General features: G+C 69.0%; 57 protein-coding genes and 3 tRNA genes (1 of these 60 running past the window's edge). 29 read left to right on the top strand and 31 right to left on the bottom strand.

Annotated elements, in window-relative coordinates; genetic code table 11:
• The 5 genes in view from rplB to rpsJ are tightly spaced (at most 39 nt apart) and all read right to left on the bottom strand, a layout consistent with a single transcriptional unit that may run on beyond the window.
• A protein-coding gene (gene rplB / locus AB0I22_RS34310; RefSeq protein WP_363134914.1) for a 50S ribosomal protein L2 crosses the window boundary here: on the bottom strand, window positions 1-537 show its 5' portion. The gene continues 300 nt to the left of window position 1, outside the view; 537 of the gene's 837 nt are visible here — the first part of the coding sequence; the start codon lies at window positions 535-537; the stop codon falls past the left edge of the window.
• A 39-nt stretch (window positions 538-576) separates the two neighbouring features.
• Window positions 577-906: a 50S ribosomal protein L23 gene (gene rplW, locus AB0I22_RS34305; protein ID WP_363134913.1), complete on the bottom strand. Its 330-nt coding sequence runs from the start codon at window positions 904-906 to the stop codon at window positions 577-579.
• A complete protein-coding gene (gene rplD, locus AB0I22_RS34300) occupies window positions 906-1,580 on the bottom strand; it encodes a 50S ribosomal protein L4 (RefSeq protein ID WP_363134912.1) in 675 nt (224 codons plus the stop codon). Before rplD ends, rplW begins: the two co-directional genes overlap by 1 nt.
• 8 nt (window positions 1,581-1,588) lie before the next feature.
• Window positions 1,589-2,233, bottom strand: coding sequence for a 50S ribosomal protein L3 (gene rplC / locus AB0I22_RS34295; RefSeq protein ID WP_030890763.1), 645 nt, complete (start codon window positions 2,231-2,233; stop codon window positions 1,589-1,591).
• A 13-nt stretch (window positions 2,234-2,246) separates the two neighbouring features.
• Window positions 2,247-2,555 carry a 30S ribosomal protein S10 gene (gene rpsJ, locus AB0I22_RS34290; protein WP_014054162.1) on the bottom strand — a complete coding sequence of 103 codons (309 nt, stop codon included), beginning with the start codon at window positions 2,553-2,555 and terminating at the stop codon, window positions 2,247-2,249.
• Between the two features lie 518 nt (window positions 2,556-3,073).
• On the opposite strand from rpsJ, the gene AB0I22_RS34285 reads away from it, so the two are divergent.
• The 4 genes from AB0I22_RS34285 (at window position 3,074) to AB0I22_RS34270 (ending at window position 7,478) form a co-directional block, all read left to right on the top strand.
• Window positions 3,074-3,964 carry a hypothetical protein gene (locus AB0I22_RS34285; protein ID WP_363134911.1) on the top strand — a complete coding sequence of 297 codons (891 nt, stop codon included), beginning with the start codon at window positions 3,074-3,076 and terminating at the stop codon, window positions 3,962-3,964.
• A complete protein-coding gene (locus AB0I22_RS34280) occupies window positions 3,964-4,470 on the top strand; it encodes a hypothetical protein (RefSeq protein WP_363134910.1) in 507 nt (168 codons plus the stop codon). The genes AB0I22_RS34285 and AB0I22_RS34280 overlap by 1 nt, the downstream gene beginning before the upstream one ends.
• Window positions 4,471-4,607: 137 nt before the next feature.
• Window positions 4,608-5,093, top strand: a complete 486-nt coding sequence (locus tag AB0I22_RS34275) for an ATP-binding protein (protein WP_363134909.1) — start codon at window positions 4,608-4,610, stop codon at window positions 5,091-5,093.
• Between the two features lie 222 nt (window positions 5,094-5,315).
• On the top strand, window positions 5,316-7,478 hold the full coding sequence (locus AB0I22_RS34270) for a PIG-L family deacetylase (RefSeq protein WP_363134908.1): 2,163 nt from the start codon (window positions 5,316-5,318) through the stop codon (window positions 7,476-7,478).
• A gap of 226 nt (window positions 7,479-7,704) precedes the next feature.
• On the opposite strand, the gene tuf is transcribed toward AB0I22_RS34270, so the two are convergent.
• From tuf to AB0I22_RS34245, 5 genes are all read right to left on the bottom strand, one after another.
• Window positions 7,705-8,898, bottom strand: coding sequence for an elongation factor Tu (tuf, locus tag AB0I22_RS34265; protein WP_363134907.1), 1,194 nt, complete (start codon window positions 8,896-8,898; stop codon window positions 7,705-7,707).
• 170 nt (window positions 8,899-9,068) lie between these two features.
• The gene (gene fusA, locus AB0I22_RS34260) at window positions 9,069-11,192 is read right to left on the bottom strand and encodes an elongation factor G (RefSeq protein WP_363134906.1); all 2,124 of its coding nucleotides are present in this window, start codon (window positions 11,190-11,192) and stop codon (window positions 9,069-9,071) included.
• Window positions 11,193-11,230: 38 nt separating this feature from the next.
• Window positions 11,231-11,701: a 30S ribosomal protein S7 gene (gene rpsG / locus AB0I22_RS34255; protein WP_030890786.1), complete on the bottom strand. Its 471-nt coding sequence runs from the start codon at window positions 11,699-11,701 to the stop codon at window positions 11,231-11,233.
• A gap of 2 nt (window positions 11,702-11,703) precedes the next feature.
• Entirely contained in the window at window positions 11,704-12,075 is a 372-nt protein-coding gene (gene rpsL / locus AB0I22_RS34250) for a 30S ribosomal protein S12 (protein WP_030890788.1), read from the bottom strand.
• A 647-nt stretch (window positions 12,076-12,722) separates the two neighbouring features.
• Complete coding sequence (locus tag AB0I22_RS34245; protein WP_363134905.1) at window positions 12,723-13,178, bottom strand: helix-turn-helix transcriptional regulator; 456 nt, start codon at window positions 13,176-13,178, stop codon at window positions 12,723-12,725.
• Window positions 13,179-13,467: 289 nt separating this feature from the next.
• Between AB0I22_RS34245 and AB0I22_RS34240 the strand changes: the two genes are divergently transcribed.
• Genes AB0I22_RS34240 through AB0I22_RS34230 form a run of 3 tightly spaced genes read left to right on the top strand, consistent with a single transcriptional unit; the run spans window position 13,468 to window position 14,833 of the window.
• The gene (locus AB0I22_RS34240; RefSeq protein WP_363134904.1) at window positions 13,468-13,797 is read left to right on the top strand and encodes a WhiB family transcriptional regulator; all 330 of its coding nucleotides are present in this window, start codon (window positions 13,468-13,470) and stop codon (window positions 13,795-13,797) included.
• An 8-nt stretch (window positions 13,798-13,805) separates the two neighbouring features.
• Window positions 13,806-14,570, top strand: coding sequence for a hypothetical protein (locus tag AB0I22_RS34235; RefSeq protein WP_363134903.1), 765 nt, complete (start codon window positions 13,806-13,808; stop codon window positions 14,568-14,570).
• Complete coding sequence (locus AB0I22_RS34230; protein WP_363134902.1) at window positions 14,567-14,833, top strand: hypothetical protein; 267 nt, start codon at window positions 14,567-14,569, stop codon at window positions 14,831-14,833. The genes AB0I22_RS34235 and AB0I22_RS34230 overlap by 4 nt, the downstream gene beginning before the upstream one ends.
• 54 nt (window positions 14,834-14,887) lie before the next feature.
• On the opposite strand, the gene AB0I22_RS34225 is transcribed toward AB0I22_RS34230, so the two are convergent.
• Window positions 14,888-15,205 carry a hypothetical protein gene (locus AB0I22_RS34225; protein WP_363134901.1) on the bottom strand — a complete coding sequence of 106 codons (318 nt, stop codon included), beginning with the start codon at window positions 15,203-15,205 and terminating at the stop codon, window positions 14,888-14,890.
• A gap of 440 nt (window positions 15,206-15,645) precedes the next feature.
• On the opposite strand from AB0I22_RS34225, the gene AB0I22_RS34220 reads away from it, so the two are divergent.
• The 3 genes from AB0I22_RS34220 (at window position 15,646) to AB0I22_RS34210 (ending at window position 18,158) form a co-directional block, all read left to right on the top strand.
• Window positions 15,646-16,368 carry a hypothetical protein gene (locus AB0I22_RS34220; RefSeq protein ID WP_363134900.1) on the top strand — a complete coding sequence of 241 codons (723 nt, stop codon included), beginning with the start codon at window positions 15,646-15,648 and terminating at the stop codon, window positions 16,366-16,368.
• 244 nt (window positions 16,369-16,612) lie between these two features.
• Complete coding sequence (locus AB0I22_RS34215) at window positions 16,613-17,266, top strand: hypothetical protein (RefSeq protein ID WP_363134899.1); 654 nt, start codon at window positions 16,613-16,615, stop codon at window positions 17,264-17,266.
• 52 nt (window positions 17,267-17,318) lie between these two features.
• Entirely contained in the window at window positions 17,319-18,158 is an 840-nt protein-coding gene (locus tag AB0I22_RS34210) for a DUF3592 domain-containing protein (protein WP_363134898.1), read from the top strand.
• A 113-nt stretch (window positions 18,159-18,271) separates the two neighbouring features.
• Here the strand turns inward: AB0I22_RS34210 and AB0I22_RS34205 are convergent, their stop codons facing one another.
• On the bottom strand, window positions 18,272-19,276 hold the full coding sequence (locus AB0I22_RS34205; protein ID WP_363134897.1) for a hypothetical protein: 1,005 nt from the start codon (window positions 19,274-19,276) through the stop codon (window positions 18,272-18,274).
• Window positions 19,277-19,678: 402 nt separating this feature from the next.
• Here AB0I22_RS34205 and AB0I22_RS34200 point away from each other — a divergent pair, with 402 nt between their 5' ends.
• The 4 genes from AB0I22_RS34200 to AB0I22_RS34185 all read left to right on the top strand — a co-directional run bounded on the left by AB0I22_RS34200 (window position 19,679) and on the right by AB0I22_RS34185 (window position 21,596).
• Entirely contained in the window at window positions 19,679-20,086 is a 408-nt protein-coding gene (locus AB0I22_RS34200) for a hypothetical protein (protein WP_363134896.1), read from the top strand.
• 105 nt (window positions 20,087-20,191) lie between these two features.
• Window positions 20,192-20,767, top strand: a complete 576-nt coding sequence (locus AB0I22_RS34195) for a phage tail protein (RefSeq protein ID WP_363134895.1) — start codon at window positions 20,192-20,194, stop codon at window positions 20,765-20,767.
• 131 nt (window positions 20,768-20,898) lie between these two features.
• Window positions 20,899-21,189 carry a hypothetical protein gene (locus tag AB0I22_RS34190; protein ID WP_363134894.1) on the top strand — a complete coding sequence of 97 codons (291 nt, stop codon included), beginning with the start codon at window positions 20,899-20,901 and terminating at the stop codon, window positions 21,187-21,189.
• A gap of 65 nt (window positions 21,190-21,254) precedes the next feature.
• Complete coding sequence (locus AB0I22_RS34185) at window positions 21,255-21,596, top strand: hypothetical protein (RefSeq protein WP_363134893.1); 342 nt, start codon at window positions 21,255-21,257, stop codon at window positions 21,594-21,596.
• Window positions 21,597-21,612: 16 nt separating this feature from the next.
• On the opposite strand, the gene AB0I22_RS34180 is transcribed toward AB0I22_RS34185, so the two are convergent.
• Complete coding sequence (locus AB0I22_RS34180; RefSeq protein ID WP_363134929.1) at window positions 21,613-21,996, bottom strand: DUF3592 domain-containing protein; 384 nt, start codon at window positions 21,994-21,996, stop codon at window positions 21,613-21,615.
• A 153-nt stretch (window positions 21,997-22,149) separates the two neighbouring features.
• On the opposite strand from AB0I22_RS34180, the gene AB0I22_RS34175 reads away from it, so the two are divergent.
• From AB0I22_RS34175 to AB0I22_RS34120, 12 genes are all read left to right on the top strand, one after another.
• A complete protein-coding gene (locus tag AB0I22_RS34175; RefSeq protein ID WP_363134892.1) occupies window positions 22,150-22,755 on the top strand; it encodes a hypothetical protein in 606 nt (201 codons plus the stop codon).
• 37 nt (window positions 22,756-22,792) lie between these two features.
• Window positions 22,793-23,866, top strand: a complete 1,074-nt coding sequence (locus AB0I22_RS34170) for a phage tail protein (protein WP_363134891.1) — start codon at window positions 22,793-22,795, stop codon at window positions 23,864-23,866.
• Between the two features lie 42 nt (window positions 23,867-23,908).
• Entirely contained in the window at window positions 23,909-25,087 is a 1,179-nt protein-coding gene (locus AB0I22_RS34165) for a hypothetical protein (protein WP_363134890.1), read from the top strand.
• Between the two features lie 132 nt (window positions 25,088-25,219).
• On the top strand, window positions 25,220-26,158 hold the full coding sequence (locus AB0I22_RS34160) for a phage tail protein (RefSeq protein ID WP_363134889.1): 939 nt from the start codon (window positions 25,220-25,222) through the stop codon (window positions 26,156-26,158).
• Between the two features lie 76 nt (window positions 26,159-26,234).
• Entirely contained in the window at window positions 26,235-27,383 is a 1,149-nt protein-coding gene (locus AB0I22_RS34155) for a hypothetical protein (protein ID WP_363134888.1), read from the top strand.
• On the top strand, window positions 27,380-28,498 hold the full coding sequence (locus AB0I22_RS34150) for a hypothetical protein (RefSeq protein ID WP_363134887.1): 1,119 nt from the start codon (window positions 27,380-27,382) through the stop codon (window positions 28,496-28,498). The genes AB0I22_RS34155 and AB0I22_RS34150 overlap by 4 nt, the downstream gene beginning before the upstream one ends.
• Window positions 28,499-29,209 carry a hypothetical protein gene (locus AB0I22_RS34145; RefSeq protein ID WP_363134886.1) on the top strand — a complete coding sequence of 237 codons (711 nt, stop codon included), beginning with the start codon at window positions 28,499-28,501 and terminating at the stop codon, window positions 29,207-29,209.
• A gap of 31 nt (window positions 29,210-29,240) precedes the next feature.
• Complete coding sequence (locus tag AB0I22_RS34140; RefSeq protein ID WP_363134885.1) at window positions 29,241-30,692, top strand: phage tail protein; 1,452 nt, start codon at window positions 29,241-29,243, stop codon at window positions 30,690-30,692.
• A gap of 44 nt (window positions 30,693-30,736) precedes the next feature.
• A complete protein-coding gene (locus AB0I22_RS34135) occupies window positions 30,737-31,060 on the top strand; it encodes a hypothetical protein (protein WP_363134884.1) in 324 nt (107 codons plus the stop codon).
• Window positions 31,061-31,153: 93 nt separating this feature from the next.
• Entirely contained in the window at window positions 31,154-32,017 is an 864-nt protein-coding gene (locus AB0I22_RS34130; RefSeq protein WP_363134883.1) for a peptidoglycan-binding protein, read from the top strand.
• 30 nt (window positions 32,018-32,047) lie between these two features.
• The gene (locus tag AB0I22_RS34125) at window positions 32,048-32,323 is read left to right on the top strand and encodes a hypothetical protein (protein WP_363134882.1); all 276 of its coding nucleotides are present in this window, start codon (window positions 32,048-32,050) and stop codon (window positions 32,321-32,323) included.
• A complete protein-coding gene (locus AB0I22_RS34120) occupies window positions 32,320-32,592 on the top strand; it encodes a hypothetical protein (RefSeq protein WP_363134881.1) in 273 nt (90 codons plus the stop codon). Before AB0I22_RS34125 ends, AB0I22_RS34120 begins: the two co-directional genes overlap by 4 nt.
• Window positions 32,593-32,680: 88 nt before the next feature.
• Here AB0I22_RS34120 and AB0I22_RS34115 read toward each other — a convergent pair whose 3' ends face one another.
• From AB0I22_RS34115 to AB0I22_RS34070, 10 genes are all read right to left on the bottom strand, one after another.
• Window positions 32,681-36,589, bottom strand: a complete 3,909-nt coding sequence (locus tag AB0I22_RS34115; RefSeq protein ID WP_363134880.1) for a DNA-directed RNA polymerase subunit beta' — start codon at window positions 36,587-36,589, stop codon at window positions 32,681-32,683.
• A 95-nt stretch (window positions 36,590-36,684) separates the two neighbouring features.
• A complete protein-coding gene (gene rpoB / locus AB0I22_RS34110) occupies window positions 36,685-40,167 on the bottom strand; it encodes a DNA-directed RNA polymerase subunit beta (RefSeq protein WP_363134879.1) in 3,483 nt (1,160 codons plus the stop codon).
• 547 nt (window positions 40,168-40,714) lie between these two features.
• A complete protein-coding gene (gene rplL, locus AB0I22_RS34105; RefSeq protein ID WP_363134878.1) occupies window positions 40,715-41,101 on the bottom strand; it encodes a 50S ribosomal protein L7/L12 in 387 nt (128 codons plus the stop codon).
• A gap of 105 nt (window positions 41,102-41,206) precedes the next feature.
• On the bottom strand, window positions 41,207-41,767 hold the full coding sequence (gene rplJ, locus AB0I22_RS34100; protein ID WP_363134877.1) for a 50S ribosomal protein L10: 561 nt from the start codon (window positions 41,765-41,767) through the stop codon (window positions 41,207-41,209).
• Window positions 41,768-42,088: 321 nt separating this feature from the next.
• A complete protein-coding gene (locus tag AB0I22_RS34095; protein ID WP_363134876.1) occupies window positions 42,089-42,973 on the bottom strand; it encodes a hypothetical protein in 885 nt (294 codons plus the stop codon).
• 160 nt (window positions 42,974-43,133) lie between these two features.
• The gene (rplA, locus tag AB0I22_RS34090) at window positions 43,134-43,856 is read right to left on the bottom strand and encodes a 50S ribosomal protein L1 (protein WP_363134875.1); all 723 of its coding nucleotides are present in this window, start codon (window positions 43,854-43,856) and stop codon (window positions 43,134-43,136) included.
• Between the two features lie 77 nt (window positions 43,857-43,933).
• A complete protein-coding gene (gene rplK / locus AB0I22_RS34085) occupies window positions 43,934-44,368 on the bottom strand; it encodes a 50S ribosomal protein L11 (RefSeq protein WP_030883153.1) in 435 nt (144 codons plus the stop codon).
• A 193-nt stretch (window positions 44,369-44,561) separates the two neighbouring features.
• Complete coding sequence (nusG, locus tag AB0I22_RS34080) at window positions 44,562-45,452, bottom strand: transcription termination/antitermination protein NusG (RefSeq protein ID WP_363134874.1); 891 nt, start codon at window positions 45,450-45,452, stop codon at window positions 44,562-44,564.
• A 77-nt stretch (window positions 45,453-45,529) separates the two neighbouring features.
• Complete coding sequence (secE, locus tag AB0I22_RS34075; RefSeq protein ID WP_363134873.1) at window positions 45,530-45,820, bottom strand: preprotein translocase subunit SecE; 291 nt, start codon at window positions 45,818-45,820, stop codon at window positions 45,530-45,532.
• Window positions 45,821-45,928: 108 nt separating this feature from the next.
• Window positions 45,929-46,001: transfer RNA gene (locus tag AB0I22_RS34070), tRNA-Trp, on the bottom strand.
• 249 nt (window positions 46,002-46,250) lie between these two features.
• On the opposite strand from AB0I22_RS34070, the gene AB0I22_RS34065 reads away from it, so the two are divergent.
• On the top strand, window positions 46,251-47,489 hold the full coding sequence (locus tag AB0I22_RS34065; RefSeq protein ID WP_363134872.1) for a pyridoxal phosphate-dependent aminotransferase: 1,239 nt from the start codon (window positions 46,251-46,253) through the stop codon (window positions 47,487-47,489).
• Window positions 47,490-47,629: 140 nt separating this feature from the next.
• Complete coding sequence (locus AB0I22_RS34060; RefSeq protein ID WP_363134871.1) at window positions 47,630-48,673, top strand: adenosine deaminase; 1,044 nt, start codon at window positions 47,630-47,632, stop codon at window positions 48,671-48,673.
• Window positions 48,674-48,927: 254 nt separating this feature from the next.
• On the opposite strand, the gene AB0I22_RS34055 is transcribed toward AB0I22_RS34060, so the two are convergent.
• The 8 genes from AB0I22_RS34055 to AB0I22_RS34020 all read right to left on the bottom strand — a co-directional run bounded on the left by AB0I22_RS34055 (window position 48,928) and on the right by AB0I22_RS34020 (window position 53,846).
• Window positions 48,928-49,983, bottom strand: coding sequence for a UDP-N-acetylmuramate dehydrogenase (locus AB0I22_RS34055; RefSeq protein WP_363134870.1), 1,056 nt, complete (start codon window positions 49,981-49,983; stop codon window positions 48,928-48,930).
• A 79-nt stretch (window positions 49,984-50,062) separates the two neighbouring features.
• Window positions 50,063-51,520, bottom strand: a complete 1,458-nt coding sequence (locus tag AB0I22_RS34050) for a DHA2 family efflux MFS transporter permease subunit (RefSeq protein ID WP_363134869.1) — start codon at window positions 51,518-51,520, stop codon at window positions 50,063-50,065.
• A gap of 80 nt (window positions 51,521-51,600) precedes the next feature.
• Window positions 51,601-52,173 carry a TetR/AcrR family transcriptional regulator gene (locus AB0I22_RS34045; RefSeq protein WP_363134868.1) on the bottom strand — a complete coding sequence of 191 codons (573 nt, stop codon included), beginning with the start codon at window positions 52,171-52,173 and terminating at the stop codon, window positions 51,601-51,603.
• Between the two features lie 110 nt (window positions 52,174-52,283).
• Entirely contained in the window at window positions 52,284-52,718 is a 435-nt protein-coding gene (locus AB0I22_RS34040) for a MaoC family dehydratase (protein WP_363134867.1), read from the bottom strand.
• Between the two features lie 5 nt (window positions 52,719-52,723).
• Window positions 52,724-53,176: a MaoC family dehydratase N-terminal domain-containing protein gene (locus AB0I22_RS34035; protein WP_363134866.1), complete on the bottom strand. Its 453-nt coding sequence runs from the start codon at window positions 53,174-53,176 to the stop codon at window positions 52,724-52,726.
• A gap of 226 nt (window positions 53,177-53,402) precedes the next feature.
• The gene (gene rpmG / locus AB0I22_RS34030; protein WP_003948671.1) at window positions 53,403-53,567 is read right to left on the bottom strand and encodes a 50S ribosomal protein L33; all 165 of its coding nucleotides are present in this window, start codon (window positions 53,565-53,567) and stop codon (window positions 53,403-53,405) included.
• 84 nt (window positions 53,568-53,651) lie between these two features.
• Window positions 53,652-53,724, bottom strand: a tRNA-Met gene (locus tag AB0I22_RS34025).
• Between the two features lie 49 nt (window positions 53,725-53,773).
• Window positions 53,774-53,846 (bottom strand) — tRNA-Thr (locus AB0I22_RS34020).
• Between the two features lie 192 nt (window positions 53,847-54,038).
• Between AB0I22_RS34020 and AB0I22_RS34015 the strand changes: the two genes are divergently transcribed.
• Window positions 54,039-55,319 carry an amidohydrolase family protein gene (locus AB0I22_RS34015; RefSeq protein ID WP_363134865.1) on the top strand — a complete coding sequence of 427 codons (1,281 nt, stop codon included), beginning with the start codon at window positions 54,039-54,041 and terminating at the stop codon, window positions 55,317-55,319.
• The last annotated feature ends 207 nt before the right edge of the window (window positions 55,320-55,526 follow it).

Here is a 55,526-nt window from a genome sequence, read left to right as displayed (position 1 = left end):
GGAAGGCATGCGCAGGTGGGCGTAGGTGCCCTCCTTCGCCAGCAGCTGGACCGAAGAGCCCGCGGAGCGAGCGATCTTCGCGCCGCCGCCGGGGCGCATCTCGATGGCGTGGATGACCGTACCCACCGGGATGTTGCGCAGCGGGAGGTTGTTGCCCGGCTTGATGTCGGCGCCGGGGCCGTTCTCGACCCGGTCGCCCTGCGAGAGCTTGGCCGGGGCGAGGATGTAGCGCTTCTCGCCGTCCACGTAGTGGAGCAGCGCGATGCGCGCGGTGCGGTTCGGGTCGTACTCGATGTGCGCGACCTTGGCCGGCACGCCGTCCTTGTCGTGACGACGGAAGTCGATCACTCGGTAGGCGCGCTTGTGGCCACCGCCCTGGTGGCGAACGGTCACACGACCGGCGTTGTTACGGCCGCCCTTGCTGTGCAGGGGGCGGACCAGCGACTTCTCCGGCGTGGACCGCGTGATCTCGACAAAGTCGGCGACGCTGGAGCCACGACGGCCCGGGGTCGTCGGCTTGTACTTGCGGATACCCATTTCTCAGTCCTCGTCCGATATCGGACGACTCGGACTCCGTTAGGAGACCGGGCCGCCGAAGATGTCGATTCGGTCGCCCTCAACGAGGGTCACGATGGCGCGCTTGGTGTCCTTGCGCTTACCGAAACCGGTGCGGGTGCGCTTGCGCTTGCCCTGCCGGTTGATCGTGTTGACCCCGGAGACCTTGACCGAGAAGACCGCCTCGACGGCCTGCTTGATCTGGGTCTTGTTGGCACGCGGGTCGACGATGAACGTGTACTTGTTCTCGTCCAGCAGCGCGTAGCTCTTCTCGGAGACCACCGGCTTGACCAGGATGTCACGGGGGTCCGTGAAGGTCTTGCTGGTGATGACCGCTGCGGTCTCACTCATCAGGCTTCGCTCCCTTCGAGCTCAGCCTCGGAAGCGACAGCCTTGGCAGACGCGGCCGGACCGGCCACGAAGGACTCGAAGGCAGCCTGCGTGAAGACCACGTCGTCGGAGACGAGCACGTCGTACGTGTTCAGCTGGCCCGGCTCCAGGATGTGCACCTGGGGCAGGTTGCGGGCGGAGAGCCACGCGGCCTCGTCGGACCGGTCGGCGACCAGGAGCAGGTTCTTGCGCTCGCTGATCTTGCCGAACAGGGTCTTCGCGGCCTTCGTGGAGACCTCGCCCTCGACCACGCCGGTGACGACGTGGACACGGGAGTGGCTCGCCCGGTCGGAGAGGGCACCGCGCAGGGCGGCGGCCTTCATCTTCTTGGGGGTCCGCTGCGAGTAGTCACGCGGCACGGGACCGTGCACGACGCCACCACCGGCGAACTGCGGGGCGCGGGTCGAACCCTGACGGGCGCGGCCGGTGCCCTTCTGGCGGTACGGCTTCTTGCCGCCGCCGCGGACCTCGCCACGGGTCTTGGTCTTGTGCGTGCCCTGGCGGGCAGCGGCCAGCTGTGCGACGACGACCTGGTGGATCAGCGGAATGCTGACCTGCGCGCCGAAGATCCCCTCGGGGAGTTCGACGGTCCCGGCCTTGTCGCCTGCCGGCGAAAGGATGTCAATGGTGCTCATCGGTTACCTCAGGCCCCCTTGGCCGCGGTACGGACCAGGACGAGGCCGCCATTCGGACCAGGAACCGCTCCCTTGATCAGGAGCAGGCCCTTCTCCGCGTCAACGGCGTGAACGGTCAGGTTCTGGGTGGTGACCCGCTCGTTGCCCATGCGGCCCGCCATGCGCAGGCCCTTGAACACGCGGCCCGGGGTGGCGCAGCCACCGATGGAGCCGGGCGAGCGGTGCTTGCGCTGGGTGCCGTGACCGGCGCCCAGGCCCTTGAAGTTGTGACGCTTCATGACACCGGCGAAGCCCTTGCCCTTGCTCTTGCCGGTGACGTCGACCTTGACGCCCGACTCGAACACGGCGGCGGTGATCTCCTGGCCGAGCGTGTACTCGGCGGCGTCGGAGGTCCGCAGCTCCACCAGGTGGCGGCGCGGGGTCACGTCGGCCTTGGCGAAGTGGCCCTTGAGGGGCTTGTTCACCTTGCGCGGGTCGATCTCGCCGAAGGCGATCTGGACCGACTCGTAGCCATCGACATCGTTCTTGCGGACCTGGGTCACGACGCAGGGCCCGGCCTTGACGACGGTCACCGGGACGACCCGGTTGTTCTCGTCCCAGACCTGGGTCATGCCGAGCTTCTCGCCCAGGACGCCCTTAATCTGCTTAGCCATCTCGCGCGTCACCTCAGAGCTTGATCTCGATGTCGACGCCCGCCGGCAGGTCGAGGCGCATGAGCGAGTCAACCGTCTTCGGCGTGGGGTCGAGGATGTCGATGAGGCGCTTGTGCGTACGCATCTCGAAGTGCTCGCGCGCGTCCTTGTACTTGTGCGGCGACTTGATGACGCAGTACACGTTCTTCTCTGTGGGCAGCGGCACCGGGCCCGCGACCGACGCACCAGTGCGAGTCACCGTCTCGACGATCTTCTTCGCCGAAGAGTCGATGACCTCGTGGTCGTAGGCCTTGAGCCGGATGCGGATCTTCTGTCCCGCCATGGCTACTTCGTAGTCCTGTCTCTCGTAACGCTCTGGGACTCGGTTTGTACGCGCCTTCCCTCCGACCCACGCGGTCGGGCGTGTCGCACCCCTTCCGATTGAATCCCTCACGAAGAGGAATTCCCTGCGAAGGGGGTTGTGTGGGGAAAGCACCCACCGAGTGCCTGGCCGGGACCGCGCTGACGCTTCCCGGAAGATTCCCGTACTTCCACCCTGGTCCTCCGGATTCGGAGCAGCGGGGTGACGAGTACTGCGGGACTCGCTTCCAGTCCTCCCGGCGGGAGGCGCGCAGCATCGGCACTCAACCGAGCAACCCCGACAGTCTGCCATACGGGGCACAAGGCTGGCCAATCGAAGCGGAGCAGCGTACCCCACTCCGGCACGCCACAACCGCACGCACCCCCGCCGCGCCACTTCGACGCACCAACCGTCACCCGAAGCGCTCCCGCCTCACCACATGGAGTGAAGGGCCGGCAATAAACGCATGACTCACCTGCACGGCCCATACCGTCCGCCGCATGGTCAGCTCATCCCATGAGGCGATGCACCGGATCTTCCAGGAGGATCCGGGGATCTTCGCCCGTACCTTCCGGGCGCTCGGCATCCCCTTCAGCGACCCCGTAGCGGTGTCGCTCCTGCCCACGGATCTCACGGAGACCAGCCCGCTGGAACGCCGGGTGGACACCCTGCTGCGGTTCGACACGGCGCAGGACGACGGCTTCCTCCTCGCCGTGGAGGCCCAGGGGAAGAAGGACACCGCCAAGCCGGCGAGCTGGGCGTACTACGTGGCGCACCTGTGGGCGAAGTACGGCACGCCGCCCGTACTCCTGGTCGTATGCCAGGACAAGACCACCGCCGCCTGGGCCGCCGGCCCCTTCACCATCGGCCCCGCCCAGTGGCCCGCGCTCACACTCCGGCCGCTCGTCCTGGGCCCGCACAACGTCCCCGTCATCACCGACGTCTCCGTCGCCGCCCGCGACATCCCGCTGGCGACGCTCTCGGCCATCACTCACGGTCGCGAGCCGAACGCCGATGCCATACTCAAAGCCCTCGCTTCGGCCCTGAAGACAGTCGACCAGGACACCGCCCGCATCTTCATCGAACTCACCGAACTCGGCCTGGGCAAAGCCCCGGCAGCTCAGATCTGGAGGGACCTCATGGCAGCCGACCTCTCTTTCTTCCGCTCGGAAACCTCCCAGCGGCTACGGGCCGAGGGCCAGGCCGTGGGAGTCGCCGTGGGAGTGGCCAAGTCGATCCTGGCCCTTCTCGACCAGCGCGGAATCGAAGTCTCCGACGAAGCACGGGAACGCATCACCGGCTGCTACGACTCCGAAACACTCATCACCTGGCTCACCCGCGTCGTTTCCGCCAACTCAGTTGCGGACCTCTTCGAAGACGACAGGGCCTGATGCCGGTCCCCCTCTCCTTCTTCCGCTCGGAGACCTCCCAGCGGCTACGGGCCGAGGGGATGGCCGCTTCGGTCCTGGTCCTCCTCGACCAGCGCGGAATCGAAGTCTCCGAGGAAGCGCGCGAGCGCATCAGCGCCTGCCGTAGCACCGAAGCACTCACCACTTGGCTCACCCGCATCTCCACGGCCAAGTCGACTGCGGAACTCTTCGGACGGTGGGGTCCGATGGCGACCCAGCTCTCGCTCCTCCGCTCAAAAACAGCCCAGCGGCTGCGGGCCGAGGGCCATTACGAGCGCTACATCCAGGGTTATGTCGAGAGCTTCACCGAGGGCTATCTCACGGGCACGGCCAAGTCGATCCTGGCCCTCCTCGACCACCGCGGCATCGAAGCCCCCGAAGAAGCCCGAGAGCACATCACCAGCTGCCGTGACATCGAAACGCTCGCCGTCTGGTTCGACCGCGCCGTCGACGCCGGCTCGATCGCGGATGTCCTCGTAGCGGGCTGAGCCCCGGCCCGCAAGGGCGGTCGGTGCCACCCCTCCGGCGCGGAACTCACAGGTTTCGCGCCGGACCTGTACGCGGCACCGGTACATCCCGGCGTCATCACTTTTCAGCACGTACATCTGCGGACACGCTAAGTGATGTGAATCACGAATCTGTCGCTCAGCGCGGTGCCGCCCACCCGGCCTCCTCCACCCGTCGATTCCGTGTCCAGTTGTCCCCCACCCGCCGGGGTGCCCGGTTGGCCCGATTGCTCGCGACGGAGCAGCTCCGCTCCTGGGGGCTGCCGTACGAGGCGGGGGAGCAGGTCGTCGCGGAGCTGGCCGCGAACGCCGTGTCGCACGGCCGCGTTCCGGGCCGGGATTTCCGGCTCGGGATGACGGTGAGCGCGAGCACTCTCCGTATCGAAGTGACCGATGCCCGCGGCGACCTCTCTCCGGCCGCCGCGGCCCCCGCGGCGGCCCCGGACGACGAGGAGACGGGCCGCGGCCTGCTCCTGGTCGAGGCGTACGCCGACCGCTGGGGGACGGAGCCGGGCCCGGCCCCGTGCAAAAGGGTCTGGGCGGAACTGGATCTGCCGGCGCCGTACCGGATCCGGGAGCAGCCGCCCGCCGGACCTCGGCGCTAACGGTGCGAGCGGAGGCTCCGGTTGTCGGCACGCGACCCCGCCAGCACTCCGACCGGCGGCTACGTCAATCCACCCCGCCGAGATGCGAGAGAATATGTGCTTGTCCATTTCGTAACCGGCTTTGTCCCGGTCTTGGGCAACCTACGCGAAACTCTCACCGTCCCTTATCACGCACGGGGCAGCCGGGGCTTGCGTGCTGCACAAAGGGACGGAGTCACGGAGTTGAACATCACAGAGCGCTCGGGCATATCGCGTCGGTCCGCGCTGGCCGGCCTCGCCGCGGCCACCGCGGTCGCGGCGGCGGGATGCAGCGGCAGTGGTAACGGAAAGTCGTCGACTTCCGCCTCCCCCGTGCGCGCCGTCAACCCGAACGCCACGGAGTCCTTCACGGGCGACAAGAAGTCGCTGCTGCTGCAGGTCATGGCCCACCCGGACGACGACCTGTACTTCATGAACCCGGACGCCGAGCAGATCGTGCGCTCCGGCGTCCCGGTCGTCTCCGTGTACGTGACGGCCGGCGAGGCGATCGGCAAGAACTGGATCAAGGGGATGCCGAAGTCCAAGCCGGACAAGGCCGCCTACTCCTCCTCGCGCCACCAGGGGCTGCGCCAGGCGTACGCGACCATGCTCGGCGTGGACAAGTTCACGCCGTGGCAGAAGTCGGTCATCGACCTGCCGGGCGGCGTCAAGGCCGAGGCCAACGTGTTGTCGCACGGCAACCTCCACGCCCAGTTGATCTTCCTCAACATCGCGATGCTCTCCCCCGGCGAGGTGCGAATACCGGCTCTGTGGGACAAGCCCGGCGCCGTGATGCGCTCGATGGCGGCCGCCGGCTCGCCGTGCCAGACCGTCAGCAAGTACACCCACGACACCCTCGTCGACGTGCTGGCCGGGATCATGGACCGCTTCAAGCCCACCGTGATCCACACCATGGACCCGGACCCCGAGTTCCAGGTGCACGACGCCACGCACCCCAAGGACAACGACTACGGGTCGTGCTCCGACCACCGGGACCACACCCCGACGGCGCTCTTCACGTGGAAGGCGATGTCGCAGTGGGTGGCCGACGCCACCAAGCGCGACCGCAAGGCCCCGCCGTTCACCACGACGTCCTTCCGCGGCTACTACAACCAGCGCTGGCCGCACAACCTGCCGCTGGACGTCGTCGAGAAGAAGCGCAAGCTCGTCAACGCCTACGGCGGCGACCCGCACTGGGACTGCGGCAACCCCGGCGGCTGCGGGGACTACGGCCAGGGCGGCGACCGCTCGATGCGCAACCGCAAGGCGTGGATACGCTCCACCCACTACCGCTACCCCGGCGCCCTGCCCGCCACGTCCACCGACAAGGCCGGCCGCCTGGAGGCGTACGGCGTGCTGGGCACCCAGGCGGTCCGCTGGGTGGAGACCAGCCCCGGCAGCGGCCGCTGGGCCACCCCGCAGAACCTCGGCGGCGGCCCGCTCGCCCCCACGCTGTCCTCCGTCAAGGACTCCAAGGGCCGCCGGCTCATCTTCGCGCTGCGCTTCTCCGCCCTGGAGGGCCAGGGCCGCGCGAACTCCCGCGAGATCGTCATGCTGGAGCAGCGCTCCCCCGACGGCCCGTTCAAGGCCTGGACCGGACTCGGCAACCTCGAGCACAAGGCATGGCGCGGCAGACGCGTCGGCTGCCCCACCGCGATCGCCACCCCCGACGGCCGGGTGCACCTGTTCGCCCGTACGGCCGACAAGGGCATCGCCACCCGGGTCCGCGCCGCGAACGGCCACTGGAGCGGCTGGAAGGACCTCGGCGGCGGCGAGATCCAGGAAGGCGTCACCGTGATGCTGGACAAGCAGCAGCGCGTCCACGTCTTCGGCCCCGGCCGCGACTCCGTCCACCACTGGACCCAGGACGCCCCCGGCAAGGAGGTCTACTTCCAGCCACTGGACGGCCTGCCGCAGCCCGGCGGGCAGCCCGGCGCCACCCTCGCCCCGGACGGTTCGATCACCGTCGTCTACCGCACCCCGGCCGCCGTGCAGCCGGTCGTGCACACCTTCAAGCCGCCGACCGTCAGCGACGACGCCCAGCAGACGGCCGCCGACATCGACGCGAAGTCGATGACGAGCACCATGCTCCAGCACTTCGACGGCTACGGGCCGATCGGCGCCCAGACCCTGGCCGTGCGCGGCAGCAAGGACTCCGTCATGATGCTGGGCCGCGCCACCAACGGCGGGGTGCAGCTCCAGGACGGCACCTCCCCCGGCGCCACGCCGCTGCGCTCCCCCGCCAAGTTCGTGCCGGTGGGCACGGTCTCGTTGCTCGCGGACGCCGATCAGAAGCTGTGCGTCGTGGGCATGGGCCCGGAAGCCGTGCCGTGGATCTGGCGCCCGAAGCCGGCCTCGCACACGTGACGGCCGGCTCGGCCCCGTAGCGGCCGGCCCCAGGCCCGTACGCCCTCCCCCGGCGCGTACGGGCCTTCCGCTTGCCGGCGGCGGTACGGGCGTACGCGCGTACGCCCCGCGCACCCAGCCGTATGCCCGTACGCCCCCGGATACGCGAAAGCGCCAGAGGCCCTGCCCACCGAAGTGGACAGGGCCTCTGGCGTACAGCTCCGAAGAGCGGCAGATCAGCGGATCGTCACTTGACGATCTTGGTGACCTGGCCGGCGCCCACGGTCCGGCCACCCTCGCGGATGGCGAACTTCAGGCCCTCTTCCATGGCGACCGGCTGGATCAGCGCGACGGACATCTGGGTGTTGTCACCCGGCATGACCATCTCGGTGCCCTCGGGGAGGGTCACAACGCCCGTCACGTCCGTGGTACGGAAGTAGAACTGCGGGCGGTAGTTGTTGAAGAACGGCGTGTGACGGCCACCCTCGTCCTTGGACAGGATGTACGCCTGGGCCTCGAACTCCGTGTGCGGGGTGACCGAGCCGGGCTTGATGATGACCTGGCCGCGCTCGACGTCCTCGCGCTTGATGCCGCGGAGCAGCAGACCGACGTTCTCACCGGCCTGACCCTCGTCCAGCAGCTTCCGGAACATCTCGATGCCGGTGACCGTGGTCGTGGTCTTGTCCTGCTTGATGCCGACGATGTCGACGGTCTCGTTGACCTTGAGGACACCGCGCTCGATGCGGCCGGTGACGACCGTACCGCGACCGGTGATCGTGAAGACGTCCTCGATCGGCATCAGGAACGGCTTGTCGACGTCACGCTCGGGCTGCGGGATGGCGCCGTCGACGGCCTCCATCAGGTTCAGGACCGACTGGCCCCACTCCTTGTCGCCCTCAAGCGCCTTGAGCGCCGAGACCTTGACGACCGGCAGGTCGTCGCCCGGGAACTCGTACTCGGAGAGGAGCTCACGGACCTCAAGCTCGACGAGCTCCAGGATCTCCTCGTCGTCCACCATGTCGGCCTTGTTCAGGGCGACGACGATGTACGGCACGCCGACCTGGCGGGCCAGGAGCACGTGCTCCTTGGTCTGCGGCATCGGGCCGTCGGTCGCGGCGACCACGAGGATGGCGCCGTCCATCTGCGCCGCACCCGTGATCATGTTCTTGATGTAGTCCGCGTGACCGGGGCAGTCGACGTGCGCGTAGTGACGGTTCTCCGTCTGGTACTCGACGTGCGCGATCGAGATCGTGATACCGCGCTGGCGCTCCTCAGGAGCCTTGTCGATCTGGTCGAAGGCCGAGGCCTCGTTCAGGTTCGGGTACGCGTCGTGCAGCACCTTGGTAATAGCGGCCGTGAGGGTCGTCTTACCGTGGTCGATGTGACCGATGGTGCCGATGTTGACGTGCGGCTTAGTCCGCTCGAACTTCGCCTTCGCCACTGGGGTCCTCCTGTGGAGTGGTTCTGGTACGCCTTACTTCATCGGCGCCAGGTGATCTTTGCTGGGGTGCCGTCCGCCGGGACCTCCGTGGCATTCCATGCGGTCTGCTGCGGAATGCCCCGGCATCCGGTTTCTAGCCTAAGGTGTGCGCTTCGTCCGTGCGGACGGAGCTACTCGCCCTTGGCCTTGGCGATGATCTCCTCGGCGACGTTCCGCGGAACCTCGGCGTAGGAGTCGAACTGCATCGAGTAGCTTGCGCGACCCGAGGTCTTGCTGCGGAGGTCTCCGACGTAGCCGAACATCTCCGACAGGGGAACCAGGCCCTTGACGAGCTTGGCGCCGCTGCGGTCCTCCATGGACTGGATCTGTCCGCGGCGGGAGTTGATGTCGCCGATGACATCGCCCATGTAGTCCTCGGGGGTGGTGACCTCGACGGCCATCATCGGCTCAAGCAGAGCCGGCGACGCCTTGCGGGCACCTTCCTTGAACGCCATGGAACCGGCGATCTTGAACGCCATCTCGGAGGAGTCGACGTCGTGGTAGCCACCGTCGAGCAGCGTCACCTTGACGCCGGTCAGCGGGTAGCCGGCGAGAACACCGAACTGCATGGCCTCCTGGCAGCCCTGGTCCACGGACGGGATGTACTCCCGCGGGATCCGGCCACCGGTGACCTTGTTCTCGAACTCGTACCCGTCGCCCTCAAGGGGCTCGATCGCCATCTGCACCTTGGCGAACTGGCCGGAACCACCAGTCTGCTTCTTGTGCGTGTAGTCGATGCGCTCGACGGCCTTGCGCAGCGTCTCGCGGTACGCGACCTGCGGCTTGCCGACGTTCGCCTCGACCCGGAACTCACGGCGCATCCGGTCGACCAGCACGTCGAGGTGGAGCTCGCCCATCCCCTTGATGATGGTCTGGCCGGTCTCCTCGTCCGTGACGACCTGGAAGGACGGGTCCTCCTCGGCGAGGCGCTGGATGGCGACACCCAGCTTCTCCTGGTCGCCCTTGGACTTCGGCTCGATGGCGACCTCGATCACCGGAGCGGGGAAGTTCATGGACTCCAGGATCACCGGCTGGCCCGCGTCGCAGAGGGTCTCGCCCGTGGTGGTCTGCTTGAGACCCATGACGGCGACGATGTCGCCGGCGCCCACGCCTTCGATCTCCTCACGCTTGTTCGCGTGCATCCGGTAGATCTTGCCGATGCGCTCCTTCTTGCCCTTCACGGAGTTCAGCACCTGAGAGCCGGTCTCCATGCGGCCCGAGTACACCCGGACGAAGGTGAGCTTGCCGAGGTGCGGGTCGCTCGCGATCTTGAACGCCAGGCCGGAGAACGGCTCGTCCTCGGACGGACGACGCTTGATGACCTCGTCCTCGTCCTTGACGGAGTGGCCCTCGACGGCGTCGACGTCCAGCGGCGACGGCAGGTAGCGCACGACGGCGTCGAGCAGCGGCTGCACGCCCTTGTTCTTGAACGCGGTACCGCAGAACACGGGGGTGACCGTGACGGTGCCCTCGGCGCCGGTCGAGGCGATGGTGATGCGGCGGATGGCCTCCATCAGCTGGTCCTGGGTGGGCTCCTGGCCCTCCAGGTACAGCTCCATCATCTCTTCGTCGTTCTCGGCGACGGCCTCAAGCAGCTTGCCGCGCCATTCCTCGGCAGCCTCGGTGTGGGTCTCCGGGATGTCGACGGTGTCGTACATCTCGCCCTTGGCGGCCTCGGCGTTCCAGACCAGCGCCTTCATGGAGACGAGGTCGACGACGCCCTTGAAGTCGGCCTCGGTGCCGATCGGGAGCTGCATGACCAGCGGCACCGCGCCGAGGCGGTCGACGATCATGTCGACGCAGCGGTGGAACTCGGCGCCGGTGCGGTCGAGCTTGTTGACGAAGCAGATGCGCGGCACGCCGTAGCGGTCGGCCTGTCGCCACACCGTCTCGGACTGCGGCTCAACACCGGCGACGCCGTCGAACACCGTCACGGCACCGTCGAGCACGCGCAGCGAACGCTCCACCTCGACGGTGAAGTCGACGTGGCCCGGGGTGTCGATGATGTTGATGGTGTGGTCGACGTCGTTCAGCGGCCAGTGGCAGGTCGTCGCGGCAGACGTGATCGTGATGCCGCGCTCCTGCTCCTGCTCCATCCAGTCCATCGTGGCAGCGCCGTCGTGGACTTCACCGATCTTGTAGGAGACGCCGGTGTAGAACAGAATCCGCTCGGTGGTGGTCGTCTTGCCCGCGTCGATGTGGGCCATGATCCCGATATTGCGGACCTTGGCCAGGTCAAGCGAAGTGGTGGCCATATGGCTCAGTCTTCTCTCGGTCTCGATGTGGGTAGCGACTACCAGCGGTAGTGCGCGAAGGCCTTGTTGGACTCGGCCATCTTGTGGGTGTCCTCACGCTTCTTCACAGAGGCGCCGAGACCGTTGGACGCGTCCAGCAGCTCGTTCATGAGGCGCTCGGTCATGGTCTTCTCGCGGCGGGCGCGGGAGTAACCGACGAGCCAGCGCAGCGCGAGGGTGGAGGCGCGGCCCGGACGGACCTCGACCGGCACCTGGTAGGTCGCGCCACCGACACGGCGGGACTTGACCTCAAGGGCGGGCTTGATGTTCTCCAGCGCGCGCTTGAGCGTGATGACCGGGTCGTTGCCGGTCTTCTCGCGCAGTCCCTCCATGGCGCCGTAGACAATGCGCTCGGCGGTGGAGCGCTTGCCGTTCAGCAGGACCTTGTTGATGAGGGAGGTCACCAGAGGAGAGCTGTAGACCGGGTCAATGATGACCGGGCGCTTCGGGGCGGGGCCCTTACGAGGCATTCTTACTTCTCCTTCTTGGCGCCGTACTTGCTGCGAGCCTGCTTGCGGTTCTTGACACCCTGGGTGTCAAGCGAACCGCGGATGATCTTGTAACGAACACCCGGCAGGTCCTTCACACGGCCACCACGCACGAGCACGATGGAGTGCTCCTGCAGGTTGTGTCCCTCACCCGGAATGTAGGCCGTAACCTCGATACCGCTGGTCAGGCGCACACGGGCGACCTTGCGCAGGGCCGAGTTCGGCTTCTTCGGGGTGGTCGTGAAGACGCGCGTGCAGACGCCGCGGCGCTGGGACGAGCCCTCAAGCGCGGGCGTCTTGTTCTTCTCGACCTTGTCCTGCCGGCCCTTCCGGACCAGCTGCTGGATCGTAGGCACCGTTTCTCCGGTTTCTGTGTGCCGATCTCGATAAAACTAACCTGAGGCGCTTCTCCGACCCACGCGGTCGGGTGTGTCGCACACTCCACGCCGCGCCTCACACCGCGAAAACGGTGGAAAGTGCTTAGTGGATCGGCGGCTTGTCCTCGATGTCCCGTACGGACGAATGCACGCACAAGGACCCGGGCACACCCCAGGCACAAGGTCTGAGCGTACCTACCGCATGGGCTGCGGTCAAAACAAATGCACGCGCGGAGGACACCCTGACGTGCGGCGCATGTCGCCGATCAGGGAGCCCGCGCGGCTCGGGTCCGCCGCACCCCACCGTACCGCCGCCGCCCAGGCGCCCCAAGGGCCCCGGCGATCGGGGCCGGACGGTCCGGGTCCGCCCAGGGGCCGCGCGGCGGCCGGGCAGCGCCGATGCCCGTGAGGGAATGCCACGAGTGGCGCCACGGGTGACCTGACACACGGGGATGGTCACGCGAGGCGGCGCCGAACGGCTGGGCGAATCACCCTGACCCAGTCACTCGCTCGCGGCAAACGGCCACACCCGACGGCCGGCACGTACGACATGGCGGACGCGGCCCATCGTGTCAACCCGAGCGACCTGGCCGGCCTGGCTCGCCTGTTCGACCGTGGGTCCGCGTTCAGCGGCTGGCCCATACTCCCCGCTGGACGCCACCGTGCGCCGCGGCCGGGCGCCCCCCGGCCACCGCGATGATCATTTCGGTCATCTCGACGAACTGCCGCCGGTGGCTGTCGGGAATGCCGAGCAGGCCGGCCGCCTCGGCGGGCGTCACCTGCCCGGCACCGAGGCCCGCGGTCGCCGCGCCGCCCCGGCCGGCACCGGGCAGCGGCAGGTCGTCCGCCGTCACCCTGCCGGACTCGATCAGCATGTCGCGCAGACCCACGCCGAGCACGCGCGCCAGCGCGCGCATCGTCTCCAGGTCCGGCAGGCTCTGCCGCTGCAGGAGCCGCGTCACCGCGGCTCGGTGCACGCCCGCGTCCTCCGCCAGCCGGGACCTGCCGCCACCCCGCGGGCTGTCGATGTCGTATCCGCGCTCACGCATCAGCCCCTCGACCCAGCTCGCGAAACGCTCCATATCCGAGCCTTTTTCGCCCATAGCACGCTCTCCCTCCGCAACAACAGACCCTACCGTCCGATCGCGCGCGCAATAACCAGAATGCGGTGCGAGTGCGCAACCCGCTACCCCGCAGCCCATGATTCGCGCCACTTGGCTAGCAACGCCCCTCCGGACCCGTAGAAGGCGACGCACAGCGATCACTTGTTGCGCTCTCGCACGCAAACTCGCTAACGTTGATTGCGCAACCGCAACAAGGGCAACGAGGGCCTCCGCAACCCCTCCCCTGCCCTGAGAGGGGCCACCTGCCATGCCCGCATCCGCGCTCGTCCACACCGTCCTCCACAAGGACGCCTACCCCGCCGCCACCCGCGCGGCCGACTGGCGCCTTCACGCCGCCTGTGCCGGCCTCCCGGACGAGACGGTCTTCGCCCACCGCCCCAAACCCGCCCTTCCCGCCCTGCGCGCCTGCGCCATCTGCCCCGTACGCCGCCGCTGTCTGGAGACCGTCGCCCCGGCGGAGAGCTGGTTCGACGGGGTGAGCGGCGGGCGTCTATGGCGCAACGGCAAGGAGGTGAGGATCCCGACGGACCTGACCCCGGAGCCGGACCTCGCCGTCGACTACCCGGACCACCCGTAGGAGCAGCCATGACCCACAGCCCAGACCGCTCCGACCGCGCTGCCCTGCCTGGCCGCGCCGCCTTGCCCGACCGCGCCTCCCCGCCCGATCGGCCGGTCCGTCCCGACAGCCCCGGCCGCCCCGATCCGGCGGGGGTATGGCTGGGCATCCTGCTCCGCCAGTTCCCCGAGCTGAGCCAGGAACTCGCCCCCAGCCGCACCGCCCGCCCCTCCGTCACCGGCGGTGGCGGCCGGGGCGGTAGGCCGACGGCCCCCGGCGCCCCCATCCGCCTGTTCATCTCGGACACCATCCGTGACATCACCGACGGGGTGGTGGAGCTGGAGGAGGCGGTCTGCGAGAAGCTGCGCGTCCCGCGCCCGAAGCGCGGCACGGTGGAGCAGCGGCTGACCCGGCTGCTGGACCTGCTGGACCGCGTCTCGGCGCAGCCGGTTCTCGCGGAGCACGTGCGGGGCGAGGCCCGCCGCATGGCCCGCCGCTGCTCCCTGGCGCTGGGCGACGCCGAGACCCCGGTCCGCGTCAGCGGCCGCTGCCCGCACTGCGACTCCGTCTCCCTGCGCGTCTTCCCCCACCGCGAGATGGTCCTGTGCGTCAACCCCGGCTGCCGCTGCGCCGACCCGGCCTGCACCTGCCGTACGGACGCCCGCCATCGTCACTCCTGGGTCCGCGCGGAATGGCGGCGGCTCGCGGCGGCGACGGACGGCGACCTGGCGGAGCTGACGGCGGCGCAGGACGAGATACCGGACGAGGACGCGAACGCGGAGGGTTCCCGATGACGACAGTGCCTACGTACATACCGACGTCCGCGCTGGTGACGACGGCGATGGCGGCGGAAGAGACGGCAGTGGTCCCGGACACCATCCGCAAGTGGGTCCAGCTCAAGCACCTGGCCCCGGCGGGCCGCCGGGGCCGGTCGCACCTGTTCCGGCTGGAGGACGTCTTCGCGGCGGAGCGCGCGACGCGCAGAGCGCACGAGCGCCGCCCGAGCGCCGCGCGCGGGCGTGAGCCGTCCCCTTATATAGGCAGGGCGTCTGTATAAAGAGGAGCGCCCCGCAGCCGGGAAGGCTGCGGGGCGCTCCTTTGATGTGCCGACCTACCGGACCCGGGGCGAAGAATCGTTCTTGCTGGGGTTCCTATTGGAGGAACCGCCGCTCATGCTGCCTCGCGAGGCCATCCGCACCACCTGAGCAAGCGCCGAGGCGTCATCCCCCACAGCCTCGATGGCTTCCTGCCACCCACTGACGAACCCACTGAGCTCAGCGGCGTCGACGGCCCTGTCCGCCACCTTGCCGACGACGGCGGCCAGCGCCTGCGCGACGTCGTCGGTGAAGACTCCCGCGGACCCGGATTCGGCGGCCACCTCCACGGTGGCGGCCACGACCTCCGCGAGCCGCTCGCTGTGGACACTCACCGTGTGACTCCTCCGCACCCCACGACTGACTCGCTCATGCCACCCCCAGGTGCTACTGGCCGACTCATATGCCCCTCCGTGACGCCTCCAGTGCATCTGTCGTGAGATACCCAGGAGTGTGCGCGATCGCCCATTAATCTAACCCGCCGGTCTGACACACCGTCTCATCAGGGGGACAGCCCGCGACTTCCCCAGCCACCCTCTCTCAAACGGGCGATGGATCCATTACGTGCAGGGGCATGGGGAGGGGCGGCGGGCGAGGGGACCGGCCGCTCCGGTGGCCGGCTCGTCGAACCGACGGCGGTTGACGGCTCGCACGCCCTCGTCGGCCCCGGGCGGCTCGGTGACCGGGACCCCTGCCGCACGCAGGACCGCAACCGCCGCGGCGGCAGCCGCCTTCGACAGCCGCGCCCGACCCCTGTCGAACGTAAGATCCCTTCATGCGCGCAGGGCGCACGCGGAGGGGCGGGGACGGCATGTGGGGACGGCGGCGCAACGCGGAGGCCCGGCTGCTGATGGAAGCCTGGGACACGCTGGCCTATGTGATGAAAGCGGCGGAAGAGGTCCACGGAGCACTGCAGGACGCGCGCGCCCGGTTCGAAGAGGCCCTCGACCAGATCTCGGCGACGTTCGGCTTCGGCGACGGGGTGCCGGTGGATTCGGTCCGCGGCCAGTTGGCACAGAGCCAGGACACGTTGGACAACGTGGACTCGATGATGTCCACGTTCGAGGAAATGCACGCCACGTGGGACGACTCCGACATGCTGGTGGGCCCCGAATTCGAGGAGATCAAGTCCGCCGCCGAGTTCTTCACGGAGTACGGCCAGTACTGCGCCTCCATGTTCCCCACCTTGGAGGGCGTCACCGAATCCCTCGCCCGCCTGCGGGACAAGCTTCTGGGACTGCCCGCGAAAATCGCCCCGATCAGGGAACGCGCCTACGCGGCGATAGCGGCGGCCACCGGCGAACTCGCCTCGGCCGGCCCGTCCGTCTCGGGCCGCTTCGCCATGGAGGCGAGGCTCAACGCTGTCGGCGACCGCCTGCGCGCCCTGGACGCCGGCAGCGTGGAGATCGAGCCCGACCGCATGGTCACCGACTTGTACCGCGACGTGGAGACGGAGATCGCGGAGATCCGCGACTCCATCCCGCGGCCGGCGTACTGAGCGCGCGTCGGCGAGGGTGATCCGCCGGCACCGGGCGCCGGAGGCCCGCCGCCCTGTGAACAGTACGGGAGCGGGCGGAGCTGATAGCGCGGACGGGGGCCGGTTTCGAGCCAGTCCGAGGGCGGCTCGCACTCATTTCGGTGCTTGTGGCGGGGTCGGAAAGCATGGTGGGGAGAAGAGCATGTGGGAACGGAAAAGGCGGGAGCAGCACTCGGAGCAGCACCCGGAAGAGACGTACGAGGAGATGCTCGCCGAAGGCCGGGCCGCCTTTGTCGACCTGATGCACATGGCGGACGAGACGCACGAGTTGGCGGGGCGGAGCTTCGGCATGCTCGACGAGATGCGGCGCGAGACCGAAGAGCTGCTGAACGGGGACCGCGCGCTGCCGACGGCGGCGGCGCGGGCCCAGTTCGCCGAGCACGAGCGGCTGTGGGAAAGCCTGCTCGCCGATATGAACGCGTACGAGGCGCGGCGCGTTCGCTGGGCCGACGAAAAAGCCATCGAGAACGCGGACTTCGACGCGATGTCCGCGGACCACGAGTACTTCGGGGATTACGTCCAGTCCCGAGCGTCCATTATGAAGCGGCTGAACGAGCTGATCGGCGAGCTCGGCGCTCTTGCTGTCTCTCTGACCGTACTGCGGGAGCAGCTCGCACCGATCCGCGAGCGCTCCCACGCGGCCCTGGAAGCGGCGGCCACGGAAATCGCTTGGGCCGGTCTGACCGGGCAGAGCGCTTACGCACTGCAGGCGAGGCTCAACGCGGCAGGCGACCGCCTGCGGGAACTCGACTCCGGCGACGGGGAATCCGGCCTCCCCCGCTCGATACCGGACCAGTATCGCGACGTGGAAAGGGAGATCGCGGAAATCCGCGACTCGATCCCGCGGCCAGCCATCTGACAACGCGACGACCCCACCGGAATACAAGTTTCCACACCATATGATCACGCTCATGACGCAGATATCGAGCGGTGTGGTGTTACGGGGGCGGGGCGCCGAATTCCGGTTGGGAAGCGCCATGGTGACCGTCGTACGCGGCCGTACGACGTGGACCGTGCCCCTGGAATCGATCTCCGAAGTCGTGCATGACAGCACCACGGTGCGTATCCGGCTGTCCGGCGGCAGCGCGCCCGACGCATTCTCTTTGGTCACTCGGAACTCCACAGCCGCCCACACGTTCACGCAGTCCCTGCGATCGGCCTTGGTCGACGTGCGGCGGGTGTCGGATGGGCCGTCCCGGGTGACCACCCACGTGCGCCGCCACGCCTGGCTCCGATGGCTGGACCGGCCGGGCTTGCTGAAGTACAGCCTTGCGGCAATGGCCTACCTCGCCTTTGCCGTCACCGCGCTGTACCGGGCGGGCCAGGAGGAGGTCGTACCGCCGGTCCACATGGTGCTCTGGCTCGGCCCCATCGGAGCCACGCTGGTCGTCAAGTCATGGCGCGACGTATTTCGCGATGCCGCGATCCTGCGGCGCAGGGGCATCACGGTCCCGGGGCGCGTCATCAGGTACGAATGGGTCAGTTCGGAGGAGGAACACCGCCCGATCTACCAGTTCCGGACCGTGGACGGCCGCCAGATCACTGCCCGGTCCTCCGTCCTGGTGCGCCAGTTCTTCAAGACACCGCACCTGGACGTGACGTACGACCCGGAAGAGCCGCAAAGGGCACGGGGCGTGGGACGAGCCGGAGGCATGGTGCGGGGTGTGTTCCAGGCCTTCTTCGGCTCACTCATGGCCTTGTCGCTGGCCCTACCGCTGTTTTTGGTGCTGAATCCTCTCCTGCCGGGGTGAGCGCGGGCCGAATCGGGTCCCTCCGCCCCGACAGGAACACCTGCCCTCCTGTGCGAGGTCGGCAGGCGAGGAAGTGCCGCAAGGGCGTAGGAGCCGGGGTGTACGAGGCCGGCTCAGACCCGCGGACGGCGTCGCAGGCGCCGCAGGATCAGAGCGGCCGCGCCCCAGGCAAGAGGAAGCAGCCAACCCCAGAACGCCAGGCCCTGCTGTGCGTCGGACGGGTACGCGCCGTCCAGCAGGCGGGTCGTTCCGATGGCCCAGGCCGCCCCGATGACGGCGAAGACCGTCTGGTCCACGGGTGACCACGCCTGCCGTTGAAGCTTGTCCTCATCGGCGAGCACGATGCTGAGCGATCCGAAGAAGCACGAGAGAGCGACGACGAGGATGAGCCCCACCACCCAGTCCCTGCTCGGCGTGAGGTCCCACTCGCCACCATGCGCGTACAGGCGCAGGTCCGTGTCCTTGTCGATATAGCCGTGCAACTCCGGACGGTCCGGTGACCACAGCACCTGCATCCGGTCCCCTCGCCGGGGCTCCCCGCTGGTGAGCGCGTCTTCGAAGGACATACGGCCGCCATTCGGCGCACCGGGGACGGACAGCATCAGGTCCGAGGACCAATGCGAGGTGAGGGTCTCGCCATCGGAGACATAGGTGTGCTCCTTGATATGGCGCGGCGTCTCCACGACCACGGCCTCGGTCACCTTCCCGCCCGCGGCCCGCAGCAAGTCGAGCTTCGAACCGGGCTCCACCCAGCTGCCGATCGACATGATCGTCAGGCCCGCGGAGAACGTCAGCACAATCCGGGCAGCCAGCCGCCAGCGGATCCGGGCCTCGGAATCGACGGGCAGCGGCGCTCCGTCGGCCGGCCTGATGGGGCCCGGTACTCCGTTCTTGCTCAGGCTCAGCACGACCGGCACCCGCCTCATGAGCCGATGCCGCACCCACAGCAGCCCGGCGCGTACGAACAGCAGCCCGGCCACCGTCCACGCGCCCACCCGCACACCGGTGTGCGGCGGCGGCTTGGCCGAGTCCCCCAGCGCCCAGAAGCAGGTGATGAGGGTGACTACGCAGACGAGAACCGCGCACAACCGCACGGTCCACGTCAGTTTCGCTTCCATGCGCCGAGCTGATCACGGCTTATGGATCCGCAGCAATGTGCGTTCGGCCCGTCCCCCTCAAGGGCGGGGCCACGGCCGCCCCTTGGGGAGTTGGATGAACGCGACGTCATGTCACCACCGTGGGGTCAGCACCTCATGGCACCGTAATTGCGGGCAAGAACCTTCTAGTTGCGCGCCCGCACGATCTCGTTCACAATAAGTGCAGCGGCGGAGCTGCGCCCACAACAGGGCGGCGGCACCGCCGCTTCGCGTTGGGCGGCCGGTACGTACGGGCCGCATACGGCAAGCCCGCTCTCCCTACCGCACCGCTCGCCTCCGCGCCGCACACGCCGGCCGCCCCACGCACCAGCCGCCCGTCATCCGCGGGCGGCATCGGGAATGCCTCTCGAAAGGAGACCGCATGTGAATGAGGCCCTGCTCTCGTTCCCCGATGTGGAACGCCTCATCGTCGAGAACCTGAAGTACCGGCCGGAGATGGCCGGAGTGGTTGTCGACAACCGTCCGCCCAGCGGTTTCGACGGTACGCAGAAGGTGGTGCTGGTCTCCCGGACCGGCGGCGCCTGGGTCGACGACCTCCATCTCGACCAGCCCCTCGTCGAGTTGGAGGTCTACGGACCGGACAAGACGACGGCACACACCGTGTCGCTGTCCGTCCGCGCCGCGCTCCTCCAGCTCCGCGGCACCGTCTACGGGACCGCGGTCGTCACCGACGTCGTCGAGACCGAGGCCGTGCGCTGGCTGCCGGACTACAACCGGCCCGCCGGCAATCGTTACCTCACCACGGTGCGTCTCTCACTCCGCCCGGCGTAATTCCGGACGGACCCCGCACGCTCCTCCCCAGGCCTCGCCCCTACCGGCGGGGCCTTTGCCGTACCCCGCACCACCTCACCCATCACTCTCATCAAGGAGAACCCCATGCCCGGTATGAACCCGAGCGAGATCCGCGTTGCCGGCACCGGCCGCATCCTCGTCGCCAAGGTCGGCACCGACGCCCCCCTCGACACCACCGCCGAGTGGAGCCCCTCCTGGCACGACCTGGGCTACACCAGCACCGACGGTGTGAAGTTCGGCCGCAAGGGCAAGACCGCCAACGTCGACACCTGGCAGTCGCTGACCCCGGCCCGCACGATCTACACCGAGCGCGAACTGACCCTGAAGTTCGGCATGCTCCAGCTCAACGAGGACACGCTGCCGTTCTTCTTCGGTGGCGGCGACGTCGCCGAGACCGCTCCGAACTCGGGCATCTACAAGTACGAGATCCAGAGCGACCAGGGCGAGGACGAGCGCGCGCTGGGTCTGGAGTTCACCGACGGCGCCGATGTCCGCTACCGCTTCGTCGTGCCGCGCGGTGTGGTCACCGTCAGCGATGACATGGACCTCAACCGCAAGGGCGCGGTCAAGCTGGGCGTCACGTTCACGGCTCTGTCCGCGAAGGCCGGCGCGCCGCTGGCGACCTGGCTGATGAAGGACAAGGCGTTCGCGGCCAAGTAAGGCCGTAGCCCAGCCCTTTCCGCAGACCAGCGGACCAGCGGACCGCCTGAACAGGGCCGCCGCCCCGCGCCCCGCCCCGACGCGGGGCGGCGCCCGCCCCTCTTCTTTCTCTTCTCTCAAGGAGCAGCACCATGTCCGGATTCGACGTCAACGCGGCCCGCGCCCAGCGCCTGGAGGCCCACGGCAAGTCGTGGTCCTTCCAGCTCGACGGCGACACCTTCGAACTCCCCACCGAGATCGGCCACCGCACGGCCCGCTCCCTGCGCGACCTCGACGACAACGACGTCGACGGGCTGCTGGGACTGCTGCTGGGCGAGAAGCAGTTCAAGCTCTTCGTCGAGCACGACGTCACGATGCAGGACATCGCCGCGATCCTGGCGGCGTACGGCGAGGAGACCGGGCTCGGCCTGGGGGAAGACTGAGCCTCGACGCGTTCGTAGAAGAACACGCCGAGGCTCTCGAAGCCGATCTGCTACGGCATTACGGCGTGGACTTGCTGGACTGGCACCGGGGGGCGCTGTCGACGCGACGGCTCTCGGTGCTGGTCAAGCACATGCCACGCGACAGCGCCGTAAATCGTGATGCGCACGGGGAAGCCGTGGAATGGGAGGCGTCGACGCATTTGCTTGCCGCAGTGGTCGATCATTTGGCTGTGGCCAACTGGATCACAACCACGTTGAACAGTGGCGATGACGCTGATCCACTGGACTATCCAGAGCCAGTGCCCCGACCCGGCGGGAATGACGGGCACGTGGAGAATTTTTCCGAGACCAGCCTGTCCTCAGTAGACCTGCCCAGCGCCGAGGAACTCACGAAATTTTTCCTTTAGAGGCGACCGGGCTTCCTTAGAAGATGGCAAAGCCCAGGAATCCGAGCTGCAAAATAACCACCAGAGCAAGCCCACCCCACAGGAAGAACCGTTCGGGAGACTCCAATTCCCGAACAGTTCGAGCCCTGCGGGGTTTCCGCGGGTCGTAAACAATGTCGACCGTCTCCCCGTCGGAGGCTATGCGTCCATCACGTAGCGGGCTGCGGTAGGAGTGAGCCCTACCGGCGAGCGTCCTGAAGCGAAAGGTCTCCCTTACTCGGTCTTCAGACCAAGAGCCCCTGATGCACTGGGCTTTGACCGTAACTCCATTGGATCTCAACCTGCGGTCAACCAATAGCGGATATACGCCAAACGGAATCAAAAGCCCGCCTACCGTTACCGCCGTAACGAAGCCGTACACGAGCCAGCCAATGTTGGCGGCAAGCCAATGCAGCAAAACCCCTCCCGATCTGATTCTTTGCCTGGAAACAGGAGGATTTTACACGACAGACCCAAAAAATAAAGTGGAAATCCCGCCCCTTGTGCGGACATTAGAGGCAATTGAGGTAGTGACATGTCCACTGAGACTAACAAGAACGACTCCCCACTCCTCCCGGGAACAGTGCCGTTCCAAGCCGACTACGATCACCTCAAGAAAAAAGTCAATGACATAGCCATAACCGTAAATGGCTTCAGTGCGGGCTGGGACACGGCAAAGCTGAGCGGCGGCTTCGCGGCCGGCGGCCTCACCGGATTCAAAGCAGATTTTACGGGTTTCAAAGTCGACGAAAAAGGGATGAGCTTCCTCGGTAAGCAGATAACTACGTGGCCCTGGGCGGAAAGCAAAGAGGTTAGGGGGTTGCGCAGGGCAAAAAGGTGGTCTGACGCAGCCGACGAGGCTTCCGTAAAAGCCCGCGCAGCGGACCGTCGAGCCAGGCTCAACCCTGAGGACTCGGATCTCCAACTCCGGGCAAAGCTGACAAGAGGCGAGCTTGATGCAGCTCGCATCGAGGCGGGGAAAGCCCTCAATGATCTCAGGAAAATCACCCGGGCCGCCGAGCAAAAAAAGGATGAAGCCAAGAAGACCCTGCGGGATGCCGTGACTTTTTACAGACAGTCGACCCGGGAACTCAAGGGGCTCGAACGAGCCGCCAATGGAGCCAGCAGAGAAATCGGATAAACCTCGAAGAAGGCAACTCGGGCGATTTGGATAGAACATGTCCCTAGTACAATCCCTCGGCAGAGCCTCCGGCTCACTCCGAGGCTTCAAAACCGGCCTGGACGGCGCAGCCAAAGCCTCCGGCACCCTAGGCAAGCAAGCCGGCACCGCCAACACCAACGTCGGCAAAATCAAGAACTCCGCCAAGCAGTCCACCCGCGAGCTCAAGGGCATGAAGACCGCCGCCGACCAGGTGACCAAGTCGGTCGCCAAGGTCGGCAAGGAGGCCGGCAAGGGCGGCCAGTCCATGGGCAAGTTCCAGGGCGGGCTCAAGAAGGCCGACGGTGGGTTCAAGGGGCTCAACAAGTCCATGAAGGGCAACGTCATCGGGATGTTGCTCGAACTCTTCGCACCGCTCATCGAGAAGGTCGTCGCCATGGCGTCCAAGTCGAAGGCGATGCAGAAGATCATGAAGGTGGCGTTCGACGTCATCGGCAAGGTCGTCTCGACCGTCATGAAGGCCATCGGGCCCATCATGAAGACCACCGGCAAGGTCATCTCCACTGTCTGGAACGGCATCAAGAAGGCGATCCTGCCCATCGCCACGTGGATCGGCTCCGCCATCCCCGGTGCGTTCAACACCGTCAAGAACGCGCTCTCCAACGCCTGGGGCGGACTGTCCCGCTTCGCGGGCAGCGTCTTCGACGGGATCAAGTCGGCGGTCAAGGCCCCGCTCAACGGCGTGATCAGCCTGATCAACCTCGCCATCGGGGCGCTGAACGGCATCAAGGTCTCCATCCCCGGCTGGGTGCCCCTCGTCGGCGGCAAGACCTTCGGGGTCAGCATTCCGCGCATCCCGATGCTCGCCGAGGGCGGCATCGTCGCGCCGCGCAGCGGCGGCGTGCCCGCGATCGTCGCCGAGGCCGGCGAGTCCGAGGCCGTCATGCCGCTGTCGAAGCTCGACCGGCTGCTGACCCGTACGGCCGTACAGGCCCGTCTCGCCTCCGCCGGAGCGATCGGGAACCGCGGCAGCGGCGACGGCTTCCACATCGAGAACTACTACGCCACGTCGTCCAGCGATCCCAAGGACACCGCCCTGGCGCTGATGTTCCTCGCCAAGGCCCGCGGATGAGGCACCTGATGTCCCCCATGCCAGAGGGGAGGGAAGACCACCATGGCGGCAGCAGTGGCCATCGGCCGCGTCCCGCGCGACCCGCTCGCCAACTCCGCCGGAGCCTTCCGTAGCTTCGGCACCGCGCTCAGCCAGGCCACCCGCACGATCCGCACCACCCAGACCGGCATCACCAAGGCCTCCCGCACCGTCGACCGCATCAAGTCGTCCACCGGTCAGACCGGCAAGGACCTCAAGCAGTTCGGCACCGGGGCCACCGCGGCCGGACGCGCCGCCACCGCGCTCGGCAAGCAGGCCGGCACCGCCAACACCGGCCTCCTCAAGTCGAAGACCGGCGCCCAGCAGTCCTCGCGGCTGCTGAAGAGCATCAAGCGGCAGTCCGACGGTGCCACCAAGTCCATCGCCCTTCAGGGCAAGGGCGCGGGCGTCATCGGGCGCCTCACGGGTCTCCTCGGCGGCAATCTGAGCATCGCCTCCAAGATCATGACGGCGGTCAACCTCGTCATGAAGACCAACCCGTTCGTCCTCATCGCGACGCTCCTCGCCCCGTTCGCCACCCAGCTCATCGAGTTCGCGATGGACTCCAAGCTGGGTCGGCAGCTCATGGAGACGGTCTTCACCACCGTCGGCGAACTGATCAATGCTGCGCTGACCGTGATCGTCCCGGTCGTCACCGCCTACCTCACGGTGATCAAGGCCGAATGGAACGCCGTCCGCAGCATCGTCGAGCCTGTCGTCAAGTGGGTCACCAAGTCCCTCCCCGGCGGGTTCCACAAGGTCAACTCCGCGATGGAGAAGGCCTTGCACGGCATGGGCGACTTCCTCCAGAGCGGGTTCCAGATGGTCGTGGGCGTCGTCAAGGGGCCGCTCAACGGGATCATCTCCTTCGCCAACTGGGTGATCGACGGCCTCAACAGCCTCAGCTTCAGCATCCTCGGCAAGAAGTTCGGGGTGAACCTGTCGAAGATCCCGATGCTCGCCCAGGGCGGCGTGGTCACCCCTCGCCACGGCGGCGTGCCCGTGATCCTCGCCGAGGCCGGCGAGGCCGAGGCCGTTTTCCCGCTCTCCGCCCTCGACCGGCTGCTCGCCCGCACGGCCGAGGCGGCCCGGGCCACGAAGGCGCCCCGGCGGGCCCCGTGCATCGAGAACTACTACGAGCCCGAGCACCGAGGCTCCCACGGCATCGCCGAGGAGCTGCTGTTCCTGGCACGCACGGCATAGCACGCGGCGTAGCGCACGACGCGGCACACGGCGCAGCACGCAGCACGCAGCACGCAGCACGCAGCACGCAGCACAACGATGCCGCACGCGACGTCGCAGACGACGTAAACGAGAAGGGAGGGCCTCCCACCCATGCCCCCGACACAAATGAACACGGCCACCGCACCCCCCGGCTCACTGATCACCCATGACGGGCAGATCCAGTGGGCCGGACTGCTGTTCGGCCCCGGCACCGACTACGAGATCGCCGATACCGGGCTCACCGGCTGGGCCGACCTGCCCGGCCTCGACAGCGGCGACGTCCTCCGCCCCGACCAGCACGGCGCCTGGCCGGGCTCCCAGTGGTCCCAGGCCCGTACCGTCACCGCACCCATCTGGCTGCTGCCCGACCAGCCCGCCCAGGCGGCGGCCGTCGCCGCGCAGTTCCGGGCCGCCACCGCCGTGCACAGCGGCGAACAGTGGCTGGCCGTACGGCTGCACGGCGAGACTCTCGCCTGCCAGGCCCGGGTCAGCCAGCGCTCCATCCCCCAGGACCGGATGTTCCTGACGCAGGGCGCGGCGAAGGCCACCGTGCAGTGGGTCTGCGCCGACCCACGCCGCTTCTCCATCGACGAGCAGACCGTCTCCACGGGGCTGCCGACCCCGGAGAACGGCCTGAACTGGCAGGCCGGCGGACTGAGCTGGCCCCTCGACTGGGGCGCGCCCGGCGCGACCGGCCTGGTCACCGCCGTCAACGCCGGTGACGCCCCGGCCAATCCGGTGATCGAGTTCCGCGGGCCCGTTCGCCGCCCGTCGCTGACCCGGCTGAGCGACGGTCTGCGGATCGAGTACGACATCGCGCTCGCTCCCTCGGACGTCCTGACCGTCGACACCGGTACGGGCACGGTCGTCCTCAACGGCACCACGTCCCGCATCCACACCGCCACCGCGTGGTCGACGCCCGAGCTGCTCTTCCAACTGGCCCCGGGAACCGCGTCCTTCGCGTTCCGCTGCGCGCCCGGCTCCTCCTCCGGCGACGCCGGCACGCCGCAGCCCTCGGTCTCCGTGACCTGGCGCGACGCGCACTGGTAGGCCGCGCCCGACGACGGCATGACGGCGCCGGCCGCCGCGTCCCCACCCACACCCGCACACCACCCTGGAGAACGGTATGAACATCCGCAGCGCTTGGCTGCTCAACGGCACCCCCGACGGCGACGGCGGCCAGTCCCGCATCGACACCCGGCTCGCCCCCCTCGGCGCCATGACCCCCTCCGGCCCGCTGACCTCGCGCGACGGCGTGATCCCGGGCTCCCCCAACGGAGACCAGACGGTCTCCGGCCTCCAGGTCTCCGGCGGCGCCGCCGGCATGAGCGCGACGGTCTCCCCGGGCCGCGCGGTCATCCAGAGCACCGAGGTCGCCGGCGCCTACCCCGTGTACGTACCGGAGTTCACGAGCATCACCTTCGCCGACGGCGACCCCGGCAACCCGCGCGTGGACCTCGTCGTCGTACGCGTCTACGACAACGACCAGGACGCCTCCGACAAGACGGCCGCCGTCATCGAGATCGTCCAGGGCGCCCCGTCGGCCGACCCGGCCGCCCCGCCGACGCCGTCGGGTTCGCTCGCCCTAGCCGAGGTGTCGATCCCGGCGGGTGCGTCGACGGGCGCCGGCGGCATCAACTGGAAGTCCGCCGTCAAGGACCGGCGCCGGGTGACCGTCGCCGTCGGCGGCATCATCCCGCGCGGCTGGGGCCTGGGCTTCAACGGCGCCTACCCCGGCCAGTACCGCGACACCGGGGTGGGTCTGGAGCGCTGGGACGGCTCGGTGTGGAAGCCGTACCCGGACCCGGTCCCGACCTGGCAGGCCTACACGCCGAAGTGGGGCGCGGAGAACGGGCCGCAGCCCAAGACCGGCAACGGCTCGCTGACCGGCCGGTACATCAAGGTCGGCTCCGAGGTCCGCTTCTACGCCTCGCTCCGCATCGGCACCACCAGCGACTGGGGCGGGCCCAACCGCAACGGCAACTGGTACCTGACCCTGCCCGTCCCCCCGACGGTCGCCATCAGCGCGCACTTCCGCGGCCGCATCGGTCCCATCAACAACGGTGCCTACTACTTCGGCGGCTGTCAGGTCTACCGGTCGGGCCCGAACAACCGGATCAGCGGCGTCGCGGACGGGACGGGCGTAGTCCGCGGCTGGTGCTGCAACGACTCGAACGGCCGCCCGTCCGCCGCATGGGCGGACGCCGACCACCCGATCGCACCGACCCCCGACAACTGGTACGAGGTCTGGGGCACCTACGAGGTCAACGCATGAGGCGGATGACGCCGACGGCGGAGGTCACCTACCGAGCCCTCTTCTGCGATCTGCTCACCGACCGGGTCATCGATTCGCTGCCTCTCACCGAGGTCGAGTTCGACGACTTCATCGGCAAGCCGGGGCAGTTGCGCGCCACGGTGCCGCTCCCCGATACGGCCCTCGCGCAGCGGGCCCGTACCGCGCTCCAGCCCGGCCGCACCGCGGTCTGGCTGGAGCGCGGCTCCGACATCTGGTGGGGCGGCATCCTGTGGACGTGCACCCCGGCAGGCGACGAGCGGGGCCGGCTGACCGTACAGATCCAGGCGGGCACCTTCGACTCCTATCTCGACCACCGCATCCTGGCCGAGGACCAGACGTTCTCGGCCGTCGACCAGTTCGAGATCGTCCGTGCCCTAGTCCGGCACGTTCAGTCGCAGCCGGGCGGCGACCTCGGCATCACCTACGGGGACGACCTCTCCGGCGTGGTGTGGAACCGCGGCTACGGCTATACGGACCTGGCGCGGGTGCGTGAGCTGATCGACCAACTGGCCGCCATGCAGGACGGTTTCGAGTGGCGCGTCCAGTGCTTCCGGGACCCCGAGACGGGCGCACGGGTCAAGAAGCTCCAGCTCGGCCATCCGAAGATCGCGACCAGTGACGCGGACATCGTCCTCGACCGGCCCGGCCAGGTTCTCACCTACAGCCTGCCGGCCGACTCGACCGTGCAGGCCAACGTCTGGGTCGCCCGGGGCGAGTCCGCCAACCGCAACCAGGCCTCCGACTCGCTCCCGGAGGTGTCCCGGCCCGCCGTCTCGACCGAGGACCTCGACGCGGGCTGGCCGCGCCTGGAGAACTCCTCGGACCACAGCGGTGTCTCGGATCAGGCGGTCCTGAACAGCGCGGCGCGAGCCGAACTGGCCCGGGCCCGCAGGCCGCAGATCATCCCCGAGGTGACGATCCGCGTGGACGGGCGCATCACCCCCGCCCTCATCGGCGCGCCCGTCCGGCTGCGCATCCGCGACGGCTGGCACATGGACGGCCCGGACCTGCGCTACCGCGTCGTGGGCCTGACCGTCGCCCCGCCCGCGCGCGGCAAGAGCGAGACCGCGAAGCTCTATCTGGAAGAGGCATAGATGGCCGCGATCCCCACCGACCTCCTCGACCGCATCCGCTCGCTGGAGCGGCAGGTACGGGCGCTCATGGGCAGCGCGAACACCCGTCCCGCCATGGACCGGGTCAGCGGCGGCAACGTCGTCATCAGCGACGGCGGGCAGTTGGCCGTCCGCAACCGCGACGAGCAGAAGGGCGCGGAGCTCCTCTACATCGGCCAGGTCTCCCCCGCCCGGCCCGACGGGGAGCAGCAGGGCTTCTTCGTCCGCCGCGACGACGGCTCGAAGGCGCTGTCGGTGCACGCCGAGGCCCCCGACCTCCAGCCGAGCCAGTCGGTGAAGGTCTTCGACCGCAAAGGCAACGCCCTCTTCGCGGACGACACCACGGGGGAAGGGCTCGCCCGGCCGTACATCCCGTACCCGATGCCGACTCCGGAGAACACCGGCCGCTGGGAGTCCACCGGCGCCCCGGAGTGGACGACTCTCTACAGCGGCGAAGCCATCGCCCAGCACCCGAACCTCTACTGCCTGATCGCCGCCACGGCGGGCGGCGAGGTCCGGCTGCTGGTCAACGACGCCCAGGTCGGTCCGGCCGGCCCGGGGCCGCTGGAGTTCACCGCTCCCATCGGGGTCCCGTTCAACAGCCGAGTGACCTTCCAGATCCAGGCTCGCGCGGCAGCCGCCGGCGGCTCCGTCTCCTGCAGGCCGCGTGCGCTGTACGGCGTCCAGTCCTGACCTCGTCCTCAACCCCCTTGGAGTTGCGCACATGTTGCCCGACAACATCCCCACCGTGACCGTCACCGCCCACTACCTCACCCCGGACGGCCTCCCCCTCACCGGGAACGTCACCTTCCAGGCGCCGACGCTGCTGACGCACCCCGACACCGACCTCATCCTCGGCGGCCCGATCGTCGCCCAGCTCGACGCGGAGGGCCGGATCAAGGCCGTCCTGCCCGCCACGGACGCCCCGGGGATGAATCCGGTGAAGTGGCAGTACACCGTCATCGAGCAGCTGTCCGGGCTGTCGGTGAACCGCACGTACAACATCGTGCTGCCGGCCTCCCAGCGGACCGTCGACCTCGCCGACATCGCCCCGGTCAACCCCGAGGCCCCCGAGTACGTCGCCGTCCCGGGCCCGCCCGGACCGGCCGGCGCCCCCGGCCCCGCGGGTCCGGCGGGCGCGCCGGGGCTCGTCCAGTCCGTCAACGGCAGGAGCACCGCGGAGATCACCCTCGCGGCCGCCGACGTGCAGGCGGTCCCGGCCTCCTCGGTCGGCGTGGCGAGCGGTGTCGCGGCCCTCGACGAGACCGGCAAGGTCCCGGCCGCGCAGCTGCCGCCGGGCGCGGTCGCCCCGGTGTCGTCCGTCAACGGCAAGAAGGGCGCGGTCGTCCTGAGCGCCATGGACGTGGGCGCCCTGGACCAGGCGGCCGGCGACCTGCGGTACGTGAAGCCGGCCGACGTCCCGGTCCAGTCGGTGAACGACAGGACCGGCAAGGTCGTCCTCGACGCCACGGCCGTCGGCGCGGTCCCGGAGGGCACGGCCGTACTGCTCTCCGGTCCGCAGACGATCGACAACGCGAAGATCTTCACCTCCCCGCCCTTCTCCACCGCCGCCCCGACCAATCCCCACCACCTCACCCGCAAGGAATACGTCGACGCGGTCTCCACCCCGGGCACCTGGTCCCCCAGCGACCTCGGCTTCAAGGCCTGGACCTTCGACCCCGCCGCCTCCTCGGGCACCCGCTCGCAGTACTGCACCCCGGGGTCCGTCTATCTGATAGGCATCCGCCTCAACACCTCCACGACCATCAACCACGTCGTCTTCTACTGCACGGGCTACACCACTGCGACGCTCAGCGCGGCCACCTACGCGGGCCTGTACGACGCCACGGGCACCCGGGTCGGCATGACCAACTCCCTCAAGGACGTCGTCAAGGGCGGCTCGACCGTGGCCTGCCCGCTGACCAAGGCGTACGAGGCGCAGCCCGGCAGCTACTGGGTGGCACTGCTCATCAACGGCCCCAGCGAATTGGGCAAGGGCCCCGCCTTCGCCCTCGCTGCGGGTGCCGGCGACAACCCTGCCGGCTCGGCCCGTATGGGCGACGCCTTCGTCCGCTACGGCCGTCTCCCCGCGACCGGCCAGGGCTCCCTCCCAGCATCCTTCGCCCCGAAGACCCTCATCATCGACGCCAATGCCACGTGGGCAGCCGTCGCCTGACCCCACCCCGCCCCACCCCATCCCGCCACACACAGGAGCCCTCAATGACCACCCGATCCCTCTTCACCGGCGCCATCAAGACCATCGAGGCGCTCACGCAGACCTTTACGCTCACCAGCCCCTTTGAGCACGGCCCGTTCTCCGTGCGCATCCCCGAAGGCGGTCTGCTCCTCGGCGCAGGCCAGCGCATCACGTTGCTGACCGCAGGGGCGCACCTCGAAGGGAGCCACTGGGTCGAGGGCCAGTTGGCCGCCGACGGCCAGGGCTGGGACGTGACAGTCCCCGGCCTCGTCGTCCGCACCGACGAGCCCGGCGCCGCGTGGCAGGTCGACCTCACCGTCACCGTCACCTACGCCGTCCCCGCCTGACCCCAGCGCCACATCCCACCCCACCCACGCGAACGCCCCGGACCGCCACGCGGTCCGGGGCGTTCGCGTCCCCCTTCCCCTGGAGCGATCCACATGGCAACCCCCCTCTCCGCAGACCAGTTCGTCGCCGCCCTGCGCGCCGAAGGCGTCACCGTCGTCGAGGTCGGCGACTGGCGCAACCACAACCGCAACCACAAGGGCGCCTGGGGCCCGGTCAACGGGGTGATCATCCACCACACCGTCACCAGCGGCACCCAGAGCAGCGTCGACCTCTGCTACGACGGGTACGACGAGCTCCCCGGCCCGCTGTGCCACGGCGTCATCGACAAGGCCGGCACCGTCCACCTCGTCGGCAACGGCCGCGCCAACCACGCCGGCAGCGGCGACAGCAGCGTCCTGAACGCCGTCGTCCGCGAGTCCGGCCTGCCGCGCCCCACCAAGAACGACACCGACGGCAACGTGCGCTTCTACGGCTTCGAGTGCATCAACCTCGGAGACGGCGACGACCCGTGGCCCGCCGCCCAGCTGGAGGCCATCGAGCGGGTCTCCGCCGCCATCTGCCGCGCGCACGGCTGGGGCTCCGGTTCCGTCATCGGGCACAAGGAGTGGACCAACACCAAGATCGACCCGGTCGGCTTCTCCATGGACGGCATGCGCGGAAAGATCGCGGGCCGGCTCGGCTCCGCGCCGGCCAAGCCGCCCAAGCCGTCCTACGAGCCCTTCCCCGGCGCCGGCTTCTTCAAGGACGGGCCCAACTCCCCCGTCGTCACCGCCATGGGCCGCCGCCTCGTCGCGGAGGGCTGCTCCGCGTACGCCGAGGGCCCCGGCTCCCGGTGGAGCGACGCCGACCGGAACTCCTACGCGAAGTGGCAGCGCAAGCTCGGCTTCAGCGGCTCCGACGCCGACGGCTGGCCGGGCCGGAGCTCCTGGGACGCGCTCAAGGTCCCGCGCTCCTGACCGTCCAGCCCCACGCAGAAAGGCCGTCTCTTGTCCGACGCCCTTAAGCGGACTCTCCGCACCGTTCTCCAGACCGCCGTCGGCCTCGCGGTCGTCCTCCCCACGATCGTCGACGCCTCCGGCATCCCCGTGACCCTCCCCTGGATCGCGGGGGCGCTGGCCGCCGCGGGCGGTCTCGCCCGCGTCATGGCGCTGCCGGCCGTGCAGGCCCTGCTCCCCCTCTGGCTCCGCACCGAGGGCACGCCCGCGAACGGCGACGCCGCCCTGCGCGCCCTCGCCGCCGAGGACGACCGGGGCCGCGTATGAACGACACCGACACGGAAGCGTCCGGCACCACCGCCACCGTCGCCCTGGAGCTGGAACGGCTCCGCGGCACGATGGAGGCCGGGTTCGCCCGGGTAGACGGCGCGCTCGCGCTGCTCGTCCAGCGCAGTGACCAGACCGACAAGCAGCTCGCCGACCACGAGACCCGGCTCTACGCCCTGGAGCGGGCCCGCTGGCCGCTGGCCAGCATCGCCGCGCTCACGGCCCTCGTGGGCCTGGTGCTCTCCGCGTGGGGGCTGACCGCCCGGTAGAGCCTGTGCCGTACCCCGGCCCGTACGGCCGGACACGCCGAAGGGCGGCCACCCCGAAACCGGGGTGACCGCCCTTCGAAGCAACCGCTTACTGGTTGTACGGACCGTAGTCGTAGTCCTCCAGCGGCACGGCCTGACCCGAACCCGTCCCGAAGGGCGAGTAGTCGATGTCGTCGTAGCCGACGGCCGAGTACATCGCGGCCTTGGCCTCCTCGGTGGGCTCCACCCGGATGTTGCGGTAGCGGGACAGGCCCGTACCGGCCGGGATGAGCTTACCGATGATGACGTTCTCCTTGAGGCCGATGAGGCTGTCGGACTTGGCGTTGATCGCCGCGTCCGTCAGGACTCGGGTCGTCTCCTGGAAGGAGGCGGCCGACAGCCAGGATTCCGTCGCCAGCGAGGCCTTGGTGATACCCATCAGCTGCGGACGGCCGGAGGCCGGGTGGCCGCCTTCCGTCACGACCCGACGGTTCTCGCCCTCGAAGCGCGTGCGCTCCACGAGCTCGCCCGGCAGCAGCTCCGCGTCGCCGGACTCGATGATCGTCACGCGGCGCAGCATCTGCCGGATGATGATCTCGATGTGCTTGTCGTGGATCGACACGCCCTGCGAGTTGTAGACCTTCTGGACCTCGCCGACCAGGTGCACCTGGACGGCGCGCTGGCCGAGGATGCGCAGCACGTCGTGCGGGTTGGTGGCGCCCACGGTGAGCTTCTGGCCCACCTCGACGTGGTCGCCCTCGCCCACCAGCAGACGGGCGCGCTTCGAGATCGGGAAGGGCGTCTCGTCGCTGCCGTCGTCCGGGGTGACGACGAGCTTCTTGGTCTTCTCGGTCTCCTCGATCCGGACGCGGCCGGCCGCCTCCGAGATCGGGGCGACGCCCTTGGGCGTACGGGCCTCGAAGAGCTCGACGACACGCGGCAGACCCTGGGTGATGTCGTCACCGGCCACACCACCGGTGTGGAAGGTACGCATCGTCAGCTGGGTGCCGGGCTCACCGATCGACTGGGCGGCGATGATGCCGACCGCCTCGCCGATGTCCACCAGCTTGCCGGTCGCCAGCGAGCGGCCGTAGCAGAAGGCACAGGTGCCGACCGCGGACTCGCAGGTGAGGACCGAGCGGGTCTTGACCGTCTGGACGCCGTGCGCGACGAGCTGCTCGATGAGCACATCGCCGAGGTCGACGTTGGCGGGCGCGATGACCTTGCCGTCGACGACGACGTCCTCGGCGAGCATGCGCGCGTACACGCTGGTCTCGACGTCCTCCGTCTTGCGGAGCACGCCGTCGGCGCCCTTGGTCGCGATGTCCAGCTTGAGGCCGCGCTCGGTGCCGCAGTCCTCCTCGCGGATGATCACGTCCTGCGAGACGTCCACCAGACGACGGGTCAGGTAACCCGAGTCGGCGGTACGCAGGGCGGTGTCCGCGAGACCCTTACGGGCGCCGTGCGTGGAGATGAAGTACTCCAGCACGGTGAGGCCCTCACGGAACGACGCCTTGATGGGTCGCGGGATGGTCTCGTTCTTCGCGTTGGACACCAGACCACGCATACCGGCGATCTGACGCATCTGCATCATGTTTCCTCGGGCGCCCGAGTCGACCATCATGAAGATGGGGTTCGTCTTGGGGAAGTTCGCGTTCATCGCCTCGGCGACCTCGTTGGTCGCCTTGGTCCAGATCGCGATGAGCTCCTGCGTGCGCTCGTCCTTGGTGATCAGACCGCGCTCGTACTGCTTCTGGACCTTCTCGTCCTGGGCCTCGTAGCCCTTGACGATGGCCTTCTTGGCCTCCGGGACGACGATGTCCGAGACGGCGACGGTGACGCCGGACCGGGTCGCCCAGTGGAAGCCGGCCGCCTTCAGGTTGTCGAGCGTCGCCGCCACGATGACCTTGGGGTAGCGCTCGGCCAGGTCGTTGACGATCTCGGAGAGCTGCTTCTTGCCCACCGAGTAGTCGACGAACGGGTAGTCCTCGGGCAGCAGCTCGTTGAAGAGCGCGCGGCCCAGGGTCGTACGCAGCCGGAAGCTGTCGCCCTGCTGCCACTCGCCGCCGTGCTCGTCGCCCTCCTCCGAAACCGGCGGGGTCCAGCCACGCGGCGGGACGGTGCCGATCGGGAAGCGGATGTCGACCTTCGCCTGGAGCGAGAGCTCCCGGGCGTCGAACGCCATCGTGGCCTCGGCGGTCGAGCCGAACGCGCGGCCCTCGCCGATGACCTTGCGCTCCTTCTCATCGGTCGTGAGGAAGAAGAGCCCCAGCACCATGTCCTGGGTCGGCATGGTGACCGGACGGCCATCGGCCGGCTTGAGGATGTTGTTCGAGGACAGCATCAGGATGCGGGCCTCGGCCTGCGCCTCCGCGGAGAGCGGCAGGTGCACGGCCATCTGGTCACCGTCGAAGTCCGCGTTGAACGCGGTGCACACGAGCGGGTGGATCTGGATGGCCTTGCCCTCGACCAGCTGCGGCTCGAAGGCCTGGATGCCCAGGCGGTGCAGGGTCGGCGCACGGTTCAGCAGCACCGGGTGCTCGGCGATGACCTCTTCGAGCACGTCGTACACGACGGTGCGGCCGCGCTCGACCATGCGCTTCGCCGACTTGATGTTCTGCGCGTGGTTCAGGTCCACCAGGCGCTTCATCACGAACGGCTTGAAGAGCTCCAGCGCCATGGCCTTCGGCAGACCGCACTGGTGCAGCTTGAGCTGCGGGCCGACGACGATGACGGAACGCGCCGAGTAGTCGACTCGCTTGCCGAGCAGGTTCTGGCGGAAGCGGCCCTGCTTGCCCTTGAGCATGTCGCTCAGGGACTTCAGCGGGCGGTTGCCGGGACCGGTGACCGGGCGACCGCGACGACCGTTGTCGAAGAGGGCGTCCACGGCCTCCTGGAGCATGCGCTTCTCGTTGTTCACGATGATCTCGGGCGCACCGAGGTCGAGAAGCCGCTTCAGGCGGTTGTTGCGGTTGATCACACGGCGGTACAGGTCGTTCAGGTCGGAGGTCGCGAAGCGGCCACCGTCCAGCTGCACCATCGGACGCAGGTCCGGCGGGATCACCGGGATGCAGTCCAGCACCATGCCCTTGGGGCTGTTGCTGGTCTGCAGGAAGGCGGAGACGACCTTGAGGCGCTTGAGCGCACGGGTCTTCTTCTGGCCCTTGCCGGTCCGGATGATCTCGCGGAGGCGCTCGGCCTCCTCGTCGAGGTCGAAGGTCTCCAGCCGCTTCTGCAGCGCGGCGGCGCCCATCGAGCCGTCGAAGTACGTGCCGAAGCGGTCGCGCAGCTCGCGGTAGAGCAGCTCGTCGCCCTCAAGGTCCTGGACCTTGAGACCCTTGAAGCGGCTCCACACCTCGTCGAGGCGGTCGATCTCGCGCTGCGCGCGGTCGCGCAGCTGCTTCATCTCGCGCTCGGCGCCCTCGCGCACCTTGCGGCGCACATCGGCCTTGGCGCCCTCGGCCTCCAGCTCGGCCAGGTCTGACTCAAGCTTCTTGGCGCGGGCCTCCAGGTCGGCGTCGCGGCGCTGCTCGATCTGCTGGCGCTCGACGGAGACGTGCGCCTCCAGCGAGGGCAGGTCGCGCGTACGGCGCTCCTCGTCCACCCACGTGATCATGTAGGCGGCGAAGTAGATGACCTTCTCAAGGTCCTTCGGGGCGAGGTCGAGCAGGTAGCCCAGCCGCGACGGAACGCCCTTGAAGTACCAGATGTGGGTGACGGGAGCGGCCAGCTCGATGTGGCCCATCCGCTCACGGCGCACCTTGGCACGAGTGACCTCGACGCCGCAGCGCTCGCAGATGATGCCCTTGAAGCGGACACGCTTGTACTTGCCGCAGTAGCACTCCCAGTCCCGCGTCGGACCGAAGATCTTCTCGCAGAAGAGTCCGTCCTTCTCGGGCTTGAGGGTGCGGTAGTTGATGGTCTCCGGCTTCTTGACCTCGCCGTGGGACCAGGTCCGAATGTCGTCCGCGGTGGCCAGGCCGATCCGCAGCTCGTCGAAGAAGTTGACGTCGAGCACTGGTCGTCAATCCCTCTTTCAGGGTCGTGTCTTCATCGTGGTCTGGGGGTCCTGGGACGGCCGGGGCTCCTGGAGTGGAGCCCCGGCCAGACCCGTCAGACCTCTTCGACGCTGCTCGGCTCGCGCCGGGACAGGTCGATGCCGAGCTCCTCCGCCGCGCGGAAGACGTCCTCGTCGGTGTCGCGCATCTCGATGGACATGCCGTCCGAGGACAGCACCTCCACGTTGAGGCAGAGGGACTGCATCTCCTTGATGAGCACCTTGAAGGACTCGGGGATGCCGGGCTCAGGGATGTTCTCGCCCTTGACGATGGCCTCGTAGACCTTCACGCGGCCGGTCACGTCGTCGGACTTGATGGTCAGCAGCTCCTGGAGGGCGTACGCGGCGCCGTATGCCTCCAGCGCCCACACCTCCATCTCACCGAAGCGCTGGCCGCCGAACTGGGCCTTACCACCCAGCGGCTGCTGGGTGATCATCGAGTACGGGCCGGTCGACCGGGCGTGCAGCTTGTCGTCGACCAGGTGGTGCAGCTTGAGGATGTACATGTACCCGACCGAGATCGGGTCCGGGAACGGCTCGCCGGAGCGGCCGTCGAACATCCGGGCCTTGCCGGACGGGAGCACCATGCGCTCGCCGTCGCGGTTGGGGATCGTGGACTCGAAGAGACCGGCGATCTCGTCCTCGCGGGCGCCGTCGAAGACCGGGGTCGCGACGTTGGTGCCCGGGGCGACCTCGTCGGCGCCGATCGCTTGGAGGCGCTGCATCCACTCCTCGCTGCCCTCGACCTTCCAGCCCCGGCTGGCGAGCCAGCCCAGGTGGATTTCGAGGACCTGTCCCGGGTTCATTCGGGACGGCACGCCGAGGGGGTTGAGGATGATGTCGACCGGGGTGCCGTCCTCCAGGAACGGCATGTCCTCGACCGGCAGGATCTTCGAGATGACGCCCTTGTTGCCGTGGCGGCCGGCGAGCTTGTCACCGTCGGTGATCTTGCGCTTCTGCGCGACGTAGACGCGGACCAGCTGGTTCACGCCGGGCGGCAGCTCGTCGCCCTCCTCGCGGTCGAAGACGCGGACGCCGATGACCTTGCCGATCTCGCCGTGCGGCACCTTCAGCGAGGTGTCGCGCACCTCGCGCGCCTTCTCGCCGAAGATCGCGCGGAGCAGGCGCTCCTCCGGGGTCAGCTCCGTCTCGCCCTTGGGCGTGACCTTGCCGACCAGGATGTCGCCGGCCACGACCTCGGCGCCGATGCGGATGATGCCGCGCTCGTCGAGGTCCGCGAGGACCTCCTCGGAGACGTTCGGGATGTCCCGGGTGATCTCCTCCGGGCCGAGCTTGGTGTCGCGGGCGTCGACCTCGTGCTCCTCGATGTGGATCGAGGAGAGGACGTCGTCCTGCACGAGGCGCTGCGACAGGATGATCGCGTCCTCGTAGTTGTGGCCCTCCCACGGCATGAACGCCACGAGGAGGTTCTTGCCGAGGGCCATCTCGCCCTCGTCCGTGGACGGGCCGTCGGCGAGCACCTGACCGGTGATCACGCGGGCGCCCTCGTCCACGACGACCTTCTGGTTGAAGGACGTGCCCTGGTTCGAGCGGGAGAACTTCGCGACCCGGTACGTGTTGTACGTGCCGTCGTCGTTGGCGACGGTGACGTAGTCCGCGGAGACCTCCTGGACCACACCGTCCTTCTCGGCCTTGATGACGTCGCCGGCGTCGACCGCGCAGCGGTACTCCATGCCGGTGCCGACCAGCGGGGCCTCCGCCTTGATGAGCGGCACGGCCTGGCGCATCATGTTCGATCCCATGAGCGCGCGGTTGGCGTCGTCGTGCTCCAGGAACGGGATCATGGCGGTCGCGACCGACACCATCTGGCGCGGCGAGACGTCCATGTAGTCGATGTCGTTGCCGGGGACGTAGTCGATCTCGCCGCCGCGGCGGCGGACGAGGACGCGGTCCTCGGCGTAGGTGTTCTCGTCCGTCAGCGGGGCGTTCGCCTGCGCGATGACGAAGCGGTCCTCCTCGTCGGCGGTGAGGAAGTCCACCTGGTCGGTGACGATGCCGTCGGTGACCTTGCGGTACGGGGTCTCGACGAAGCCGAACGCGTTGACCCGGCCGTACGAGGCGAGGGAGCCGATCAGACCGATGTTCGGGCCTTCGGGCGTCTCGATCGGGCACATGCGGCCGTAGTGCGAGGGGTGCACGTCACGGACCTCGAAGCCCGCCCGCTCACGGCTCAGACCACCGGGGCCCAGCGCCGACAGGCGGCGCTTGTGGGTCAGGCCCGACAGCGGGTTGGTCTGGTCCATGAACTGGGACAGCTGGCTGGTGCCGAAGAACTCCTTGATGGAGGCGACGACCGGCCGGATGTTGATCAGGGTCTGCGGCGTGATCGCCTCGACGTCCTGCGTGGTCATCCGCTCGCGGACGACGCGCTCCATACGGGCCAGGCCCGTGCGGACCTGGTTCTGGATGAGCTCGCCGACGTTGCGCAGGCGGCGGTTGCCGAAGTGGTCGATGTCGTCGGTCTCGACGACGATCGAGGTGCCGTTCTCGCCGATCGTCTCGACCTCGCCGGCGTGCAGCTTGACCAGGTACTTGATGGTCGCGATGACGTCGTCCGTGGTGAGCACGCCGGCGTCCAGCGGCTGGTCCGCGCCGAGCTTCTTGTTCACCTTGTAGCGGCCGACCTTCGCGAGGTCGTAGCGCTTCGGGTTGAAGTAGAGGTTCTCCAGCAGCGTCTGCGCGGCCTCGCGCGTCGGCGGCTCGCCCGGACGCAGCTTGCGGTAGATGTCGAGCAGCGCGTCGTCCTGGCCCTGGGTGTGGTCCTTCTCCAGGGTGGCGCGCATGGACTCGTACTCGCCGAACTCCTCCAGGATCTGCTCGGTCGTCCAGCCGAGAGCCTTCAGGAGAACGGTGACGGACTGCTTGCGCTTACGGTCGATGCGGACACCGACCATGTCGCGCTTGTCGATCTCCAGCTCCAGCCAGGCTCCGCGGGACGGAATGACCTTGGCCGAGAAGATGTCCTTGTCGGACGTCTTGTCGATGGAGGAGTCGAAGTAGACGCCCGGCGAGCGGACCAGCTGCGACACGACGACACGCTCGGTGCCGTTGATGCAGAAGGTGCCCTTGTTGGTCATGAGCGGGAAGTCGCCCATGAAGACCGTCTGGGACTTGATCTCGCCGGTCTCGTTGTTGGTGAACTCGGCGGTGACGAAGAGCGGGGCCGCGTACGTGAAGTCGCGGTCCTTGCACTCGTCGATGGAGTTCTTGGGAGGCTCGAAGCGGTGATCGCGGAAGGTCAGTGACATCGACCCGGAGAAGTCCTCGATCGGGGAGATCTCCTCGAAGATCTCCTCCAGACCGGACTTCGTGGGGACGTCCTGACCACTGTCCAGCGCAGCCTCGACACGACCCTTCCATGCGGCATTGCCGAGCAGCCAATCGAAGCTCTCGGTCTGCAGCGCGAGGAGGTTCGGAACCTCAAGGGGCTCTTTGATCTTCGCAAATGAGATGCGCAGCGGTGCGGTGCTGGCGCCGTTGTTCGTATTGGCAGTCGAGGCGTTGCGCGAGGCGGCCAAGAGGGGGTCCTTCCGAGGGCTCGGACTCACTACGCGCGTACCGGTCCCACTTTGTGCACACTGAATGAATTCCCAGGTCAGGGATGATCAGTTCAGTAGTGCTCGACAGTGGGTATGCCCCTGGTGACGGGCAGGGAGCAGCTAACAGGCAGCGCAAAGGGTCAGTGTAGCCACTAGCCACACTGATGTCCAGCCCGGGTTTCCGGAGACCGGCAGCGCCACCCTCTCCCTCCGGGAGGGGTCTCCCCCTCGTTGTTCTGCTGTGCGTTCTTCAACGCCTGCCGCAAGACTTCCCGCTTCGCCCTCGTTCCATGCCTCGGACCTAGGACCGATGTGGCGACGCGTCCTGAGAATTGCGCGCTGTGTGCCGTTCGTCAAGGCCCCCCGCCCCGTCGCGATCGTCACGGGGCGCACTGCGGGACAACGAAGATCACCATACTCGCCCTGGCCGCGCAGGCAACGCAGCCAGGGCGGGAACGCCCAAAGGCGACCACCCACATGGGTGATCGCCCTTGAGATTCAGACAGGAGTCAGCAGACTCCGCGGGTCACTTGACCTCGACGGAGGCGCCGGCGGCCTTGAGGGACTCGGCAGCCTTCTCGGCGGCCTCCTTCGCGACCTTCTCCAGGACCGGCTTCGGGGTGCCGTCGACGAGGTCCTTGGCCTCCTTCAGACCCAGCGAGGTCAGCTCACGCACGACCTTGATGACCTGGATCTTCTTCTCGCCGGCACCGGTGAGGATGACGTCGAACTCGTCCTGCTCCTCGACGGCCTCGGCGGCACCGCCGGCGGCACCGCCGACGGCGACAGCGGCGACCGGGGCGGCGGCCTCGACGTCGAACTTCTCCTCGAAGAGCTTCACAAAGCCGGAGAGCTCAAGAAGGGTCATGTCTTCGAACTGCGCCAGCAGCTCTTCCTGGGTGAGCTTCGCCATGATGGCGTCCTTCCACTAATCGGCGGGTGCCGGATGTACATTTCGGCGGGCGTACGGGCCCGCTGCGACCGTGACGGGCGCGAGTGGTGCGAGCGCGGGGCTCGACTACTCGGCGGCCTCGGCCTCGACGGGAGCCGGCGTACCGGCACCGCCCTGCTCGACCTTGCTGCGAAGGGCGTCCGTGGTGCGGACGAACTTCGTGAGCGGGGCCTGGAAGGTCGCCGCGGCCTTGGCCATGGACGCCTTCATGCCACCGGCCAGCTTGGCGAGCAGCACCTCGCGGGACTCAAGGTCCGCGAGCTTCTTGAACTCATCGGCGGACAGCGCCTTACCGTCAAGGACACCGCCCTTGATGATGAGGTTGGGGTTCTCCTTGGCGAAGTCACGGAGACCCTTCGCCGACGTCACCGGGTCACCGGAGACGAAGGCGACCGCCGTCGGACCGTTGAACAGGTCGTCGAGCGAAGTGATCCCGGCCTCGTTGGCCGCGATCTTGGTCAGCGTGTTCTTCACCACGGCGTACTGGGCGTTCTCACCGAGCGAACGGCGCAGCTCCTTGAGCTGTGCCACGGTGAGACCGCGGTACTCGGTCAGCACGGCGGCGTTGGAGCTGCGGAACTGGTCCGTCAGCTCGGCAACCGCGGCAGCCTTGTCGGGCCTCGCCATGAGCCTCGGCCTCCTTCCGGGTGATTCGGACCGCATAGACGCGAGAAGGGACCTGGGCAAAACGAAACGCCCCGGCGCGGGCGCACGGGGCGTGACTCGACCGCACGGACCTCACGGTCCCAGCGGGAGTTCGACCTGAACACCTGCGCAGGTCGCCCGCAGCTAGCGGAATCCTTCGGCCACCACGCCCCCTACGGAGGCACAGCGACGACCAGCGGTCTTTGGCTTCTTCGCAAAGGTACGCGAACGGACGGCCCGCAGGCAAATCGGCCAACCCCCGGCCCGTCTGCTTGCAGCCCGCCCGCCACACGCCACCCGTGTCTACCGCTTCGGCATGAGCTCCGCGTAGTCGACCGTGTCCGAGGCGGCCGGGGGCGTCACGGAGACCTTGGTGCCGTAGTCCGAGTAGAAGACCGTCGAGTCCGTGGAGAACTTCTTCCCCTGGGCCCGCTCCTGCTTCTTCACCAAGAGGTGGTCGCTGTCGACCCACAGGTCGACCGTCTCGGTGTCCATGCCGCTCTGCTGAAGCTGCTTCTGCAACGCGTCCAGGTCCTTCTTGGAGAGGGACTTGGACTGCATGCCCGCGATACCGGAGACGCTGACCTTTCCGGTGTAGTGGGTCGTCTGCTTGCCGCGGACGTCCTCCTTGCCGACCTCCTTGACCTTGCCGGAGGCGATGAGGAGGCCCACCGAACGGGTCGGGTCGTTGTTCTTCAACTGGTCCTTGAGGAAGGTCCCGGAGGCGCCCGCCTGCGCGGCCATCGCGTCATAGCTGTACTTCACCCAGCTCTTGCCCTGCGCCTTGGGGCCGAGCGAGCCGCCCAGGTTCATGTACATCGCGTCGGGCAGGTACCGGGCCCGCATCGGCTTGCCGGCCGTCGGCGCGGCGTCCGCCAGGCCGCCCTTCTGCGTCATGGTCATGTTGGCCCGTATGCCATCGGACCAGTCCATGTCGCCCTTCATGGAGGCGTGCAACTCGCCCATCACCGTCGTGCCGTCGACCTTGGCCGAGTGCTGCTCGCCCGCCTTCTTCGACACGCTCTGGAGCGCCGCGAGCGCGCCCTGGGCCGACGCGGCGTTCCCGCCGCCGGATGCCTTGCCGCTTCCCTTGGCGTCGTCCTTGTCCCCGTCGCCGCCCCCGCAGGCCGTAAGCCCCGCCATCAGCACGACACCGGCCGCGGCCGTCGCCACTCGCGTGATCCTCATCGTTCCCCCCTTTTCGACGATTTCTCAGAACGGGCACCGACTCTAGTGGAGGGCGCCGACAACGCCACGAGCCGGGTCCCGCGCCTCGGTTGAGGCGCGGGACCCGGCTCGTACGTGCGTACCGCGATCTACATCGCGCTACCCGCGGCGGGCGTCTGGATCAGACGGCCGCCGGGTCCTCCTCGACGAGGAGGTTGCGGGTGCGGTTGGCGTCCAGCGGGATGCCGGGGCCCATCGTGGTGGTCAGGGTCGCCTTCTTGATGTAGCGGCCCTTCGCGGCGGACGGCTTGAGGCGGGTGACCTCTTCGAGCGCCGCGGCGTAGTTCTCGACCAGCTTGTCCTCGTCGAACGACACCTTGCCGATGATGAAGTGCAGGTTCGAGTGCTTGTCGACGCGGAACTCGATCTTGCCGCCCTTGATGTCCGTGACAGCCTTCGCCACGTCCGGGGTGACCGTGCCGGTCTTCGGGTTCGGCATCAGACCACGCGGACCGAGCACACGGCCGAGGCGGCCGACCTTGCCCATGAGGTCCGGGGTGGCGACGACGGCGTCGAAGTCCAGACGGCCCTTCGCGACCTCGTCGATCAGTTCGTCGGAGCCGACGATGTCGGCGCCCGCGGCTTCCGCGGCCGCAGCACGGTCGCCGGTCGCGAAGACCAGGACCCGGGCGGTCTTGCCGGTGCCGTGCGGAAGGTTCACGGTGCCGCGGACCATCTGGTCGGCCTTGCGCGGGTCGACGCCCAGACGCATGGCGACCTCGACAGTCGAGTCGAACTTGGTCGCAGAGGTTTCCTTGGCGAGACGGACGGCCTCAAGCGGGGCGTACAGGCGCTCCGCGTCGACCTTGGCGTCCGCGCCGCGGAGAGTCTTGCTGCGCTTCACTGCTTCTCCTCAGTGCTGAGTGTGGAGTCGTGGTGCGGACCAGCGCGTGGTCCTTCCACGGGGTGCTACGGGGGTGATCAGCCCTCGACCGTGATGCCCATGGAACGGGCGGTGCCGGCGATGATCTTCTCGGCGGCGTCCAGGTCGTTGGCGTTCAGGTCGGGCATCTTGGTGGTGGCGATGTCGCGGACCTGGTCGCGGGAGATCTTGGCGACCTTGGTCTTGTGCGGCTCGCCGGAGCCCTTCTCCACACCCGCGGCCTTGAGGATCAGCTTGGCGGCCGGCGGAGTCTTGGTGATGAAGGTGAAGGAGCGGTCTTCGTAGACCGTGATCTCCACCGGCACGACCATGCCACGCTGCGACTCGGTCGCGGCGTTGTAGGCCTTGCAGAACTCCATGATGTTGACGCCGTGCTGGCCCAGCGCGGGGCCGACCGGCGGAGCCGGGTTGGCCGCACCGGCCGAGATCTGGAGCTTGATCAGCCCCGTGACCTTCTTCTTCTTGGGAGGCATGCTCTCTCCGGGTCCTAGTGAGAGGTGTTTCGCCTCCGATTCCGGTCATCCGGATGGAGGCATACCGCACAACGATAACGGGTATAGCCGTGCGGCTGAAAACCGAGCAGGTCAGACCGTCTCCCACCTGCGGAGGACATCCCCCGCGAGAGCCGATCTGACCTGTCCGGAAGCCGGTGTTCCAGGAAGAGCGTCAGTTCTTCTGGATCTGGTCGAAGCTGAGCTCGACCGGGGTCTCGCGGCCGAAGATCTCGACGAGGCCCTTGACCTTCTTCGAGTCGGCGTTGATCTCGTTGATGGTCGCCTGGAGCGTCGCGAACGGGCCGTCGGTGACGGTGACCGAGTCGCCCACCTCGAAGTCCAGCACCTGGACCTCGACCTTGCGGGACGGCGCGGGCTTGCCCTCGGCCTCGGCCGCCTCGCGGGCGGCCTTCTCCTCGGCCTCCGGGGCGAGCATCTTGACGATCTCGTCCAGGGTCAGCGGGTACGGGTCGTAGGCATTGCCGACGAAGCCGGTGACGCCGGGCGTGTTGCGGACGACGCCCCACGACTCGTTCGTCAGATCCATGCGCACCAGCACGTAGCCGGGGAGCTTGTTCTGGCGGACGGTGCGGCGGTCGCCGTTCTTGATCTGGACGACCTCTTCCTGCGGCACCTCGGCCTGGAAGATGTAGTCCTCGACGTTCAGCGAGACGGCGCGCTGTTCGAGGTTGGTCTTCACGCGGTTCTCGTAGCCCGCGTAGGTGTGGATGACGTACCACTCGCCGGGCAGCGTGCGCAGTTCCTGGCGCAGGGCCTCGATCGGGTCGACGTCTTCCTGCTCCTCGGCGACGGCCGCGTCGGCGGCCTCGTCCTCGGCGACCTCGGCGACGGCCTCGGCGTCGTCCTCCACGTGGAGGGCGGCCTCCTCGGCGGGCTCGCCGGCCGCGGCCTCCTCGGCGTCCAGCTCGTCGACGCCGTCGGCGTTCTCGACGATCTGCAGTTCGGTGGCTTCGCCGACCTCGTCCGCGGCAGCCGGCGCGTCCACGTCGGCCGCTGCCGCCTCGGCGGGCTCGGCGGCGTCGTTCAGGTTCGGGTCAGACACTGTGGCTGCTTCTTCCTGGCTTCAAGGGGTGGAACAGGCGAAGGGCGACGCTTCGTGTGCCGTCGCCCGACGCGGGCTCAGCCGAAGACGTACTTGACGGCGTTGTTGAACCCATAGTCAATCACGGTCACCAGGCCGATGACGATGACAACGAAGACGATCACCACAGAGGTGTACGTCGAGAGCTGGTTCCGAGAGGGCCAGACGACCTTGCGGAGTTCAGCGACGATCTGGCGGTAGAAGAGCGCGAGGCGGCCGAAGGGGCCCTTCTTCCCGCGCTTGCCGCCGCGGCGTGCCTTCTTGGCCGCCACCTCGTCCTCGGGACGACCGCTCTCAGGCGTCGCGGTGGAGCCAAGGGCTTCCGTCACTACGTCCTCACCTGAATCCGGGTCGTGTCCGTGCCGCGCCCGGTTGAGCCGCACGGCGGTGCAATTCACTACGTACGCATGCACGCACCATGGTGAAGATGCGTGTAGCAGGGCCGGAGGGACTTGAACCCCCAACCGCTGGTTTTGGAGACCAGTGCTCTACCAATTGAGCTACGACCCTTTGTGGTTCCCCCAACGTACCGCATCCGGCCGGGCGCACGGAGTGCGCACAGACGGGCCGCCGTCGAGGGGCCAACGACGCCTGAGTGTACGTGCTGGAGGGACTGACGTCGAACAGGAACGTCCGATCCGCCCACCGGAACGCGCCCCCGGCCCGTACGGAGAACCGCGCCGAGCGCGTGATCACGGGGCCCGCGCACGTTACAGAACTCACGTGCCCGGCCCGCGGCGGGTCTGGGACGATGCATGCATGACCGCTGCTACTCCCTCCGCACAGTCCCCCACCGACCGTCGGGTGTCGGCCCGCATCGGGTCGATCTCCGAGTCCGCGACGCTCGCCGTCGACGCCAAGGCGAAGGCCCTCAAGGCCGCCGGGCGCCCGGTGATCGGCTTCGGCGCCGGCGAACCGGACTTCCCCACGCCCGACTACATCGTCGAGGCCGCCGTGGAAGCCTGCCGCAACCCGAAGTACCACCGCTACACCCCCGCCGGCGGCCTCCCCGAGCTGAAGGCCGCGATCGCCGCGAAGACGCTGCGCGACTCCGGCTACGAGGTCGGGGCGGACCAGGTGCTGGTGACCAACGGCGGCAAGCAGGCCATCTACCAGGCGTTCGCCGCCATCCTCGACCCGGGCGACGAGGTCGTCGTGCCGGCCCCGTACTGGACCACCTACCCGGAGTCGATCCGGCTCGCGGGCGGCGTCCCGGTGCCGGTCGTCGCCGACGAGACGACCGGTTACCGCGTCTCGGTGGAGCAGCTGGAGGCGGCCCGTACGGAGCGCACCAAGGTGCTGCTCTTCGTCTCCCCCTCGAACCCGACCGGCGCGGTCTACACCCGCGCGCAGGTCGAGGAGGTCGGCCGCTGGGCCGCCGAGCACGGTCTGTGGGTGCTCACCGACGAGATCTACGAGCACCTGGTCTACGGGGACGCGGAGTTCTCCTCGCTGCCGGTGGTCGTCCCGGAGCTGGCGGACAAGTGCATCGTGGTCAACGGCGTCGCCAAGACGTACGCGATGACCGGCTGGCGGGTGGGCTGGGTCATCGGCCCGAAGGACGTGGTGAAGGCCGCGACCAACCTCCAGTCGCACGCCACCTCCAACGTCTCCAACGTGGCGCAGGTCGCGGCGCTGGCCGCCGTCTCCGGCGACCTGACCGCCGTGGCGAAGATGCGCGAGTCGTTCGACCGCCGCCGGCGCACCATCGTGCGGATGCTCAACGAGATCGACGGCGTCGAGTGCCCGGAGCCGGAGGGCGCGTTCTACGCGTACCCCTCGGTGAAGGCGCTGCTCGGCAAGGAGATCCGCGGCAAGCGCCCGGCCACCTCGGTGGAGCTGGCGGCGCTGATCCTGGACGAGGCCGAGGTCGCGGTGGTGCCGGGCGAGGCCTTCGGCACGCCGGGCTACCTGCGCCTGTCGTACGCGCTCGGCGACGACGACCTCGTCGAGGGCGTCTCGCGGATCCAGAAGCTGCTGGCGGAGGCCGCGGCCTGACGCCCGTACGAATCACGCCCCGATACGGGTCTCCGGCCGCCGGCCGGGGGCCCGTATCCGCTTTCGGGCCGCCGCTCGTTCAGGGACTCATTCACGCGAAGCCCCTACCGGCGAGCGGGCAGGTGCGGCAAGATCTCTGAATGGAGAGTGTTCGTACCCGTGGCGAAGCCGCCCGCCGTGATCTGCGCCTGCTGCCGAAGGCCCATCTGCATCTGCACTTCACCGGGTCGATGCGCCCGTCGACCCTGCTCGAACTGGCCGACAAGTACGGCGTGCACCTGCCCGAGGCGCTGAGCGGCGGCGAGCCGCCGAGACTGCGGGCGACGGACGAGCGCGGCTGGTTCCGCTTCCAGCGGCTGTACGACATCGCCCGGTCCTGCCTGCGCTCCCCCGACGACATCCGCCGGCTGGTGCGCGAGGCCGCCGAGGAGGACGCGCGCGACGGCTCCCGGTGGCTGGAGATCCAGGTCGACCCCACCTCGTACGCGCCCCGGCTGGGCGGCCTCATCCCGGCCCTGGAGATCATTCTCGACGCGGCCGAGTCCGCTTCGCGGGAGACCGGCGTCGGCATCCGCGTGCTGGTCGCCGCGAACCGGATGAAGCACCCGCTGGACGCCCGTACCCTCGCCCGGCTCGCGGTGCGCTACGCCGACCGCGGCGTGGTCGGCTTCGGCCTCTCCAACGACGAACGCCGCGGCCTCGCCCGCGACTTCGACCGCGCCTTCGCCATCGCCCGCGACGGCGGCCTGCTGGCCGCGCCGCACGGCGGCGAGCTGTCGGGCCCGAGCAGCGTCCGGGACTGCCTGGACGACCTGCACGCGGCCCGCGTCGGCCACGGCGTACGGGCGGCCGAGGACCCCCGCCTGCTGCGCCGGCTCGCCGACCGGGGGGTGACCTGCGAGGTGTGCCCGGCCTCGAACGTGGCCCTGGGCGTCTACGAGAAGCAGGAGGACGTCCCCCTGCGCACCCTGTACGACGCGGGCGTCCCCATGGCCCTCGGCGCCGACGACCCCCTCCTCTTCGGCGCCCGCCTGGCGGCCCAGTACGAACTGGCCCGCGAGTTCCACGCCTTCACCGACCCCGAACTGGCGGAACTGGCCCGCCAGTCCGTACGCGCCTCAGCCGCCCCCGAACCCGTCCGCACCGACCTCCTGAAGGAGATCGACGAATGGCTGGCGACCTAACCGCAAGCTTCCCCAGCCCGTCCGGCGATTGAGGACCCCGAAAGCCGAGCCAATCCAGCCCGTCCGGCGATTGAGGACCGGGGCCCCGGGCAGCGCCCCGCCAGCCAACCAGCGCCCGAGGACACCCGACCCCAGCCCCCACCAGCCCGTCCGGCGATTGAGGACACCGGAAGCCGAGCCAATCCAGCCCGTCCGGCGATTGAGGACCGGGGTCCGGGGCGGAGCCCCGGGTCAAGGCCCGCCCGGTGGGCGGGTCAGAGGCGGACGCCCACCGTCACCGGCTCGTTCACCAGCGTCACCCCGAACGCCTCCCGCACCCCGTCCCGCACCTCGCGGGCCAGCGCCAGCAGGTCCTCGGTACGGGCCGCGCCCCGGTTCGTGAGCGCCAGGGAGTGCTTGGTGGAGATGCGGGCTGGGCCCGTCCCGTACCCCTTGGCGAAGCCCGCCCGGTCGATGAGCCAGGCGGCGGAGGTCTTCACGTGCCCCTCCCCCGCCGGGAAGGCCGGCGCGGCGACGTCCGGTCCGAGCCGCTCGGCGACGCGGGCGAGGAACGCGGTGTGCTCGGCCTCGGTGAGGACCGGGTTGGTGAAGAACGACCCGGCCGACCAGGTGTCGTGGTCGTCGGGGTCGAGGACCATGCCCTTGCCCGCGCGCAGGGCGAGTACGGCCGTACGGGCGGTGGCGGCGGGCACCCGGTCGCCGGGTTCGACGCCGAGGGCCCGTGCAGTCTCGGCGTACTTGATGGGCGCGGAGAGCCCGCCCGCGTCCTCCAGTTCGAACCGCACGCGGAGGACCACATAGCGCGCGGGGTCGGCCTTGAAGCGGCTGTGCCGGTAGGCGAAGCCGCACTCGGCGTTGGGTACGGTCACGGTCTCGCGGGCCTGCCGGTCGTAGGCGACGACCTCGGTGATGGTGGCGGAGACGTCCTGGCCGTACGCGCCGACGTTCTGGATCGGGGTCGCGCCGGCGGAGCCGGGGATGCCGGCCAGGCACTCGATGCCGGCCAGCCCCGCCTCGACGGCGTGGGCGACGGCGTCGGACCAGTTCTCGCCCGCGGCCAGCTCCAGGCGGGTGCCGTCCAGCGTGCGGCCGGCGGTGGCGATGCGCAGGGCGGTGCCCTCGAACCCCTCGTCGGAGATGACGAGGTTGCTGCCGCCGCCGATGACCAGCAGCGGGGTGCCGGAGTCGTCGGCCTCCCGTACGGCGGCGACGACCTCGTCGTCGGTGACGGCGGTGATCAGTCGGGTCGCGGGGCCGCCGAGCCGAAAGGTGGTCAGCGGGGCGAGGGGGGCGTCGTGGAGTTCCTGCACGCGCTCAAGGGTACGGGGAGGCCGCCGCAGGGCCCGGTCGGCGGTCGCCGGGGCCCGCGGCGGTACGAACCGGCCCGGGTCAGACGGCGACCGGGGGCTTGTGTCCGGCCGGGGCCTGCCCGTCCGGCTCCTGGTCCGTACGGTCCGTACGGCGGCGGGCGGGTATCAGGAACGCCGCCACGGCCGCGAGCGCGACGGCTCCGGCGCCCGCCCACAGGGCCGGCTCCAGCCCGTCCACGAACCGCTGTCCGCTCTCGTAGCCGCCCTGGGAGGAGAAGACGGTGGCGAGCACGGCCACGCCGAGCGCCCCGCCCACCTCGCGCATCGCGTTGTTGGCCCCGGAGGCGATGCCCTGCTCGCTGGGGCGGACGGTGGACATCGCCAGGTTGGCGGCGGGGGCGAAGTACATCCCCATGCCGATGCCGCTGACGATGAGGCCCGGGAGCTGCTGCGCGTACGAGATGTCGGGGCTGAGCCACAGGGCGAACAGGGCGAGGCCCAGTGCCTGGAGCGCGAGACCCACCGCGACGACGGGGCGCCCGCCGACGCGGTCCGAGAGGTAGCCGGCGAGGGGCGCGACGATCATCGGCATGCCGGTCCACGGGAGCATGCGCAGTCCGGCCTCGGTGGGCGAGTAGCCGAGGACGTTCTGGAGGAACTGGCTGAGCAGAAAGATCGAGCCGAACATCCCCACGAACATCAGCAGGCTGGCCGCGTTGATCGCCGAGAAGCCCCGGCTGCGGAAGAGGCGCATGGGGAGCATGGGGTGGGCGGCGCGCAGTTCGTACGCGACGAAGGCGACGAGCAGCGCCGCGCCCGCTATCAGGCCGGTGAGGACCGGGCCGCTGGTCCAGCCGTCCGGGTTGGCGCGGACCAGGGCGTAGACGACGCCGAACAGGCCGACGCTGGCGAGCGCGGTGCCGGGGAGGTCGAGCCGGGCGTCCGGGCGGCGGCTCTCGTTCAGGCGCAGCCGGGCGAGGGGGAGCAGGGCGAGGCCGATCGGCACGTTCAGCCAGAAGATCCACTGCCAGGAGATGTGTTCGGTGAGGGTGCCGCCGATCAGCGGGCCGGAGGCGACGGCGAGCCCGTTGACCGCGCCCCAGATGCCGTACGCCATGCCGCGGCGGGCGGCGGGCACGGCGGCGGTGAGCAGGGTCAGCGTGAGCGGCATCATGACCGCGGCGCCGACGCCCTGCACGGCGCGGGCGGCGATCAGGCCGTCGATGCCGGGGGCGAGGGCCGCGGCGGCGGAGGCGGCGGTGAAGAGGGCGGTTCCGGCGATGAAGAGCCGGCGGCGGCCGAAGCGGTCGCCGAGCGCGGCGCCGGACATCAGCAGGACGGCGAAGGTGAGGGTGTAGGCGCTGACGGTCCATTCGAGGTCGGCCAGTTCGCCGCCGAGGTCCTCGCGGATGGAGGGCAGGGCGGTGGTGACGACGAGGTTGTCGAGGGCCGCCATGAAGCCGGCGGCGCTGGTGATGATCAGGGCCCAGACGATGGTGGAGCGGTTGCTCCGGGTCGGGTCCGGTGGGCGGTTCATTTCTCCCCCAGTTGGTTAGTTATTGATTACTAATTTTCATGGGCAGCGAAAAGCGCGCTGACCCGCGGCGCCGCGCGGGCTCACGGCTCACGGCTCACGGCTTCGCAGGGAGCCATGTCGTGGAGGCCCGACCACAGGCGGTGCTCGGGCGGGAAGCCCAGCGACACGAGGACGTTGATGAGCATCCCGTGCGCCAGGAACGACGTGGTCTCGTTCGCGTCCGCCCCGACGGCCAGATGGATCGTGTCCCACAGCTCCTGCCAGCCGGCCCGCAGCGAGTCGCCGAACTCGCGGTCGCCGGCCGCCTCGGCCGACGCCACCGCCACGTACATCTGCATCTGGAGGAGCAGCTTGTCCGGGTCGCTGGAGATGAGGTCCTGGTACGCCGCCCCCATCGAGCGCAGCGCGTCGTCCCCCTCCAGCCCCTCGGCCGCGGCCCTGAAGACCTCGATGTTCTCCTGGAGGCAGCGGTCGGCGGCGGCCAGGAAGATGGCCTGCTTGTTCGGGAAGAGGCGGAAGAGGTACGGCTGCGAGACGCCGACGCGCTTGGCGATGACCTCGGTGGAGGTGCCCTTGTAGCCGCCGCGCGCGAATTCGGCCATCGCCGCGCGGATGACGCTCTCGCGCCGCTCCTCCGCACTCATCCTGACCATGGTGTGAAGTTAGTGTCCAATCACTAATCAAGTCAAGAGGTAAGGGGCGCCCGCAATGGACGGCCGCCCCTTACCCCTGCTGACCTTGCCCCCGCTGTCGCCCGTACCGCTCAGGCGAGCCGGACCACCGCGCGGGACATCCCCAGCACCTTCTGGCCCGCGCTCATCGCGGTGAGGTCGACCCGGACCGTACGGGCCTCGTCGTCGAGCTTGGCCGCGACCTTGGCGCTGACCTCGATGACCGCCCCCTGGTCGTCGTCGGCGACCACGACGGGCTTGGTGAACCGCACGCCGTACTCGACGACCGCCGCCGGGTCGCCGGCCCAGTCGGTGACCACGCGGATCGCCTCGGCCATGGTGAACATGCCGTGCGCGATCACGTCCGGCAGCCCGACCTCCTTGGCGAACCGCTCGTTCCAGTGGATCGGGTTGAAGTCGCCGGAGGCGCCCGCGTACCGCACGAGCGTGGCGCGGGTCACCGGGAAGGACTGGGCCGGGAGTTCGGCGCCGACCTCGACGGCGTCGTACGAGACCTTCGCTGTCATCTGCCTCACTCCCCCTCGGCGGCGCGCGCCACCAGCATCGTGTGCGCGGTCACCACGTGCGCGCCGTCCGCGTCGTGCACCTCGCCGCGCACGGACAGGACGTCGTTGCCGGCCAGCGACTTGATCGACTCGATGGTCGAGGCGACGGTGAGCCGGTCGCCCGCCCGTACGGGCCGGGTGTAGACGAACTTCTGGTCGCCGTGCACCACCCGGCTGTAGTCCAGACCCAGCTGGGGGTCCTCGATGACCTGCCCGGCGGCCTTGAAGGTGATCGCGAAGACGAAGGTCGGCGGGGCGATCACATCGGGGTGCCCGAGGGCCCGCGCGGCGTCGGCGTCGACGTACGCCGGGTTGGCGTCGCCGACCGCCTCGGCGAACTCACGGATCTTCTCCCGGCCGACCTCGTACGGCGCGGTGGGCGGATAGGTCCGTCCGACGAAGGACTGGTCGAGCGCCATCGGCTCGGCACCTCCTGCTTGTTTGCGTGCGGATGGGTACAGGTACCACAGGCGCGTACAGGTGACTCGGACAGGTACGGGTGGCTCAGGCAGATACGGACGCCCCAGGCCAGGCGTCCCGGGCGCATATCGCAGCCGTACCGGGCGCATACCGCCGTACCGAACGCATACCAACGCCACGAGGCCGCCCCCAAAGAATGGGGACGGCCTCGTGGACGAGCCTTTGTTATCGCGTTTCGCGGTGCGCGGTGTGCGCGTTGCAACGCGGGCAGTGCTTCTTCATCTCAAGCCGGTCCGGGTTGTTGCGCCGGTTCTTCTTGGTGATGTAGTTCCGCTCCTTGCACTCCACGCAGGCCAGCGTGATCTTCGGGCGGACGTCGGTGGCAGCCACGTGAGTGCTCCTTGACGGATGGAAGGGTTAACGCATAAAAGAGTAGCCGACCGGAGGACCGACCCCACAATCGGCTACTGTGTGTAGCGGTGACCGGACTTGAACCGGTGACACAGCGATTATGAGCCGCTTGCTCTACCGACTGAGCTACACCGCTGCGATGCGAGAGAGACCCTCGCCCGAAGGCGAGGAACTTCACACACCAGAGCCCCAATACGGAATCGAACCGTAGACCTTCTCCTTACCATGGAGACGCTCTGCCGACTGAGCTATTGGGGCGAGCGATGAAGACATTACACGCTCGGCCGCCGATCGTGAAATCCGTATCTGTTCCCCGTCGCCAGCCGCCCCAATCACCCCTCACACCACACCGGTACGACTATTCAGCGCCTGCTCGAAGCCGCCTCGGCCGCGCCCTAGGCTCGGTCCACGCTGCGTGATCATGCACGCCCCGGCCCTTCGAGGAGCGCGATGCCCGACAGCCAGTCGCAGCCCCCCAAGAACCCCGACGGCGAGGCCGCCAAAGGCTCCGACGCCACCGACTGGACCGCCCTCGTGCTGTGCGGCGCCCGGCTCGCCGACGGCCGCACCGTGGACGTCCGGCTGAGCGGCGGGACCATCGAGGCCGTCGGCACCCCCGGCAGCCTCGTCCCCGGCACCCGCGTCGACCTGAACGGCTACCTGCTGCTGCCCGCCCCCGCCGAGCCGCACGCGCACACCGACACCGCCCTCACCGCCGACGCGGACGCCGCCGGCCCCGTCCCGCACACCGTCGAAGACGTCCAGCGCCGCACCACCGAGGCCGCCCTCCTGCACCTCGGCCACGGCGCCACGGCGCTCCGCAGCCATGTGCGGATCGGCGACGTACAGGGGCTGCGTTCGCTCGAAGCCGTGCTCCTGGCCCGCCGGGCGCTGCGCGGGCTCACCGACCTCACCCCCGTCGCCGTCCCCCGGCTGCTGACCGGCGCGGCGGGCGCGGACGGCCTCGCGATACTGCGGGACGCCGTGAAGATGGGCGCGTCCGTGATCGGCGGCTGCCCGGACCTCGACCCCGACCCGACCGGCTACACCGAGGCCGTCCTGGAAATCGCCGGCGAGCACGGCTGCGCCGTGGATCTGCATACGGACGGTGACGACCCGGCGCGGCTGGCCCGGCTCGCGGCGATGGCCGGCAGGCTGCGGCCCGGCGTCACCCTGGGCCCGTGCGGCGGCCTCGCCCGGCTGCCGCACGAGCTGGCCGTACGGGCCGCCGAGCAGCTGGCGGCGGCGGGCGTCGGCGTCGTCTGCCTGCCGCAGGGCGACTGCTGCGCGTTGGAGCAGCGCGAGGCGCGCGTCTCGCGCTGCGCGCCGGTGCGGCTGCTGCGCGCGGCCGGCGTCGCGGTGGCCGCCGGGAGCGGCGCGCTGCGGGACGCGGCCAACCCGGTGGGGCGCGGCGATCCGCTGGAGGCCGCCTATCTGCTGGCGTCGCGCGGCGAGCTGCGCCCGTACGAGGCGTACGAGGCGGTCAGCACGGCGGCGCGGGCCGCGCTGGGGCTGCCCCGGGTCCGGGTGGAGGCGGGGTTCCCGGCGGAGCTGCTGGCCGTGCGCGGCGAGAGCGTCGCGGGAATCCTCTCGCTCGCGTACAGCCGGACGGTGGTGCACCGGGGGCGGGTGGTGGCCCGTACGAGCGCGGTGCGGGAGTACTGCGACTCGGCCGCGGTGATCGCCCTCGACCTGCCCCGGCAGTCGGCGCGCGGGGGCGGGACGTCGTGATGGGGGGGACGTCGTGACGGAGGCGGGACGTCGTGACGGTGGGCGGTTCCTGGGGCGGCTGCTTCAACGGGCCTCGCCTCGTTGAAGCAGCCGCCCCTCCCCCAGGGCGTCACCCGGTCGCGGTGGGCGCGGGCCTGCTGAGCTTCGGTCTGCTGCTGGCCGTGGCGCTGCTGACCGGTACGGCGGCGGTGTTCTTCCAGACCGCCT

The sequence above is a fragment of the Streptomyces sp. NPDC050610 genome (assembly GCF_040654875.1).
Classification (GTDB): Bacteria; Actinomycetota; Actinomycetes; order Streptomycetales; family Streptomycetaceae; genus Streptomyces.
This window is presented reverse-complemented; position numbering and strand designations above follow the sequence as displayed.

Excerpts from the sequence above, each read along its gene's own strand:
- rplW (WP_363134913.1), bottom strand. The coding sequence starts at position 906 with ATGAGTGAGACCGCAGCGGTCATCACCAGCAAGACCTTCACGGACCCC.
- rplD (WP_363134912.1), bottom strand. The coding sequence starts at position 1,580 with ATGAGCACCATTGACATCCTTTCGCCGGCAGGCGACAAGGCCGGGACC.
- rplC (WP_030890763.1), bottom strand. The coding sequence starts at position 2,233 with ATGGCTAAGCAGATTAAGGGCGTCCTGGGCGAGAAGCTCGGCATGACC.
- rpsJ (WP_014054162.1), bottom strand. The coding sequence starts at position 2,555 with ATGGCGGGACAGAAGATCCGCATCCGGCTCAAGGCCTACGACCACGAG.
- AB0I22_RS34285 (WP_363134911.1), top strand. The coding sequence starts at position 3,074 with ATGGTCAGCTCATCCCATGAGGCGATGCACCGGATCTTCCAGGAGGAT.
- AB0I22_RS34280 (WP_363134910.1), top strand. The coding sequence starts at position 3,964 with ATGCCGGTCCCCCTCTCCTTCTTCCGCTCGGAGACCTCCCAGCGGCTA.
- fusA (WP_363134906.1), bottom strand. The coding sequence starts at position 11,192 with ATGGCCACCACTTCGCTTGACCTGGCCAAGGTCCGCAATATCGGGATC.
- rpsG (WP_030890786.1), bottom strand. The coding sequence starts at position 11,701 with ATGCCTCGTAAGGGCCCCGCCCCGAAGCGCCCGGTCATCATTGACCCG.
- AB0I22_RS34245 (WP_363134905.1), bottom strand. The coding sequence starts at position 13,178 with ATGGAGCGTTTCGCGAGCTGGGTCGAGGGGCTGATGCGTGAGCGCGGA.
- AB0I22_RS34240 (WP_363134904.1), top strand. The coding sequence starts at position 13,468 with ATGCCCGCATCCGCGCTCGTCCACACCGTCCTCCACAAGGACGCCTAC.
- AB0I22_RS34235 (WP_363134903.1), top strand. The coding sequence starts at position 13,806 with ATGACCCACAGCCCAGACCGCTCCGACCGCGCTGCCCTGCCTGGCCGC.
- AB0I22_RS34230 (WP_363134902.1), top strand. The coding sequence starts at position 14,567 with ATGACGACAGTGCCTACGTACATACCGACGTCCGCGCTGGTGACGACG.
- AB0I22_RS34220 (WP_363134900.1), top strand. The coding sequence starts at position 15,646 with ATGCGCGCAGGGCGCACGCGGAGGGGCGGGGACGGCATGTGGGGACGG.
- AB0I22_RS34215 (WP_363134899.1), top strand. The coding sequence starts at position 16,613 with ATGCTCGCCGAAGGCCGGGCCGCCTTTGTCGACCTGATGCACATGGCG.
- AB0I22_RS34210 (WP_363134898.1), top strand. The coding sequence starts at position 17,319 with ATGACGCAGATATCGAGCGGTGTGGTGTTACGGGGGCGGGGCGCCGAA.
- AB0I22_RS34205 (WP_363134897.1), bottom strand. The coding sequence starts at position 19,276 with ATGGAAGCGAAACTGACGTGGACCGTGCGGTTGTGCGCGGTTCTCGTC.
- AB0I22_RS34195 (WP_363134895.1), top strand. The coding sequence starts at position 20,192 with ATGCCCGGTATGAACCCGAGCGAGATCCGCGTTGCCGGCACCGGCCGC.
- AB0I22_RS34190 (WP_363134894.1), top strand. The coding sequence starts at position 20,899 with ATGTCCGGATTCGACGTCAACGCGGCCCGCGCCCAGCGCCTGGAGGCC.
- AB0I22_RS34175 (WP_363134892.1), top strand. The coding sequence starts at position 22,150 with ATGTCCACTGAGACTAACAAGAACGACTCCCCACTCCTCCCGGGAACA.
- AB0I22_RS34170 (WP_363134891.1), top strand. The coding sequence starts at position 22,793 with ATGTCCCTAGTACAATCCCTCGGCAGAGCCTCCGGCTCACTCCGAGGC.
- AB0I22_RS34165 (WP_363134890.1), top strand. The coding sequence starts at position 23,909 with ATGGCGGCAGCAGTGGCCATCGGCCGCGTCCCGCGCGACCCGCTCGCC.
- AB0I22_RS34160 (WP_363134889.1), top strand. The coding sequence starts at position 25,220 with ATGCCCCCGACACAAATGAACACGGCCACCGCACCCCCCGGCTCACTG.
- AB0I22_RS34155 (WP_363134888.1), top strand. The coding sequence starts at position 26,235 with ATGAACATCCGCAGCGCTTGGCTGCTCAACGGCACCCCCGACGGCGAC.
- AB0I22_RS34150 (WP_363134887.1), top strand. The coding sequence starts at position 27,380 with ATGAGGCGGATGACGCCGACGGCGGAGGTCACCTACCGAGCCCTCTTC.
- AB0I22_RS34145 (WP_363134886.1), top strand. The coding sequence starts at position 28,499 with ATGGCCGCGATCCCCACCGACCTCCTCGACCGCATCCGCTCGCTGGAG.
- AB0I22_RS34140 (WP_363134885.1), top strand. The coding sequence starts at position 29,241 with ATGTTGCCCGACAACATCCCCACCGTGACCGTCACCGCCCACTACCTC.
- AB0I22_RS34135 (WP_363134884.1), top strand. The coding sequence starts at position 30,737 with ATGACCACCCGATCCCTCTTCACCGGCGCCATCAAGACCATCGAGGCG.
- AB0I22_RS34130 (WP_363134883.1), top strand. The coding sequence starts at position 31,154 with ATGGCAACCCCCCTCTCCGCAGACCAGTTCGTCGCCGCCCTGCGCGCC.
- AB0I22_RS34120 (WP_363134881.1), top strand. The coding sequence starts at position 32,320 with ATGAACGACACCGACACGGAAGCGTCCGGCACCACCGCCACCGTCGCC.
- rplL (WP_363134878.1), bottom strand. The coding sequence starts at position 41,101 with ATGGCGAAGCTCACCCAGGAAGAGCTGCTGGCGCAGTTCGAAGACATG.
- rplJ (WP_363134877.1), bottom strand. The coding sequence starts at position 41,767 with ATGGCGAGGCCCGACAAGGCTGCCGCGGTTGCCGAGCTGACGGACCAG.
- AB0I22_RS34095 (WP_363134876.1), bottom strand. The coding sequence starts at position 42,973 with ATGAGGATCACGCGAGTGGCGACGGCCGCGGCCGGTGTCGTGCTGATG.
- rplK (WP_030883153.1), bottom strand. The coding sequence starts at position 44,368 with ATGCCTCCCAAGAAGAAGAAGGTCACGGGGCTGATCAAGCTCCAGATC.
- AB0I22_RS34065 (WP_363134872.1), top strand. The coding sequence starts at position 46,251 with ATGACCGCTGCTACTCCCTCCGCACAGTCCCCCACCGACCGTCGGGTG.
- AB0I22_RS34060 (WP_363134871.1), top strand. The coding sequence starts at position 47,630 with ATGGAGAGTGTTCGTACCCGTGGCGAAGCCGCCCGCCGTGATCTGCGC.
- AB0I22_RS34050 (WP_363134869.1), bottom strand. The coding sequence starts at position 51,520 with ATGAACCGCCCACCGGACCCGACCCGGAGCAACCGCTCCACCATCGTC.
- AB0I22_RS34045 (WP_363134868.1), bottom strand. The coding sequence starts at position 52,173 with ATGGTCAGGATGAGTGCGGAGGAGCGGCGCGAGAGCGTCATCCGCGCG.
- AB0I22_RS34040 (WP_363134867.1), bottom strand. The coding sequence starts at position 52,718 with ATGACAGCGAAGGTCTCGTACGACGCCGTCGAGGTCGGCGCCGAACTC.
- AB0I22_RS34035 (WP_363134866.1), bottom strand. The coding sequence starts at position 53,176 with ATGGCGCTCGACCAGTCCTTCGTCGGACGGACCTATCCGCCCACCGCG.
- AB0I22_RS34015 (WP_363134865.1), top strand. The coding sequence starts at position 54,039 with ATGCCCGACAGCCAGTCGCAGCCCCCCAAGAACCCCGACGGCGAGGCC.